We start from the raw sequence: 57221 nt of genomic DNA, 5'->3' as shown, positions 1-57221 counted from the left end.
CGTCAGGAACTTGCAAAGTCCCTTGACGCGCTGACCAATGCTCTCGCTCCGCAAAATCTGAAGACGCATGCAGCCACAATGGTTGAGACCTACGGCAATGATGTTGCCCGTCAGGCGTGGGACGCCGCAAAAAAGAACCCCGCAGGGTTTGTGATGGTCGGAGCAGGTCTCGGCCTGCTTCTTGCCGGAACAGGCGCGCGCACATCCGCGCCTGATGTGGACCCTGCCCAAACGGTCCGACCTCCGCAGCCCCACGATGCCCTTTATGGATTTGACGAACGCGTGGCCGCAGCAGATCAGGCCATGACTGCACAGAAAGGATCAACAATGTCGAAGTCACCTTCTGCCAAGTGGATGCGCGACCGGATCGAAGACGGTCTCGATAAACTGCCACCGAAAGCACGCCTGCGCGTCCGCGAAGCACGTCAGGCTGCCGTGAACGCCCAAGAAAAAGTTGAAGATCAGGCGCGTCGGGCTGCGCGTAAATCATCGGCCGCGATGCAGTCACAGCCGCTGGCCGTCGGGGCGGTAGCGCTGGGGATCGGCGCGCTGATTGGTGCCCTTTTGCCCTCCTCCCGTCGCGAAGACGAACTCATGGGTGAACAGCGCGACAGGTTCATGTCCCGTGCGCAGGGTGTCCTGCGTGAAGAGATGGACAAGCTGCATGCGCAGGCCAAAACCCGCATCAACGCACCCGCCGGTGAGACACCGGAAACTGTGCGACCCGTTCCAGCACGGCACTAAGGTGAAAGACTCTGTAAGACACGACGATCCGGCGACGGTCGTTACTCAAGGCACGCTGGTTACAGCGTGCCTTTGCATTTTGGCAGGGGTTGCACTCGTATCGGCTCTGGTTCTTGCCAAGGCCATTCTGGCCCCCATTGCGCTGGCTCTGGTGTTGGGCATCGTAGTGTCGCCCGTTGTGGAATTCCTCGTGAAAAAGGGGGCTCCACGTATCCTGCTCTCGGTTGCGATGGTCTGGATCATTCTGGGTGCGATCTTTGGATTGCTGTTGCTGGTCGAACCCGCTTTTTCCATGGTGAAACGAATACTACCCGACATCATGGATACGGTGCGGATGTATCTTGCCTCATTCTCTGATGTCTTCGCAGGTCTGGAAGAGGTCAACCCCGACAGCGAAGACCCCGCCGTCATCGACGAGACGACCTTGGCCGACCAGATTCCCAGTGTCAGTCAGGCCATTTGGCTTGCACCGAATTTCGGGGCACAGTTCCTTATTTTCGTCGGCACGCTGTTTTTCTTCGTCCTTACAAGAAACGAACTCTATGCAGCGCTGCCCCAACGCGCCGAAACCTTGTTGCGGGCCGACCGCGCGGTTTCCAGCTATTTCGCGGCGGTCAGTTTGGTGAACACCGGCCTTGGCGTCGCGACCGGCGTTGTGATGGCCCTGATCGGCGTTGAATATCCGATCTTCTGGGGCCTTGCCGCTGCGGTGTTGAACTTCTTTTTGTACCTCGGTCCCATCTGTATCATCGGCGGCCTTCTGATCGCCGGTCTGGTCCAATTCGGTGGCGCATATGCCTTTCTGCCACCATTGGCCTTTTTTGCCCTGAACTCCATCGAAGCCCAATTCGTGACACCCCTGATTGTCGGTCAACACGTCCGGGTTAATCCGCTGTTCGTCTTTTTGTCCATCATCACCGGATTGTGGATCTGGGGGCCCGTCGGCGCGATTGTTGCGCTGCCATTCGTGATCTGGATCAAACGTATCGTGGCCCCGTCAGGAAGCTGACCGCAACGTCATGACCGTCAGTCGGATGCTGAGCGCATGGGGCTTCAATTCTGGGCGGGCCATTCAGCCAGATCTAGCAAAAGCGCGCTCGTTACGCTCGGCGCGTTCGATGGCGAACGATCTGGCGACGGTCACCCATCCGATGCAAGGGTATGGATCAAAAGGACCGCGGCACAGGCGGCGTGGCGTCTCGTTCAGGATCGGGTTTCGCGGATTGGCGACAGGATGAGTGATACGACATTCCAGCCAGGCACGTTGTCGGCGATGGATTTGATGATCACAAGAAACGGCACCGCAATGACAACACCCGGAATTCCCCACAGCCACCCCCAGACGACGACTGTCAGAATGACCGAGACTGCATTGATTTCCATCTGCTGGCCGACCAGCGCAGGCGTCACAAACTGCCCCTCAAAGCTGCTGAGTGTCATGTAAAGGAAAGGCGCAAGCGCGGCGTAGGCGATGGTATCGAACTGGATAATCGCAATGGCAAAGACAGCGACTGACCCCGCCATGGCCCCCAACACCGGAATAAAGTTCAGCAAGAAAGCAACGACGCCCCAAATCCATGGCATCGACAGGCCAAGACCCCACATCGCGGCGGCCACACAAACCCCAAGGCCCGCGTTGATGGTCGTGATCGCCAAAAGGTAACGTGAAATTCCACGTTCCACATCGCTGAGCGCCTTGATTGCCATCTCGCGTTGTTCGGCTGTCTTGGACAGCCTCGACAATTTGTCGATGATGAGGGGGTTTGACGACAAGAAGAACAGGGCCAGCACAAGGGCGATCATCATCGTGGTGAGTATGGTCACTGCACCGGATGCGGCGGTTGTCAGCAGTTGGGGCTGTTCGACCGTCACCCGCTGTACGTCGTCGTCGTCCGATCCGGCCTCTTCCGCGATTTCCTCGACCTGGCGTGCGACATCGCGGACCGTTTCGACACTGTCCGTCAATCCAGCGACCTTAATTCGGATTTCGTTTTCCAAAGCAGGAAGATCGGACAGCCAGAGGGAGACAGGGGCGGCCACCACCAGAAGGGTCAACGTCAGGGCTGATCCCAGACTGATGATAATCAGCGTGGCGGCGACGACCTGATTCAGCCCCGCGCGCACAAGACCGCGGCAAAGCGGGCTGAATGTCATTGCGATGATCAGGCCCAGCAAGATGGGCAGCACCAGTTCGCGTGTGAAATACACGGCCCCGAAAAGCAGCAGGAACAATATCCCTGCCAAAAGGTATTTGATTGTCTTGAGGTCAGACACGCGCATTTCTTTCACGATGTATGATGAAACGCGAAGCTGGTCAGGAAGGTTCCGCAAGCAAGTGCGCTTGCGGAAACCTTTTTTATGCAGGCGTAAACGCGCCTTCCGCGATACGTTTTTTCATGGTGCGCATCATCACCAGATACATCAGCGCGACGCCGCACAAGAACGACCCTCCACCGACTGCGAACAACAATGTCATGTCCATGTTTGAACTCCTTTCATCTTTGACGGGGTATGGTTAACGACCGATTGGGGCGGATTTTGGGCGGGGGGGTGCGGCCCTTTGGACCGGACAGAAGCAGCCCTTGCAGTTTTGTTCCGGTGCCCGTATATGTCCCTCAACAGCGGCGCTTCGGCCTCCACCCCCGAAGCCCACCGGATACACCAACGGGCCGCGGGCCCGTTTTTTTGTGCCCGCTGTCCAACACGCCAGAGGACCCAATGTCAGACCTGATCGCCCGCGCGGCCATGGACCGCCGCATCACAGAAATCATTACCCCGGTCGTTGAAGACATGGGGTATGAGGTCGTGCGCGTGCGTCTGATGACCGGCAAGGAATCGATCCTGCAGATCATGGCGCAGAAACCCGATGGCACGATTGAGGTCGATGATTGTGCGCAGATCAGCACTGCGGTGTCTGCGGTTCTTGATGTGGAAGACCCGATTCTTGATGCCTACACGCTTGAGGTTTCAAGCCCCGGCATCGACCGTCCCCTGACGCGTCTCAAGGATTTTGAACAATGGGACGGGTTTGAGGCCAAGATCGAAACCGAACAGCTGATCGACGGGCGCCGCCGGTTCAAGGGCACTTTGCAGGGGATCGAAGGGTCCGAAGTTCTGATCGAAATTGAAGAGAACGGCGAACCTTTGACCATCGGCTTGCAATTCGACTGGCTGACCGATGCGAAACTTGTTCTGACCGATGAGTTGATCCGCGATGTTTTGCGCGGCCGCAAGGATGCCGGTCAGATCGACGAGACACAATTTGACGAAGTTGAGACCGTGTTGGACGGCTCTGAAGAGGAGAAAGACTGATGGCGATTACATCTGCCAACCAGCTTGAACTGTTGCAAACCGCCGAGGCCGTGGCCCGCGAAAAACAGATTGATCCCGGACTGGTTGTCGAGGCGATGGAAGAAAGCCTCGCCCGTGCTGCCAAATCCCGCTACGGCGCGGAAATGGATATTCGTGTCAGCATCGACCGCAAGACGGGCCGTGCAACGTTCACACGTGTGCGCACCGTGGTCGAGGATGAGGAGCTTGAAAACTATCAGGCTGAATTCACGGTTGAGCAGGCCAAGCAGTATATGGAGAACCCCGAGGTCGGCCAGCAGCTGATCGAGGAGGTCCCGCCTGTCGAAATGGGCCGTATTGCCGCGCAATCGGCGAAACAGGTGATCCTGCAAAAGGTCCGCGAAGCGGAGCGTGACAAGCAATACGAAGATTTCAAAGACCGCGCCGGCACCATCATCAACGCGCAGGTCAAGCGCGAGGAATACGGCAACGTTATCGTTGACGTCGGCACCGGTGAGGCGATCCTGCGTCGCAACGAAAAGATCGGTCGCGAAAGCTATCGCCCGAACGATCGCATCCGGTGTTTCATCAAGGACGTGCGTCGCGAACAGCGTGGTCCCCAAATCTTCCTGAGCCGCACCGCGCCCGAATTCATGGCGGAACTGTTCAAGATGGAAGTGCCTGAAATCTACGAAGGCATTATCGAGATCAAGGCTGTCGCCCGTGACCCCGGGTCGCGCGCCAAGATTGCCGTAATCTCCTATGACGGATCCATCGACCCCGTCGGCGCCTGCGTGGGTATGCGCGGCAGCCGCGTGCAGGCCGTTGTGAACGAATTGCAGGGTGAAAAGATCGACATCATCCCGTGGAACGAGGACATGCCGACGTTCTTGGTGAACGCGCTTCAGCCTGCTGAAGTGTCCAAGGTCGTTTTTGATGAAGACGCCGAACGGATCGAGGTCGTCGTTCCAGAGGAGCAGTTGTCGCTGGCGATCGGCCGTCGGGGCCAGAACGTGCGTCTGGCGTCCCAGCTGACCGGTCTCGATATCGACATCTTGACCGAAGAAGAAGAATCCAAGCGTCGTCAGGCGGAGTTTGAGGTTCGTACCAAGCTGTTTATGGAAACTCTTGATCTGGATGAATTCTTTGCCCAGTTGCTGGTCTCCGAAGGGTTCACCAACCTTGAAGAGGTGGCTTACGTCGAAGTGGACGAATTGCTGGTCATCGACGGCGTCGATGAGGCCACCGCAGGTGAATTGCAGGCCCGTGCCCGTGACGTCATTGACGCACAGAACGCCAAGGCGCTGGAGAATGCCCGTGCGTTGGGCGTCGAAGACAGCCTTATTGCATTCGAAGGTCTCACACCCCAAATGATTGAAGCGCTGGCAAACGACGGCGTTAAAACGCTTGAGGATTTTGCAACCTGTGCGGATTGGGAACTGGCCGGTGGCTGGACCGTCGTGGACGGCGAGCGCAGCAAAGATGACGGGTCGCTTGAACCCTTCGATATCAGCCTTGAGGAAGCACAGGACATGATCATGACAGCCCGCGTTATGCTGGGTTGGGTCGATCCGGATGACCTTGTGTCTGCCGAAGAGCCCGCCGAAGACGAGGAGCAGGAGGCCTGATCTCAGGCCTCCGAGGCACCTGATGGCGCGTGGTGGACGCACCAAGGACCGTGATGTCCCAGACCGCCGGTGCATCGTCACCGGTGACGTCTCGCCCAAGGCGGGGCTGATCCGTTTTGTCGTAGGTCCTGACGGGTCGGTTGTGCCGGATGTGCTTGAAAAGCTGCCGGGTCGTGGCATGTGGGTGACCGCAAGCCGCGATGCGCTGGACAAAGCCGGACGGGGACAATTCTCCAAGTCGGCGAAGGCCCCTGTGCAGGTGCCCGATGGTCTGGCCGATGAGGTGGAACGCCAACTCGCGCGACGGGTTGTTGACCTGATTGCCCTGGCCCGAAAGGCGGGCCTCGCAGTTTGCGGGTTTGAAAAGGTCAAAGGATGGTTGGCTGGCGGGGCCAATGTCCGCGCATTGCTTCAGGCCTCTGACGGGTCCGAGCGCGGAAAGACGAAACTTTGGACGCCTGAGGGCGCACGATATTACGGATGCCTGACGGCTCAGGAATTGGGTTTGGCATTCGGACGGCAAACTGTGATACATGGGGCGCTCGCCTCTGGTGGACTCAGTGACCGTGTAGTAGAGGAAGCCGCAAAGCTGAGAAGCCTGCGAGAGATAAGTGGCGGTGACGACACCGCCCGAGAGGATAGTAAAGCTACATGAGCGATTCAGACGGCAAAAAACCACTTGGAATTGCACGGCCCGGTCAGGTGAAGCAAAGCTTCAGCCACGGTCGGACCAAAAGCGTTGTTGTTGAAACAAAGCGCAAGCGCGTTGTTGTGCCCAAGCCCGGTGCAGCCAAGCCTGCGGCATCTGGCGGTGCTGCGAAAACGCCTTTGGGCGGTGACCCGTCCAAGCGGCCCGCCGGTATTTCCGAGGCCGAACTTGAACGCCGCATGAAGGCATTGCAGGCCGCCAAGGCCCGCGAGGCGGAAGATGCGGCCAAACGTGAGGCCGAAGAAAAGGCCCGCGCTGAGGAACGCGCCAAAAGGCGTGCCGAACAAGAAGCCAAAGAGCGCGAGGAAAAAGAGCGCGAGGAGGCCGTTAAGGCCAAGCAGGACGAGGAAGAGCGCAAAAAGCGCGAAGCCGAAGCTGCCGCGCAGGCCGCTGCCGCTCCTGCTGCGATTGATCCCGCAGTTGCGCCGGCCCAGCGTCGCGCGCCCGGTGGTGCCGCACCGGCTGCCACCCCCCGCAAGAAAGAAAATGACCGCGACAGTCGTGGCAAAGCCAAGCAGGACGACGGTCGTCGGTCTGGCAAGCTGACATTGAATCAGGCTTTGCGCGGCGGCGAAGGTGGCCGTCACCGTTCCATGGCGCAGATGAAGCGCCAGCAGGAACGTGCCCGCAAGAAAGCCATGGGCGAAGCGGTCGAACGCGAAAAGGTCATTCGTGACGTGCAAATTCCCGAAGCCATCATGGTGTCGGAACTTGCCAACCGTATGTCCGAGAAAGTCGCGGATGTTGTGAAGTCGTTGATGACCAATGGCATCATGGCGACACAGACCCAGACCATTGATGCGGATACCGCTGAACTGATCGTTGAAGAATTCGGCCACAACGTGGTCCGCGTATCAGACGCCGACGTGGAAGACGTTATCAATATCGCTGATGACAAACCGGAAGACCTGCAAGGTCGTCCACCGGTCATTACAATCATGGGTCACGTCGACCACGGTAAGACATCGCTGCTGGACGCAATCCGCAACGCCCGTGTTGTGGCGGGTGAGGCCGGTGGCATTACCCAGCACATCGGTGCGTATCAGGTCACAACCGAAGGCGGGTCTGTTCTGACCTTCCTCGATACACCTGGCCACGCGGCGTTTACCTCCATGCGTGCCCGTGGTGCGCAGGTCACGGATATCGTGGTTCTGGTGGTTGCAGCGGACGACGCCGTGATGCCGCAGACGATTGAGGCGATCAATCACGCAAAGGCCGCGAATGTGCCGATGATTGTGGCGATCAACAAGTGTGACAAGCCCGCCGCGAACCCAGATAAGGTCCGTACCGATCTGTTGCAGCACGAAGTCATCGTCGAAAAGATGTCCGGCGAAGTGCAGGATGTTGAAGTGTCCGCGACCACCGGTCAGGGCCTTGATGAACTGCTTGAGGCGATTGCGTTGCAGTCCGAAATCCTCGAATTGAAGGCCAACCCTGATCGCGCCGCCCAAGGTGCCGTGATCGAGGCGCAGTTGGATGTCGGTCGCGGTCCGGTGGCGACCGTGTTGGTGGAAACCGGCACGCTCAAACAAGGCGATATCTTTGTTGTGGGTGAACAGTGGGGCAAGGTCCGCGCGTTGATCGACGACAAAGGCGACCGCGTCAAAGAGGCTGGCCCATCGGTTCCGGTTGAGGTTCTTGGCCTGAACGGTACACCTGAGGCCGGTGACGTTCTGAACGTGACATCCACCGAGGCGCAGGCGCGTGAGATTGCGGAATACCGCGAGAATGCCGCGAAAGAAAAACGCGCGGCTGCCGGTGCGGCTGTGACCCTTGATCAGTTGATGGCAAATGCCAAGGCCGATGAAAACGTGTCCGAACTGCCCATTCTGGTGAAAGCCGACGTGCAGGGTTCTGCCGAGGCTATCGTTCAGGCGATGGAGAAAATTGGCAACGACGAAGTCCGTGTGCGGGTTCTGCACTCCGGTGTGGGTGCGATCACGGAATCGGATGTTGGTCTGGCCGAAGCCTCCGGCGCTCCGGTGATTGGCTTTAACGTGCGTGCCAATGCGTCAGCGCGGAACACCGCCAACCAAAAGGGCGTCGAGATCCGTTACTACTCGATCATCTACGATCTTGTGGATGATGTGAAAGCAGCGGCCTCAGGTCTGCTGTCTGCGGAAGTGCGCGAAAAGTTCATCGGTTACGCGAAGATCAAAGAGGTCTTCAAGGTGTCCAACGTCGGCAAAATCGCTGGTTGTCTGGTCACCGAAGGCGTTGCGCGCCGGTCCGCCGGTGTGCGTTTGCTGCGCGACGACGTGGTGATCCACGAAGGCACATTGAAGACGCTGAAACGCTTCAAAGATGAAGTGGCCGAGGTTCAGTCCGGGCAGGAATGCGGCATGGCGTTCGAGAATTACGAAGATATCCGTCCGGATGACGTGATCGAAATTTTCGAGCGCGAAGAAGTAGAACGGTCTCTCTAAATTCCAGACCAGAACATAAAAACATAAAAAGGGACGCCAATCCGGCGTCCCTTTCCTTTTTTTGAATATATCAAAATCTCAGCTTGGTCGTCTCGACACCGGCGTCCCCTCGTAAAGTCGGTCATTCACAGACACGACGACGCATCCGTTCGACAGTTCCTTTACGAAAAGCCCCTGAATTTGAACGTAGTTTCCTACCGTAATCGTCCGAAGCATAACATCCTCCCCAGGTAATGCTTGAAATGTTGCGGACCTCACTCCTGATCCGCGGATACAAAACAACGATCAAAGGGCTGCAGCCCCCACAGTCAGAAGGCTAGATGAATTTACTGTAAGGTCAAAGCCAATCTCTCAGGATCGGGATAAGGGGGACGTCGGCCGCAGGCATCGGATAATTCCTCAGGTCCTTGCCCTGCACCCATTTCAACGTTTGGCCTTCCCGCGGACGGGGTGTGCCCTCCCACTTTCGGCAGGCAAACAGCGGCATCAGCAGATGGAAGTCTTCATAGACATGACTGGCAAACGTCAGCGGCGCGAGGCAGGAATTCCAGGTCTGTATGCCGAGTTCTTCGTCCAGCTCACGGATCAATGCCGCTTCCGGCGTTTCGCCCGCCTCTACCTTACCGCCCGGAAATTCCCATAGGCCTGCCATGGATTTTCCTTCGGGCCGTTGGGCCAGCAACACCCGACCATCGACATCAATAAGTGCAACGGCAGACACCAGAACAGATTTCACGACCGGTAATCCGCATTGATGGTGATGTAGCCATGGGTCAGATCACAGGTCCATACCGTGCCCAAACCGCCCGCGATTCCAAGATCGACAGAAATCTCGATCGTCTCGTTGCGCATGTAGGCCGCGCCGGTGTCTTCGGTATATGTGGGCGATACCCAGCCGTGTTCGGCCACCAGAATATCCCCGAACCTGATCGTCAGCTTGTCCCGATCCGCCTGACAACCGGATTTGCCGACCGCCATGACAATCCGGCCCCAATTCGGGTCCTCGCCAGCTATGGCCGTTTTCACGAGGGGGGAATTGGCGATAGAGAGCCCGACTTTCCGGGCTTCCAGATCGGTTGCAGCGCCCGTCACGCGCACTTCGACGAACTTCGTGGCACCTTCGCCATCTTTTACAACCTGATGCGCAAGGTCGAGCATGACACCGTACAACGCCTGTGTGAAACCGGCGGATTCCGTCACATCGACACCAGAGGTGCCCGTCGCGGCGATCATAAGGCTGTCCGATGTTGATGTGTCGCTGTCGACGGTGATGCAATTGAACGTCTGATCGGTCAGCGCGCCCAACAGGGCCTGCAGTGCGGGCTGTTCTATTTTGGCATCGGTGAACAGGTAGACAAGCATCGTCGCCATATCGGGCGCAATCATGCCGGACCCTTTGGCGATGCCCGCAATCTTGACGGTTTCGCCCTCAATCTCGATTGAGGCACTTGCGCCTTTGGCAAAGGTATCTGTGGTCATGATGGCGCGGGCCGCGCCCTCGATCCCTTCGGGGGCAAGATCGCCCTTCAGCCCCTCGATAACGGTGGTGATCCGATCATGGGGAAGACGTTCACCGATGACGCCGGTAGAGGCGGTGAAAATCCGATCTGCCGCAACACCGGTGGCCGCTGCGACCGCATCGCAAATCGCCGCAACCGACTTTTCGCCCGCTGACCCGGTGAAAGCGTTGGAATTGCCGGAGTTCACAAGGATCGCTGCAGGGGTGGATGGGTCACTGCCCAGTTTCGCCTGACAATCCAGAACCGGGGCGGACCTTGTGGATGATCGTGTAAAGACCCCCGCCACAGATGTGCCGGCGACCAGTTCAGCCAGCATCACATCTGTGCGGCCCTTGTATCGGACCCCCGCCGCCGCCGATGCAAACCGGACCCCGTCAATGACAGGCAAATCGGGAAACGACGCGGGGGCAAACGGGGAAAGGGCCATTACTCTTCCAGAAGATCGAGGTTCTGAATAACCGAGTAGTCGAAATCACCGGCTTCGGGCAGTGTGATCTCGGCCTCTTCCGTCAGGGACGCGATCAGGGCCGTAAGCTCCGCCTGCTGAACCTCCGATGTCAGTTCCGCCCGCAACTCATCCAGGGTGGGCAGGTCGGACTGGCGCGTTTCGTTCAGCTTGACCACATGCCAGCCGAATTGCGTTTCGACAGGGGCGGAAATTTCGCCAACCTCAAGGGCCATGACCGCTTCTTCGAACGGTGCGACCATCATGCCCGGACCGAACCAGCCGAGGTTGCCGCCATTCGGGCCTGATGGCCCTGTGGACCGGTCTTGCGCCGTTTCGGCAAAATCGGCGCCGCCTTCCAGAAGGGTCACAATCTCCTGGGCTTCTTCCTCGGTCTCGACAAGGATGTGTGCTGCGTTAAATTCCATTGTCGGCTCGACGCCTTCGAAACGGGCATCATAGGCAGCCTGAAGGTCTGCTTCATCCACAGGGGCCGAGGTGATGGAATTCACAACCTCACCAGCCATCAGCGACCGAAACTCGTTCTCGAGGGTCATTTCGACACGGGCCGGCGTCTCATCAAGCGAATTGGCCAGCAGTTGCTGGTTCACCAGCTGATCGACAAGCCCGTTAAACACCACTTCGTCGGGCAGCTGCTGATATTGCGCGGGAAGCTGTGCCCGCAGCATAATCATCTGGCCCAGCGTAATCTCCGTGCCATCGACAGAGGCCACGACCGTATCGGCTGTCGGTTCGGAATGCGCGTCTGCCAGCGCCGTTCCGGCGGTCAGTGCAAAGGCAGCCGCAGTGGCCAGAAATTTGGTATGATAACCCATGTTAACAGTCCCTTGATAAGCCGCGAGAGGCCGCGGCGTTGACACCTATGTAGCGGCCCCTTACATCGCATAAAGGTCCCGAGGGGGCCGGTCTTGTCCCCATGTCTATGGGGTGCGCTGAACAGGCACAACCAACCTCCTCACACTTTGATGTCAGAGACGCGGAATGCCGCGCTTGGAGAGAATATGCTCGGTCTTGGAACGCTCACGAAAAAGGTCTTTGGAACGCCAAACGACCGCAAGGTGAAGGCCACCCGCCCGCTGGTCGAAAAGATCAACGCGTTGGAGCCTGAGTTCGAAGCGCTGAGCGATGAGGGCATCAAACAAAAGACCGAAGAACTGGCGCAGCGCGCCATGGGTGGTGAAAGTCTGGATGCCATCCTGCCAGAGGCATTTGCCAACTGTCGCGAGGCGGCCAAACGCAGCTTGGGACTGCGCGCGTTTGACACGCAGCTGATGGGTGGCATTTTTCTGCATCAGGGTAATATTTCTGAAATGAAAACAGGTGAGGGTAAGACCCTTGTCGCCACGTTCCCTGCCTATCTGAATGCGTTGACGGGCAAGGGTGTGCACGTGGTGACGGTGAACGATTACCTCGCCAAACGTGACGCCGAATGGATGAGCCAGGTTTATGGCGCGCTGGGCCTGACGACCGGTGTGATCTACCCCCAGCAGCCCGAGGATGAAAAGCACGCGGCGTATCGCTGCGACGTGACCTATGCCACCAACAACGAATTGGGTTTTGATTACCTGCGCGACAACATGAAGGCTGAACTGGGCCAGATGAACCAGCGCGACCACAACTTCGCAATCGTGGATGAGGTTGATTCCATTCTGGTCGATGAGGCGCGGACGCCGCTGATCATCTCTGGCCCTGCCCAGGACCGCACCGATCTGTATCTGGCGATTGACAAGATCATCCCCGAAATCCGTGAAGAACATTTCACCCTGGATGAGAAGACCCGCAACGTGAACTACACGGATGAGGGCAATGATTTTCTGGAGGAACGGCTATCCGGTGCCGGCCTCCTCCCCGAGGGGCAAACCCTCTATGATCCTGAAAGCACGACCCTCGTGCATCACGTCAATCAGGGCCTTCGTGCACATAAGCTTTTCACCAAGGACAAGGACTATATCGTCCGCGACGGCGATGTCGTTTTGATTGACGAATTCACCGGTCGGATGATGACGGGCCGCCGTTTGTCCGATGGTTTGCATCAGGCGATTGAGGCCAAGGAAGGCTGCAAGATCCAGCCTGAAAACGTGACGCTGGCCTCTGTGACGTTCCAGAACTACTTCCGGCTTTATAACAAGCTGTCCGGCATGACCGGCACGGCCCTTACCGAAGCAGAGGAATTTCAGGAAATCTACGGCCTTGGCGTGGTAGAGGTTCCGACGAACCGGCCCATCGCCCGTGTGGATGAACACGATCAGGTGTACCGCACCGCGAAAGAGAAATTCGACGGTGTGGTAAAAGCCATCAAGGAGGCCCACGCGAAGGGCCAGCCGACATTGGTCGGTACGACGTCCATCGAGAAATCCGAATTCCTGAGCCAGCTTTTGACCGCCGAAGGCGTGGCCCATAATGTCCTGAACGCACGTCAGCATGAGCAGGAGGCCCAGATCGTGGCCGATGCCGGTAAGCTGGGCGCAGTGACGATTGCCACCAACATGGCGGGTCGCGGAACCGACATCAAACTGGGCGGCAACGTCGAATTCAAGATTATGGAGGCGATCGCCGCCGATCCTGACGGCGACGCCGATGCGATCCGTGCCCGCATCGAAGAAGAACACAAGGCCGACGAACAGGCCGTCAAGGACGCTGGCGGATTGTTCGTGTTGGCAACAGAACGCCACGAAAGCCGCCGGATTGACAACCAGCTGCGCGGGCGGTCCGGCCGTCAGGGTGACCCGGGCCGGTCCTCGTTCTTCCTGTCTTTGGAAGACGATCTGATGCGCATCTTCGGGTCCGAACGTCTGGACAAGGTCCTGTCGTCGCTTGGCATGAAAGAAGGCGAGGCGATTGTGCACCCATGGGTGAACAAATCCCTCGAACGGGCACAGGCCAAGGTCGAAGGCCGCAATTTTGACATTCGTAAACAGCTTTTGAAATTTGACGACGTGATGAATGACCAGCGAAAGGTCATCTTCAGCCAGCGGCGCGAGATCATGGAAGCAGAGGACCTGTCCGAGATTACCGCCGACATGCGATCGCAGGTGATTGACGACTTGGTCGATCAGTACATTCCCGCCAAATCATATGCCGACCAGTGGGACACTGAAGGTCTGTACGCACAGGTCATCGCGCAACTTGGTATCGACGTTCCTGTCATTGAATGGGCCAACGAAGAAGGCGTCGATGACGAAGACCTGCGCGAGCGGCTTGAAAAAGCTGCCGACGATCACATGGCCGAGAAGGAAGAAGCGTTCGGCAAGGATGTGATGCGCAATATTGAAAAGCAGATCATCCTGCAGACCATTGATGCAAAGTGGCGCGAACATCTTTTGACACTGGAACACCTCCGGTCTGTCGTCGGGTTCCGTGGGTATGCACAACGTGATCCGCTCAATGAATACAAAACAGAATCTTTCCAGCTGTTCGAAAGTCTGTTGGACAGCCTGCGGTCGGATGTGACCCAGAAACTCGCACAAATCCGGCCCATGACGCAGGAAGAACAGCAGGCGATGATTGCGCAGGCACAACAGCAACAGCGTCAGGCCGCCGCGGCGGCGGCTGCCGCCTTTGGTGGAACGGCTGCGGCTGGACAGGCATCTGCAGATGCAAAACCCGGTTTTGATGAGGCTGATCCGACAACCTGGGGCAATCCGGGCCGCAATGATCCTTGCCCCTGTGGGTCGGGAAAGAAGTTCAAACATTGCCATGGCAGTTTGACCTAAAAGCAAGGTAAACGCCGCTTTTCCGCCGTAATCCCGACTGAAAGACACCCAATCACTGCCCTTCAAAGGACATGCGGTTGGGGCAGTTATGCTTCTGACCCTTTTGGGAAGGAGTGGACGAATGGCACAATTGAAGAAAATCGGCATGGCTGCCGGCACGTTCAGCGTGGCCTTGGGCATCGGCTTTGTCATGCAGAACGGCGATGCCCTCGCCAGTCGGTTTGGATCAGAGGATGTGGCAGGCCCCGCGCCGTTTGCCGCGACGCCGGATACACCTGTTTCTGTCATTCAGGCCAGCACCGGAGGTGAAGAAGCGGCGATTGAACCTGCTACGCTTGTAACCGCAACGCCAGTCACCTTGGCTGAACCATCTGCCGATGGACTCCAATTTGCCGCGAACGACCGGTCTGTAACCGCCCCGTCCTTGGATACCCCCGCGCCTGTGTCCGATGTTGCGGTGAATCTGCCCGACACGGCCCGCCTGCCGGAAACACCGCAAGCGCCGGTTCAAATGGCGAGTATCGACGCAGAGGCAATGCCTGACATCGACGTCTCTTCTGAACGCGAAACCATTACCGTGGACGCGGACTGTGTTCCGACAATGATGGCCGCTCCCGCAGCTGCCGCGATGGTTGATGTCGCGCTGGTCGCACCTTGCCATATTGATACGGCCTTTACTGTCCATCATCAGGGCATGATGTTTACCGCCATGACCGACGAAGACGGCACAGCCAAGGTCACGGTCCCGGCCCTCGCAGAAACCGCTGTGGTCATCGTTGCGTTCGAAAACGGGGATGGCGCGGTGGCGACTGCCGTGGTTCCCGAATTTGCATCCTATGACCGCGCCGTTCTGCAATGGCAGGGCAACGCTGACATCATGCTGAGCGCTTACGAGGACAACGCCAATTTCGGCGATCCATCACACATTTACGTCGACAATCCCGGTGACATGGCCCGGTTGGAGGCATCCGAAGGGGGCTATTTGATGCGCCTTGGTGTTGTCGCGACGGACAATCCGCTGATGGCTGAGGTCTATACATTCCCGACCGCTACGGCCTCCAACCCCGCTGATGTGGTGCTGGTCGCGGAGGCCGCCATTACCGCAGAAAACTGCGGAAATGAACTTGCTGCGCAAAGCATTCAGGTTTCCCCCGATGGCGAAACATCGGCCCTCGACCTGACAATGATGATGCCCGATTGCGATGCTGTGGGTGACTTTCTGATCTTGCAAAACATGTTTGAGGACCTGACACTCGCCTCAAGATGATTTGGGCGAATGTAAGCTGGTTTCAAAAACGAATACGATGTGCGGCGGTTTTCGCCGCACACTTCGTTTGTGCGGGCACCGCCCTGGCTGAAAATGTTGTCTTTCACAGCCCTGACGACGCGGTGGTGATCGAAGGGCAATTTGTCGATTTTGACGGGTCGGTCGTAACAGTTCTGTCAGACGCGGGCCTTGTGTCTTTCCGTGCTGACGGAATGACGTGCGAAGGACCGGAATGTCCGAATTTTGAAAACTATGTGCCTCGCATTCGCATGGTTGGTGCCGCGCGCATGGCGGACGTTCTGCTCCCATCTCTCATAGATGCATACGCCCGCGATTTAGGGTGGCAGGTGCGGGAAAATGCAAAAGGTTTTGCCCTTTCCCGCTCCGATGGCTCACCCCAGTTGGACATTGCGCTGACTGTCGCAGAACCCAAGGCGGCGTTCGATGAATTTATCGGTCATGAAGCCGACGTCCTCATGTCAGTTCGCGAGTTGAGCACAACCGAACTGTCCACAGCGCAATCCCACGGACTTGGCAGGTTGGATCGCGCACGTCAGGCCCGTATTCTGGCATTGGACGCCTTGGTTCCGGTTGTCGATGTCGCCTCCGGCAGGGCAACAATCGAAATGTCGACCCTGACCAAGGCATTCGCGGGCACCTCTGATTTATTCAATGTGGTGACAGCACAGTCACTGGCAGGTCAGATGGAGGGGTTCGAGGACCGGTTCATGTCCCCCTTTGGGCTGTCGATCGGGCCCGACGCGAACACGGTTGACGATATTGACACCCTTTTGACGGATCTGGGCGCGTCGCCGAACCGGCTTGCTTTGGTGCCCTATGGTCAGACGGGTACGACCCAGCCGCTCGCTCTGAGTGGTCCATGTGGATTGCAATCGCAGCCTGCGTTCCTGTCCCTCAAGACGGAAGACTACCCTTTGACCTTTCCGATGTTCCTTTACCTGCCACAACGCAATCGTCACCCGCAGGTTGAGGCGTTTCTGGATTGGATGCGGTCTCCGTCGGCCCAGTTGGTTATCCGTCGCGCGGGGTTCGTCGATCTGGCGGCGGTGCCCATTCCGTTGGCGGATCAGGGCGACCGGTTGGCCGCTGCGATTACCTCGGCTGGTCGTGAAATCCCTTTGGGAGAGTTGCAGCGGATGATCCGGGTCCTGTCACCGCAGGTCAGAATGTCCTCAACCTTTCGGTTTGAACCGGGTTCGACCCGTCTGGACGGGCAGTCGCGATCAAATGTCATGCAGTTGGCTCAATCGGTTCGGGATGGACGCTTCGGGGCAAAGCGTCTGATGTTTGTCGGGTTCAGTGATGGGCGTGGGCCAGCAGAGGCCAACCGCGATCTTTCCGCAGCCCGCGCGGAGGCCGTTCGCCGCGCCGTCGAGGCTGCACTGGGCGGGAACATTCCGGCAAATGTCACGCTGGACGTCGAAGCCTTCGGTGAAGCCCTTCCCATGGCCTGCGATGATACCATCTGGGGTCAGCAGACCAATCGGCGTGTCGAGTTGTGGGTCGGTGACTTGCCTTAGATAATCCCTTGCGACCTGAAGCTCAGTTCACGGGCACGACCAATGATCAGATGATCATGCAGCGTCAAACCCAAGGCCTGAGCCGCCGACATGATCTGTTGGGTCATGTCGATGTCTTCCTGCGATGGCGTCGGATCACCGGACGGATGATTGTGAACAAGGATCAATGCCGATGCATTCAGTTCCAGCGCGCGTTTGACAACCTCGCGCGGATAGACCGGCACATGATCCACAGTACCTTCACCCTGTTGTTCATCGGCGATCAGCACGTTCTTCCGATCCAGATACAGGACACGGAACTGTTCAATATCGCGGTGCGCCATGATGGTATGACAATAGTCCAGAACGGCATCCCATGAGCTGATGACATGGCGCTGCATGACCCGGGCCCGTGCCATCCTGTGGGTCATCGTTTCCATCACCTTGAGTTCAAGAGCCACAGCAGGGCCCACGCCCTCAACCTGTTCCAATCTGCCAACCGATGCCGACAGAACGCCATTGATGTCACCGAAGGTATCTATCAGCCGACGCGCAATCGGCTTTACGTCCTGCCTAGGAATGCAGCGAAACAATGTCAGTTCCAGAATCTCGTAATCCGGCATAGCGGCCGCCCCACCGGTCAGAAACCGGTGCCGCAGACGTTTACGATGATCCGCAAGATAGGACGGTACTTTGGGCTTTTTTCCCGCAATGGTTTTTGCAGGTTCGATTTTGACGCTGGCCAGCGGCGGATCGAAGGGTTCGATCAACTGGACTTCGTCATCATCAAAAAGTGCGGCCTGAGGGCCTTCGGCAAAAAAGGGCGCATGTTTCATGCGCCCCTTTGTCGGGTGATTCCATTTCTGAATGGTTAATTCAGCCCTTCATCGATTCCCAAAAGGATTTGACCGATTTGAAGAAGCTGGAACTTTGGGGATTGTTTTCCGCCGAAAGCTCTTCGAATTCGCGCAGCAATTCTTTTTGCCGTGTCGTCAGGTTGACCGGTGTTTCCACGGCCATCTCGATGAACATGTCGCCGGGTCCTCCGCCGCGCAGGGCAGGCATACCCTTCGCCCGTAAACGCATCTGACGGCCCGACTGGGACCCCGCCGGAATTTTCACCCGTGACCGGCCACCGTCGATTGTCGGCACTTCGATATCGCCGCCCATGGCGGCTGTGGTCATAGACACAGGCACACGGCAGAATAGGTGGTTGCCTTCACGTTCGAACAGTTCGTGATCGCGAACCTCGATGAAGATATAAAGATCACCCGTCGGTCCACCGCGCATACCGGCTTCACCCTCACCGGCCAGTCGGATACGGGTGCCAGTTTCGACACCGGCGGGGATGTTGACGGACAAAGATTTTTCTTTCTCGACGCGGCCCGCACCATGGCAGGTGTGACACGGATCCTTAATGGTCTGGCCCATGCCATTACAGGTCGGACAGGTGCGTTCGACCGTAAAGAAGCCTTGCTGCGCGCGGACCTTACCCATGCCCGAACAGGTCGGACAGGTTTGTGGTTCAGACCCGCCTTCGGCACCCGTCCCATTGCAGGACCCGCAACCAACGGAGGTTGGCACGGTGATAGTTTTGGCAAGACCGGCATAGGCCTCTTCCAATGTGACACGCAGGTTATAGCGCAGGTCGTTGCCACGCTGGGCGCGGTTCTGACCGCCGGCGCGTCCACCGCCCATGTTGCCGAAAAGATCGTCGAAAATGTCCGAGAAGGCCGATCCGAAATCGCCTTGGCCACCCATACCACCGGGGCCACGGCCCCCGCCGCCCATGCCACCTTCGAAGGCTGCATGACCGTAGCGGTCATAAGCGGCTTTCTTGTCGCCGTCTTTCAGAACGTCATAGGCCTCACCCACTTCTTTGAACTGGGCTTCGGCGTTTGGATTGTCGGAATTGCGGTCGGGGTGAAGTTCTTTGACCTTGGTGCGGTAGGCTTTCTTGATCTCATCAGCCGATGCGCCCTTGGACAGCCCCAAGACCTCATAATAATCGCGTTTTGACATGATCGTGTCCCCTTACCTGGGATGCACAAGACCGGCCCGGTTGCCCGAGCCGGTCTTGCTAAATCGCAGCCCTTAGGCCCGCTTGTCGTCGTCGAGGTCTTCGAAGTCGGCGTCGACGATGTCATCGGCGGCCCCTTCGTCGGCACCCGGCATGTCAGGTTCGGCCTCACCGGCCTCTTCCTGCGCGGACTTGTAGATCGCTTCACCCAGCTTCATGGCGGATTCCGTCACGTTCTGGATGCCGGATTTGATCTTGCCAGCATCGTCACCTTCAAGGTCGTCCTTGAGGGCCGCAATCGCCAGTTCGATCGCCTCGATCGTGGTTGGGTCGACTTTGTCGGAATGCTCTTCCATAGACTTTTCAGTCGAATGGATAAGGCTTTCCGCCTGGTTCTTCGCCTCGACCAGTTCCTTACGGTCCTTGTCGGCCTCGGCGTTCTCCTCAGCGTCGCGCACCATGGCTTCGATGTCCTCATCGGACAAACCACCGGAGGCTTGGATCGTGATCTTCTGTTCCTTGCCGGTGCCCTTGTCAGACGCGCCCACGGACACGATGCCGTTGGCGTCGATGTCGAAGGTCACTTCGATCTGGGGCATCCCGCGTGGGGCCGGTGGAATCTCTTCGAGGTTGAACTGACCGAGCATTTTGTTGTCGGCGGCCATCTCACGTTCACCTTGGAACACGCGGATCGTCACGGCATTCTGGTTGTCTTCCGCGGTGGAGAAGATCTGCGACTTTTTCGTCGGGATCGTCGTGTTGCGGTCGATCAGACGGGTGAAGACACCGCCCAAGGTTTCGATACCCAACGACAATGGCGTCACGTCCAGCAGAACCACGTCCTTGACGTCACCTTGCAGAACGCCGGCCTGAATGGCGGCACCCATGGCCACGACTTCGTCAGGGTTCACACCCTTGTGGGGTTCTTTGCCAAAGAACTTGGACACTTCTTCGATGACCTTGGGCATGCGGGTCATACCACCGACAAGCACGACTTCGTCGATGTCGTCGGTTTTCAGACCGGCGTCTTTCAACGCAGCTGCGCATGGCTTCATCGAGGCTTTGATCAGATCACCCACAAGGCTTTCCAGCTTCGCACGGGTCAGTTTCACGACCATGTGCAACGGCGAACCGTCGGACCCCATAGAGATAAACGGCTGGTTGATTTCCGTGGAGGACGCGGAGGACAGTTCGATCTTGGCTTTCTCAGCGGCCTCTTTCAGACGCTGCAGGGCCATCTTGTCTTTGGTCAGATCAACGCCGTTCTCTTTTTTGAACTCATCCGCGAGGTAGTTCACGATGCGCATGTCGAAGTCTTCGCCGCCAAGGAACGTGTCGCCGTTGGTGGATTTCACTTCGAACAGGCCATCGTCGATCTCAAGGATGGTGACGTCAAATGTACCGCCGCCAAGGTCATAGACCGCAATCGTCTGGGTCTCTTTCTTGTCGAGGCCATAGGCCAGCGCCGCCGCTGTCGGTTCGTTGATGATGCGCAGAACCTCAAGACCGGCGATCTTACCGGCGTCTTTCGTGGCCTGACGCTGGGCGTCGTTGAAGTAGGCAGGAACCGTGATCACGGCTTGGGTCACTTCTTCGCCCAGATAGCTTTCAGCGGTTTCTTTCATCTTTTGCAGGATGACAGCAGAGACCTGAGCAGGGGAGTATTTCTCACCCTTGGCTTCCACCCATGCATCCCCGTTGCCACCGTTGATGACGGCGAACGGCATGTTCTTTTTGTCCTTCGCAAGGTCCGCATCGTCGAACCGACGGCCGATCAGACGCTTGACGCCAAAGACAGTGTTTTCAGGGTTCGTGACGGCCTGACGTTTTGCAGGCTGACCCACCAGACGTTCATCGTCGGTGAAGGCCACGATAGAGGGGGTCGTCCGCGCACCTTCGGCGTTTTCGATAACGCGAGGCTGCGAGCCGTCCATGATTGCGACGCAGGAGTTCGTTGTCCCGAGGTCGATGCCAATGACTTTTGCCATGTTCAAATCCCTTTCCTAGGCGATGTGAGGCGGCACGGACCCGTTCCGGCACCCGTGCCTGATGGTTGATTGGTTCGAATGGGCGCGCCCATCCGGATCGAAGGGTATATAGGTGTGCAAATAAGGGCCTGCAACCGGTGGAGTGCTGCAGAAATGCGCAAAAATGATGAAGAAGGGGTTACGCCCCGGCCGACTTTGGTTTTGCGGGGCGTTCAGGTGTTTCAGGGCTGGCTTGATCGCACGGCGCAGGAGGCCCTATTGGCCGAGATTCGGGATGTTGTCAGGGCTGCACCGTTGTTCCAGCCGGTCACGCCATCAGGTCGAAGAATGTCGGTACAGATGACAAGTGCCGGTGATGTCGGGTGGATCGCGGACCGGTCGGGGTATCGCTATGCCGACAGACATCCCCAAGGAACCCTCTGGCCTGACATTCCGCCGACGGTCCGTGCCGTCTGGGACGCGGTGTCGGGGTCGCCCCGTGCTCCGGACAGCTGCCTCATCAACCTTTATCGGGACACCGCGAAAATGGGGCTTCATCAGGATCGCGATGAGGCCGACACCTCCCATCCGGTCGTGTCCGTTTCATTAGGCGATGACGGGCTGTTTCGCATTGGCAACACGACACGCGGCGGACCGACAGAGGCGGTTTGGCTGAAATCGGGCGACGTGGTGGTCATGGGGGGTGATGCACGTCTGGTTTATCACGGGATCGACAAAACGCGCCCCGGTTCGTCGACGGTGCTGTCCGGTGGCGGACGATTGAACCTTACGTTGCGGGTTGCGACCTGACCGGTGTCAATTCGACTGGAACGTGCAGCATCCGCTTTGCACGTAGTTTCCATCCGGTGCCTCTGAGAAAAGGACGGCAGACATGTTGAATGTCCGGTCGCTCATCCCGTCAGAACAATAGCCTGCCTTGACCGTCAGGATGCGGTTCAGGGTCGGCCCCTCGCGCGTTTCGATGTAATATCCGTCGGGCGCGACAATTTCGCGAACGACCGTCAGATCGCGGCGTTCGTTCAGGGCAGGATCATTGTATTCCGCCCCTCGTGGATAAAAGCCGATATCCCAGAACGGCTCGGTCCCGCTGCACACCAGAGGACGCGGAACTTCGTTCGCGGGCAGGGGGTATGGTTCCAGAAAATTCAGGGACACCCAGCCGTCAATCTCACCCGCAGGCACCTTCGCCCATCCATCCTGAATATCGGTGACTTCGACGTTAAGGGTGTAGGGGCCGAAATCACCGATGATATCGAATGATGCGCCCGGGCCGCTTCTGATGTTCAGAACATCGTCACCGGCGACACCCGTCACGGAATACCGATCAGGCAAAAGCTGCGCATGGGCCGCCGTGGACAGACACATCAAAAGTGCGAACAAACGGATCATCGTGCGGCATCCCAACTGCTGGAAACTTTGCGTCTTGTGTAAAACTCTAGCATCAGGCCAATCGTCAACACAACGACGCCGACCTTCAGCGGATAGGAAACCGAACTGAAATGAGGGTTGTAATTGATAAAGGCAAACCCGCGTGACTGGTCGATTGCGTGAAACAGCGGGTTCCAATCGAACATCGCCAACATGCTGCTGGGAAGGGTATTGGCGACAAACATTTTACCTGACGCAATCATGTTTGCCCGCATGTAGATCATGGATACCACGGATATCACTTCCGGCGCCCAGGGTTTCAGCGACAGAAAAACCACCCCCGCAGCGCAGCCGGTAAACCATGCCACCAACAACATGCCGAAGGCCCCGATCGGATCGTAGATCGTGATGGGGTTTATCATCGCGTGGTACATATACAGCACTGTCGACAACGAAAGCACCTGAATATACAGGCTCGACAACGCGGACGACGCGATGCCGATGATCGTATTCATCGGCGCATGCAACATCATTGCCGAGGTCGGACCTTCGGCCCCCATTACGGAACTCAGCGCCTTGATGTGGGTGATGTACATGAAAATGCCGGTCATGATGTACAAAAGGAAATCACCACGGATCGCGACCTTTCGCACGCCAAGAAGGCTGAACATGAAATAAAAGGCAGCCACCAAAATCATGGTCTGCAGCATATTCAGGATCAGCCCGACCAACGCGTTGCGGTGGCCGCTGCGAATGTTTCTGACGACGGAGTGATAGATCAGCTCAAGAATATTGAGGGCGGACCTGGACCGTGTCGTCGGACGACGTGCTTCAAACATAACTGCCTGCCATTTGTTGTGCCATATCCTGGCGATGTGCCTTATGGCACGAATTTCTTGCCGAACCTTTAGCGCCACATCATAAGGGGCCAATACGCACGGATCAATGAAAACAGCCGTGACCGTCAATATGCAGGGGGCAGAATGGACTTTGACAAGCTGACACAGGTGATGCGCACTTTGGCACTTGAGGCCGGCGACATCATCATGGACATCTATAATGCCGACGATTTCGAAGTGAAATCAAAGAGCGATGACAGCCCGGTGACAGCAGCGGACGAAGCCGCCGATGCCCATATTTCAGCGGGGCTGCGCGCGGCATTTCCCGATGTCACGCTGATCACCGAAGAACAGGCGGACAGTCATGCGTTGGAGGCAACCACCTTTCTGATCGTCGATCCGCTTGATGGCACCAAGGAATTCATCCATCGCCGTGGCGATTTCACGGTCAATATTGCCTATGTCAAAGACGGTTCGCCCGTGCGCGGCGTTGTCTATGCGCCTGCCAAGGGGCGGCTGTTTTACACCACGGCGGACGGTATATCGGTTGAAGAAGTCGGTGCTTTGGACAAGGAAACAGCAGGAACAACCGTTCCGATTTCCGTCAGCACACCGGATAACACAGCGCTTATGGTCGTTGCCTCGAAATCACACCGGGATCAGGCGACGGACGACTACATCAACAAATATGCAGTCAACGACATGAAAAGCGCGGGTTCGTCTTTGAAGTTCTGTCTTGTTGCCACGGGTGAGGCCGATCTTTACCCCCGCGTCGGCCGAACGATGGAATGGGACACCGCGGCTGGGCATGCAGTCCTGACCGGGGCAGGCGGATCAGTGATCCGGTTTGATGATCACTCCGTGCTGACCTATGGCAAGGCCGATTTTGCCAATCCGTTTTTCATCGCACACGCGCCGGGCGTCGACCTTAAACGTCCCTGAATCTGGCCCCATCCCTGCGGCACCGGTTGTCGGGGGAGTCCTCGTTTGCCATAAGATCTGGGTAGGGAATGTTCGGGGCGCTTTCTGGATTTGCGGCAAAGTTGACGCAGAATGAACGAGTTTCCCCGCCGTTTGTAGGGACCTGCACGTTTATGCTTGTTTAATTAGGTGCTAGGTAAGATAGCAAATGACCTCCGTTGACGGAGCAAAGGACCAAGAATGAATAAGAGCGTCACCAAAGCCATTTTCCCCGTTGCAGGGTTGGGCACCCGTTTTCTGCCGGCCACGAAGTCTGTCCCCAAGGAAATCATGACCCTCGTGGATCGTCCGTTGATCCAGTATGCAATCGACGAGGCGCGGGCCGCAGGCATCAAGGAATTCATTTTTGTGACCTCGCGCGGTAAATCCGCGCTTGAAGACTATTTCGACATGGCTCCGCATCTTGAGGCCGAACTGCGCAAGAAAGACAAAGTCGATCTTCTGGCTGAACTGAAATCGACAAACATGGACAGCGGCGCGATTGCCTACATTCGGCAACAACGCGCACTTGGGCTGGGTCACGCTGTCTGGTGCGCCCGCCGTCTTGTCCACAACGAACCGTTTGCCGTGATTTTGCCCGACGATGTCATCGCGGCCGAAAAGCCGTGTTTGCAGCAGATGGTAGAGGCCCATGCCGAAACCGGCGGCTGCATGGTCGCCGCGATGGAGGTTCCGCCGGAAAAAGCGTCGTCCTATGGCGTGATCGACATTAAGGAAGACCTCGGGTCCGTCGTGTCTGTCAATGGTCTGGTGGAAAAACCCAAGGCAGAAGAAGCGCCTTCAAACCTTGCGGTGATTGGTCGTTATATTCTGACACCCCAGATCATGCGGAACCTGAACAAGATCAAATCCGGCTCTGGTGGTGAGATTCAGCTTACCGATGCTATTGATGCCGAACTGCGCGAGGGACGGGATGTCTTTGGCTACAGGTTTCAGGGCCAGCGGTTTGACTGCGGATCAAAGGCAGGATTTTTGCAGGCAACGGTTGCCTTCGGCCTTGCGCGCGAAGACCTGCACGATGAATTCGATGGCTACTTGCGCAAATTGATGACCATGCAGACAGCCGCGCAATAATGTCCTAGTCACCCAAGATGTTTCCTGTCCGATCTCCGTCAGGCCAACCCAGATCAGGGGCATGGTTTGCGTATCGGATGCGATGGAAACGGCGGCGTCTGCTGTACCGGTCATGGAAACGCCGAAACGATCTGACCCGCGTCAGCAAGAAGGACATCCCGTCGCAGGGCGTTCTTGTCTTCGCGACGCTTCGCAATGAAATGCTACGCCTCCCCCACTGGCTTGATCACTACCGCGCGCTGGGTGTCTCGCATTTTCTTGTGGTCGACAACGGGTCCGACGACGGATCAACCGCCTTTCTGGCCGAACAGCCGGATGTATCCCTCTGGTCGACACATCACAGCTACAAGGCGGCGCGGTTTGGCGTCGACTGGTTGACCTGCCTTCAGCACCGGTATGGCCGCGAAAGGTGGTGTCTGACGGTCGATGCGGACGAGGTGTTGATCTACCCGGAATCAAACACGCGTGACCTGAATGCCCTGACGGCCCATCTGGACGCACAAAATCGGCGCGCATTCGGCTGTCTGATGCTGGACCTCTATCCCAAGGGGCCGGTGGGGCAGGCAAGATACAAGGCAGGCGATGACCCGATGACCGTCCTGCGCTGGTTTGATGCGGACAATTACCGTGCCAGACGTCATGAGGTTTTTGGCAACCTGTGGATTCAGGGCGGGGTCCGGGACCGGCTCTTTTTCGGCAGCCGGCCTGAACGTGCGCCAACCCTGAACAAGACGCCTTTGGTGAAATGGCAACGGGGCTATGTCTATGTCACGTCGACCCACCAGATTTTGCCACGTGATCTGAACGATGTCTTTGATCTGGGTGAGGGGGGGCGCGTATCGGGGGTGCTGCTGCATACCAAGTTCCTCCCCAATATTGGTGAGAAATCGCACGAGGAGCTTTCGCGGGCCCAGCATTTCGAAAACAGCGATCTTTATGCGCCCTACTACGCGGCTTTGATCGACGATCCCGATTTGTGGTGCGATGCTTCGGTCGCCTACACAGGACCCGATCAATTGATTGATCTGGGTCTGATGTCCCGCGGCAACTGGTAAACGGGAAGTGTCGGCACCAGCGGTTGCCTAATCGCCGACTTTGTTTATTGAATGGAAACAAAGAGAGGCTTTTGTGTCTGTTTTCAATAGAGTGTTAACCACAACGTTCTAGCGAGGGTTACGCAGGCACATGGGCAGAACGGAAGGACCGACTTGGGCGCCTTGACTTCATATCGACTTCGCCTTCAGCGAAAGCGCTGGCACATTCGTGCCCGGCGCAAGTCGCGTGAGTTGTCGTCCGTCATCGACCGCACCGACAAGATCAAACCAGGGGACATCCTTCTGTTTTCGACGTTTCGCAACGAAGACATCCGACTGCCGTTCTTCTTGCAATATTACCGCGATTTGGGGGTCGATCACTTCATCATGGTCGACAACGACAGCGATGACGGCGGTGCCGATTTCGTGGCCCAACAACCGGATGTATCATTGTGGAGGAGCAAAGGCAGCTATAGGCGATCGCGGTTCGGGGTCGACTGGCTGAACCATCTGCAACGCAAATACGCCCATGGACATTGGACGCTGGTCGTCGATCCTGATGAATTCTTTGTCTATCCGTTTTGCGATACCCGCCCGATCCGGGCGCTGACAGACTGGCTTGATGCCTCGGACATTCGCAGTTTCGGGGCCATGTTGTTGGATATGTATCCCAAAGGGCGTCTTGATGCCGTGCCCTACCGGCGGGGTCAGAACCCGATGGAAATTGCGACATGGTTCGACAGCGGCAACTACACGATTTCCAAGAACCATTTGTATTATAACCTGTGGATACAGGGCGGACCCCGTGCGCGCATGTTCTTTCGCGAAGAACCGTGGCGCGCGCCCGCCCTTAACAAAACACCACTGGTCAAATGGGACCGGAAATATGCCTACGTCAGTTCAACCCACATGGTCCTGCCACGGGGTCTGAACCTCGTTTATGACGAATGGGGCGGGGAAAAGGCGTCAGGCATTCTGTTGCACGCCAAATTCCTTGATACCTTTGGCGACAAGGCGAAGGAAGAACTGTCCCGCAACCAGCACTACGCCAATTCGCACGAATACAAGGCCTACGCTGACGGGATCGCGCAGCATCCCGACCTGTGGTGCAAATGGTCTGAAAAATACATCAACTGGCGGCAGCTTGAAATTCTGGGCCTTATGTCGAAGGGCAACTGGGCATGAGCGTGGGTGTCGTCATTCTGGTCCACACGGCCCTCAACCGCGCCGAGCAGGTGATCCGCCACTGGTCGGAGGCAGGTTGCCCCGTTGTGATCCATGTCGACAAGAACGTGCCGCGCGCGACCTATGATGCCTTCGTGTCCAGCCTGTCAGATGTCCCGGATGTTCTGTTTTCCAAACGGCATCGCTGCGAATGGGGCACATGGGGCATCGTTGCTGCGTCCCAGTCTGCATCCGCGCTGATGTTGAAATCCTTTCCCGATGTTCGCCATGTCTATCTTGCCTCCGGGTCCTGTCTTCCGCTGCGGCCGGTCAAGGATTTGCAGCGCTACCTTGAACAGCGCCCCCGCACCGATTTTATCGAAAGTGCCACGACGGCCGATGTGCCCTGGACCCAAGGCGGGCTTGATTTTGAACGGTTCACCCTGCGGTTCCCGTTCTCGTGGCGTAAACAGCGGTTCTTGTTTGATCGCTACGTCGAATTTCAGCGAAGGCTGAAAATCTACCGACGTGTGCCGGACGGTATTGTCCCGCACATGGGGTCGCAGTGGTGGTGCCTCACACGGCAGACCTTGTCTGCCATCCTCGATGATCCGGAACGACCCGTTTACGACCGCTATTTCAAACGGGTCTGGATCCCTGATGAAAGCTATTTCCAAACGCTGGTGCGGCTATATTCACAAAATATCGAAAGCCGGTCACTGACGCTGTCCAAGTTCGACTATCAGGGCAAACCGCATATCTTTTATGACGACCATCTTCAGCTGTTGCGCAGGTCCGATTGCTTTGTCGCGCGGAAAATCTGGCCGCATGCCGACCGTCTGTATGATCACTTCCTGAATGAGGAAAACCCTCTCAAGGGGGCCGAACCGAACCCCGGCAAGATCGACAGGATTTTCTCCAAAGCAGTTGAACGGCGCACGCGCGGACGGGCCGGATTGTTCATGCAAAGCCGGTTGCCGCGCCCCGGACATGAGAACGGATTTACCTCCGCGTCCTATTCTGTCTTCGAAGGGTTCACGGAACTGTTCGAGGATTTCGAACCTTGGCTTGCCCGGATCACCGGTACCCGCGTGCACGGTCATCTTTACGCAAAGGACCGCGTGCATTTCGAGGGCGAACAGAAGACATTCAGCGGCGCATTGTGCGACAATGCCAAACTGCGCGACCACCACGCACAATTGTTTTTGATCAACCTTGTGTGGAACACTCGTGGCGAACGTCAGTGTTTTCAGTTCGGCCCGACCGATACCCAGTTTGCCAGCTGGGATCTGGCCAAGGACCCGAATGCGCAGATCAGCGTCATTTCCGGCGCCTGGGCCATTCCGCTGTTCCAGTCGAACCGCAATTTTTCGGACATTCGTGCAGAGGCGGCAGAGCTTCAGCGTATCGAAAGCGAACATATCAACGCCCTGCGGTCACCCTATGCGAAGGCACGGGTGCGGGTCTGGACGCTTGCCGATTTCATCGAAACCCCGATGGAGGCGCTGCAAACCGTGCTGGATGAAATGAGGGCCAAAAACCTGCGGCATGTGACGGAGGCCCCGAAGATGGCTGATCTGTCCGGGTTTGGCCAGTTTTTGCAGAACCTCAAAAATCAGGGGATGCACCCCTATCTGATGGGGGATTTCCCTGCCGACAGCGCCCCCACCAATGATCGCCCGACACGGCGCAGACCCTATCTGGTACGGTAAGAATGACCCAATTTGACAGTTTCGTGGTCTTTGCAGAAATGCGGACAGGGTCCAATTTTCTTGAGGCAAACCTGAACGCTCTGGACGGGGTGACCTGCCATGGGGAGGCTTTCAACCCCTATTTTATCGGCTATCCCAACCGCAAGACCTGTCTGGGATATACTGCCGAACAACGAGATGCGAACCCTGAGGCTTTGTTCGATGCCGTTGTGGCGGCGCAGGGCATGAACGGGTTCAGGTACTTCAGCGATCACGACATGCGCGTCTTCGATGCGATCATCAAGAATCGGCGGTGTGCCAAGATTGTTCTGACCCGCAACCCCGCCGAAAGCTACGTCAGCTACAAGATCGCAAAAGCCACCCAGCAGTGGAAGTTAAGCGATGTCAAAAGCCACCGGAGCGAGACCATCAGATTTGACGCCGATGAATTCGACGATCACATCACGCGGCTGCAGCACTTCCAGATCAGGTTGCTGAACGCCCTTCAGACATCCGGACAAACGGCATTCTATGTAGACTACGAAGATTTGCAGAACGTGGATGTGATGAACGGGGTTGCACGGTTTCTTGGGGTTCCGGACAGGCTGAAGGCGCTGGACAGTTCGTTGAAAAAGCAAAACCCCGGGTCGTTGGCGGATAAGGTTGAAAACTTCGGGGATATGGCCGCGGCTCTGGCGCGGGCGGACCGGTTCAACCTCACGCGCACGCCCAATTTTGAACCCCGCCGCGGACCGTCTGTTCCCGGCTATCTGGCAGCCCCGACAGCACCTTTGTTGTTCATGCCCATCAAATCCGGACCCACACAAACCGTGACAGCATGGCTGGCCGGACTTGATGATGCGCAACCGGATGACCTGATTGGCAAGTTCACGCAGAAATCCTTGCGGACATGGAAACGCGACCGCCCCGGCCACCGGACATTTACGGTTTTGCGGCATCCTGTCGCCCGCGCGCACGCCGCATTCAGTGCAAAAATCCTCTCCGATAAGGAAGGCAGTTTCACCAAGATCAGAACGGTCCTGCGCAACCAGTTCAAACTGCCGATCCCGGCGCGCTATCCGGATGCCAAATACGGCGTGGCAGAACACAAGGACGCGTTTCTGGCCTTTTTGAAGTTCCTTAAGGCGAACCTGTCGTCACAGACCAACATCCGCGTGGATGCCCATTGGGCCACGCAGGCGCAGGTTCTTGAAGGATACGCCGAATTCGGCACACCGGATTTCGTATTGCGTGAAGACGACCTTGAAGAAAGCCTTGCCATCATGGCCGCGCAAATTGGCAAAACGACAATGCCCCAGATTGATGCCGAAACGGATAGTCATGCACCATTGTTGAAAGAGATCTATTCAGCCGAGATCGAGGCAGCCGTCCGGGACGTCTACCAACGCGACTATGTCGCATTCGGGTTTGGCGATTACGGCAGCTAGGCTGCCTGCGCCGCGCTCATCTCTGTCAGGATCGTGTAGATCGTGGACGGGTCTTCATTGGCGCGCAGCTTGGTGCAGATGTTTTCATCCCGCAATGTCCGCGACACCAGCGCCAGCGCCTTGAGGTGTTCGACACCGGCGTCTTGCGGCGCAAACAGGGCAAACGCCAGATCAATCGGCTGACGATCCACAGCGTCAAAATCAATCGACTTTTTCAGACGCAGGAACAGACCGCAGACCTTGGTCAAACCCGGCAGTCGGGCATGGGGCAAAGCAACGCCATGCCCCACACCTGTTGGTCCCAGACTTTCACGATCCATCAGGGCATCGACCACGGTTGTATGGTCCAGCCCAAAACAGCTTTCTGCCATATCGCCAAGGTCATGAAACAGCCGCTTTTTGCTGGTGGCTGATGCAATCACCTTAATACCCGTTGCCGGAAGGATATCCTGAATGGTCATGTCATTCCCCGAACGAACCATGGTTCGTTCTAGCTCGCGTTGCGGGGGTCAATCCAGCCGATGTTGCCGTCATCACGGCGATACACCACGTTGATCCCTTTGTTTCCCTCATTCCGAAACACAAGTACCGGCGCATCAGCGAGTTCCATTTGCATCACCGCTTCCCCAACGGAGAGAGACGGGATTTTGGTTTCCATCTCTGCTACAATCATGGAACTGACGCCGTCCGGTTCATTATCTTCCGACTCAGTCTGTGAGGCGAGGATATAGGACCCCGCATCGGAGAGTTCAACCGGTTGTGATCGCCCGTTGTGGTGGTCTTTCAGGCGGCGCTTGTACCGCCTGAGTTGTTTTTCCATTTTCTCGGATGCGCTGTCAAAAGCAGCATAGATTTCAGTATCTTTGCCCTTGGCTTGCGCCGTTAGACCGGTCGAAAGATGCACCACAGCTTCGCACACGTATTCATGTGCGCTTTTGGAAAAGACGATATTTGCGTCGGTCGGGCGGCCTGCATATTTGCTGAAAACCTCCCCCATTTCAGTCTGCACATGGGTTTGCAGGGCTTCGCCAATGTCGATTTGCTTTCCTGTGATCTGATAGCGCATCTTTTCTCCTTCATTTCAATGCAGACAATAGGGGCGTGGGAACCGTTAAGGGTTCGTAAAATCAGGCCGGAATTGTCAGAAATGATGACAGTGGGGCGGTTGTGTGCGACCGGCGCCCGTAAGGCGCGTTGCCGACCACATGTGAAACCGTGACTGTCATCCCCTGCATTGGGCGCCCAAATTGACGATCTGTCAATGGGCGGGGTGTCACATCAGGTCACACGGAAGGAATTGCCAAGATACACGCGACGGACGTTTTCATCCTCGACCACCTCCTTCGTGGTGCCGGACATGAGGATTTTACCGTCGTGCAAGATGTAGGCACGGTCGACAATCTGAAGGGTTTCCTGAACGTTGTGGTCGGTGATCAGGACGCCGATCCCGCGATTTTTCAGGTCGGCCGTCAGGGCGCGGATTTCGCCGACAGCAATCGGATCAACCCCCGCAAACGGTTCGTCGAGAAGGACATAATTGGGATCAGCGGCCAGACAACGTGCGATTTCGGCGCGCCGGCGTTCCCCCCCCGAAAGGGCCATGGCCGGTGCACGCCGGATGTGACCGATGTTGAATTCCGACAGCAATTCTTCCAGCCGTTCGCGGCGGCGCGTGCGGTCGGGTTCTGCAATTTCAAGAATCGACAAAATGTTGTCTTCTACATTCAGCCCGCGGAAGATCGACATTTCCTGCGGCAGATAACCGATGCCCAGCTTGGCGCGGCGATACATCGGCAGGGCCGTCACATCGCGACCGTCCACAACCACATTGCCGCCTTCGGGTGTCACAAGACCGGCGATAGAATAGAAACAGGTCGTCTTGCCGGACCCGTTTGGTCCAAGAAGGGCCACGACCTCTCCCCGTCCGAGATGCATCGACACGTCGCGGATGACCAGCCTTTTGCGGTAGCTTTTGCGCAGGTTGACGACCCGCAGGCCGACGTCGCCGTCTGTGACGGTCAGGTCCGGCATCAGTTCCCGCCTTGCGTCAGGATCGTGCGTACACGCCCTTCCATCTGCGCCGCCCCCGTCGTGAGGTTGATCCGCATTGTGTCCGCCGAGATGGCACTTGCCCCTTGGGTCAAAAGAACATCCCCGTTCATCGTCAGGGTGCCTGCATCAAGATTGTAGTCCGCGCTTTGCGCCTCTGCCGCTTCGGTATCGGTCACAAAGGTCACGCCGCCTGTGGCGCTCAACCGGCTGATGTCCCCCGCCGTTCCGTCATAGATGACTTCGACACGGCCAGCCGACAGACGCAACTGACCCTGACCCAGCACAACATTTCCTTCGAAGATCGCAGTGCCGCTGTTCTGATCCACTGTCAGATTGTCGGCCGTAATCTCCACAGGCGCTGCGGGGTCCGCGCTGATCCCTCCAAGATTGAGATTGGTTTGGGCCGCGAGCGGAGCCGCAAGGATCATGGTCGCCACAAACAGGGCAGATTTCAAAAGCGTCACGTGCACTCTCCGTTAGGGTTGGGGTGTGTATACCAGCCGGACACCGTTTTGGAACACCATCACTTGTCCGGTGTCCGTATCCGGTGTTTCAATGACCAGCTGCCCCGCTGTCAGCGCGCCAAACGGGGCCTGCACCTCAAGCGGGCCATCGCTGATGATGCGCCCTGTGGTCAGGTTGGCGGATATGCCTGCGGTCTCCATCTCATACCCGTTCGAGGTCTCAAGATGGGCCAGTCCCGTAAGGCGGGCGGTGTTGTTGATGTTGTCGATCTCACCCATACCCGCGCGGATGTCGATGACGGTGCCGTCGGCGGATTGAATGTTGGCGGTCATCGCCTCGACCGACAGGACGTCCCCCTGCGGCTTGGCCGTTCGGGCCGCCAGATTGATGATTGATCCATCATCCGCCACGCCCGACAGTTGCGGGCCGGACAGGCGCGGTTCGCGGGCGATGTCCTCGATCTCGGCGTAGGGGATGGTGCTGTCCTGTGTCGGGGCGCGGGCAAACAGAAAGATTGTGGACATCAGCGCCAGTGCGGCCAGCGGAAGCGTGACCTTCAAGAACCCGACAAACTGTGAATAGCTTTCGTCGCCGAACATTTACACCACGCCTGCACGGAGGCAGTCGTGAATGTGGAGAATACCTGTCACATCCAAAGACCCCTCGGGGTCCACGACAAACAGACAGGTGATCTTGCGGTCCTGCATCACGTTCACAGCCTCTTCGGCCAGCGCATCAGGACCTATGGTGCGGGGGTCACGCGTCATGACTTGCCCCGCGGTCAGATCCAGCAAACCGGCCATGTTCCGACGCAAGTCGCCGTCGGTCACGATGCCGCAAAGGTAGCCTGCCTTATCGAGAACACCAACCACGCCGAACCCCTTCTGGCTGATCATCAGCAGGGTATCGCTCATGGGGGTGGAGGTCGTGACCAGCGGCAGGGCGTCACCTGCGTGCATCAGATCGCCCACACGGGCCAGTTGCGCGCCCAGTTTGCCGCCCGGATGAAACTGACGGAAGTTTTCAGCGGAAAAATCACGGTGCTCCATCAGAGCCACGGCGAGGGCATCGCCCAGCGCCAGCGTCATGGTGGTAGAAGTGGTCGGCACCACGCCGGTGCCACAAGCCTCGGGTGTTTTTGGCATCGCCAGAAGGATATCACTGAACCGCGCCAAAGTGCTTTCAGGTTTGCTGGTGATCCCGATCAGGGGAATATCGAACCGCTGGGTATAGGCCAGAAGATTGGCCAGTTCAGGTGCCTCGCCGGAATTGGAAATGGCAAGGACAACATCCTGTTTTGTCACCATGCCAAGATCACCGTGGGATGCTTCTGCGGGGTGGACGAACTGTGCGGGGGTTCCGGTACTGGCCAGCGTGGCCGCGATTTTTCGGGCGATGTGGCCCGACTTTCCGATCCCGGACACCACCACGCGCCCCTGCGCCTTGAGGATGGTTTCAACGGCGTCGGTCAGGGTTGCGTCAAGGGCGTCTGCCAGCCCGGACAGGGCTGCGGCCTCTTCGCGGATGACCCGCCGCGCCGTGTCCAGAAACCGTCCCATCAGTGCGAAAAGATGTCCTGTTCCGGCCAGCCCGCCAGATCAAGCGTCGCGCGCATGGGCAAGAAGTCAAAACAGGCTTGCGCCATGTCCATCCGGCCCTCACGGGTCATGCGCTCGTTCAGCTTGTCGCGCAGCTGATGCAGGTACAAAACGTCGGATGCGGCATAGTCCAGCTGGGCGGCGGTCAGGGTTTCCGCGCCCCAGTCCGATTGCTGCTGGAATTTTGAGATATCGACAGACAGCAGTTCCTGAAGCAGGTTCTTCAACCCGTGGCGGTCCGTGTAGGTCCGCACCAGTTTGCTGGCGATCTTGGTGCAATAAACAGGCGCGGCGGTGGTGCCAAAGGCGTTGGCCATCGCGGCGATATCGAACCGGCCAAAGTGAAAGAGTTTCAGGACATCGCGATCTGCCAGCATCTTGCACAGGTTCGGGGCCTCGGTCTGGCCCTTTTCGACCTGGATCAAGTGGCAATCGCCATCGCCGCCCGACATCTGGATCAGACACAGACGGTCGCGGTGGGGGTTCAGGCCCATTGTCTCGCAATCAATGGCCACGACAGGGCCAAGGTCGAGGCCGTCGGGCAGGTCATTTTTGTAAAGATGGTTTGTCATGTGATCTGTCTACCTTCCGTTGTGGGGGAAGTGAATGGTGCCCAGAAGAGGACTCGAACCTCCACGTCCATACAGACACCAGCACCTGAAGCTGGCGCGTCTACCAATTCCGCCATCTGGGCACAGATCACGTGAGGGGGCGTTTAAGATGGTGAGGCAGGCCTGTCAACGGGATTCGGCGGGGATTCTGGCTGGTTTGGGATTTTGAGTATTTGAAGCAAAACGAAGCAGAACCGGTGCGGCCATATCGACCTTGTTTCTTAAGGGTCGTGGGGGTAGATCGGGGGAAAGTCAGCCCGAGGGAAATTTTGTCATGTCCAAGCTTGTCACCATCTACGGCGGGTCCGGTTTTGTCGGTCGCTATATCGCGCGGCGTCTGGCCAAGGATGGCTGGCGCATTCGCGTGGCGGTGCGCAACCCCAATGAGGCCATGTTTGTGAAGCCATACGGCGCTGTGGGGCAGGTGGAACCGGTGTTCTGCAATATCCGTGATGACGCCTCTGTGCGGTCCGTGATGACGGGGGCCGATGCGGTGGTGAACTGCGTTGGCGTTCTGGATGAAGTTGGCAAAAACACGTTTGAAGCGGTTCAGGCGGACGGGGCCGAGCGTATTGCCCGCATCGCAGCAGAGCAGGGTGTGGCGGCGATGGTGCAGATTTCCGCCATTGGCGCGGATGCGGATGCGGACAGCGAATATGCGCAAACCAAGGCCGCCGGTGAGGCGGGTGTGTTGCGTCACATGCCGGAGGCGATGATTTTGCGGCCTTCGATCATTTTCGGGATGGAAGATGAATTCTTCAACCGGTTTGCGGGCATGTCGCGCTTTGGTCCGGTCCTGCCGGTCGTCGGTGCTGAAACGCGGTTTCAGCCGGTCTATGTGGATGATGTTGCGAAAGCGGCTGCCCTGGGTGTGAACGGCGATGCGCGGGGCATTTATGAACTGGGCGGGCCTGATGTGCATACGTTCCGCGAATTGATGCAGCAGATGTTGGACATCGTGCGACGTCGTCGTTTGGTCCTGAACATTCCGTTCTGGATGGCGCGGGTCATGGCGTTCGGGTTCCGTGTTGTGCGGTTCCTGACGTTGGGTCTGGTGCGCGGGCCGCTGACGGCGGATCAGGTGAAAAACCTTGCCGTGGATAATGTGGTGGCTGAGGATGCCAAAACCTTTGCCGATCTTGGCATTGCCCCCACGGCGATGGAAGCGGTTTTGCCGGATTATCTGTGGCGGTTCCGGCCCAGCGGGCAGTATGACGCGATCAAGGAAAGCGCCAGAAACCTGAAGGTTTAGGCGTAGGCGATCCAGAGAAGGATCAGCCCGAGGATCACGCGGTAGATCACGTAGGGCGTGAAGCTGACGGATCTGAGCAGACGCATCATCAAAGCAAGGGCTGCGAGGGCGGCGACAAAGGCCAGTGCGGCGGCTACGGCGCCGTCGCGGGCGGCTTGTGCGTCGGCGGTTGAGGCGACTTCCGCCCCGATAAGCACACCCGAGGCGATGATTGTGGGAATCGACATCAACATGGCCAGTTTCGCGCCGTCTTCGCGGGCGTAGCCCAGTCGGCGGGCGGCGGTGATTGTGATGCCGCTGCGGGAGGTGCCGGGGATAAGCGAGATGGCTTGCCACAGTCCCATGGTGAAGGCGTGTTTTAACGTCCAATCGCTGGCCTTGCGGGTGGTGGCGCCGGTTTGGTCCGCCCAGTAGAGGACCAATCCGAAAATCAGCATCGTCCAGCCGATCACCGCCATGGACCGCATCATGTCGTCCAGACCGGTGAGTTTGAGGATCAGCCCGAAGATCACCACGGGGATCGTGGCGATGATCAGACACAGCGCGAGAAACGCGCCTTGGGTGTCGATTTTACCGCGCAAAAGGCGGGTGAGGCCAAAGAGCGCAGCACGGACGTCGGACCAGAAATAGAGGATCACTGCAAAGAGCGTGCCGATATGAACGGCGACGTCGATGACCTGTCCCTGATCGTCCATACCCGTCAGTTGGGGCAGTAAAATAAGGTGGCCGGACGAGGACACGGGTAGAAATTCTGTGATCCCCTGGATCAAGGCGGCGAGGACGAGTGTGAGGAGGGGCATGGATCATCCGATTCGTTTTGTTCTTTGTAAAACAAACGGATTCAGGTGAAAGAGACATGATAAGTCCGCATCGGTCCTAAAAAATCACCGATTGCGCGAAATCTGGCTTGCCATCGGAGCAAAAACTAACAATTAGGTAAACTATACTGACTTTTCTTTCCGTGAATGGGGGATTAGAGAGGCGGTTCAGAATTTATGTTCGGAGGAATGTCCTGTGGCTGGTCAAAAGATGCTGAAGTTCACGAAGGTGGAACGGGATATGCCGGAGAAGCGGCCCCCTAATCTACGCACAGAAGATTTCGGAGAGATTTACGCAGAGTTCGCCACGGCCAAGGCCGAAGAACAGGCGAGCCGGTGCAGCCAGTGTGGCGTGCCCTATTGCCAGTCCCATTGTCCGCTGCACAACAACATCCCTGACTGGCTGCGCATGACTGCGGAGGGCCGTCTGGAAGAAGCCTATGAGCTGAGCCAGGCGACAAACACCTTCCCCGAAATCTGTGGCCGAATCTGCCCGCAGGACCGGTTGTGCGAAGGCAATTGTGTGATCGAACAATCGGGTCATGGCACGGTCACGATCGGGTCCGTGGAAAAGTACATCACCGACACCGCGTTCGAGCAGGGCTGGGTGAAACCCATCCGCCCCCACACCGAACGCCCCGAGAGTGTGGGCATCATCGGCGCGGGCCCAGGCGGGTTGGCAGCGGCGGATATGCTGCGCCGTCAGGGCGTGCAGGTTACGGTTTATGACCGCTATGATCGCGGGGGCGGTTTGCTGACCTACGGCATCCCCGGCTTCAAGCTGGAAAAGGATGTCGTGATGAAACGCATGGCGCAGCTGGAAGATGGCGGCGTTGAATTTGTGCTGAACTGCAATGTGGGTGAAGACATCTCGTTCGATGCAATCCGGGGCAAGCATGAGGCCGTGCTGATCGCCACCGGCGTCTATAAAACAAGGGCTTTGGAGGCCCCCGGCGTGGACAACGACGGGATTGTCCGCGCGATTGATTATCTGACGGCCAGCAACCGCAAAAGCTTTGGCGATGACGTGGAAGAGTTCGACAGTGGCGAGCTGAACGCCGAAGGAAAACGCGTTGTCGTCATCGGTGGCGGGGACACGGCGATGGACTGTGTGCGCACGGCGATCCGTCAGGGGGCGCGCTCTGTCAAATGTCTGTACCGCCGCGACCGTGCGAATATGCCGGGGTCCCAACGTGAGGTTCAGAACGCCGAGGAAGAGGGCGTGGAATTTGTCTGGCTGGCCGCGCCCAACGGGTTTGCGGGCAATGCGGACGGGCCTGCGCGGGCCGTTGAAATGCCCAATTCCGTAACCGGCGTGAAGGTGCAGAAAATGCGTCTTGGCCAGCCTGATGCGACGGGCCGTCAATCGCCCGAATTGATCGACGGCAGCGACTATGTTGAAGACGCCGATCTGGTGGTTCAGGCGCTGGGCTTTGAGCCTGAGGATTTGCCGAAACTTTGGGGTGTGGACGGGTTGGAAGTGACCCGTTGGGGCACCATCAAAGCGGCGTTCAACACCGGTGAGACGAGCCTTGAGGGGGTCTATGCGGCGGGTGACATTGTACGTGGTGCGAGCCTTGTGGTGTGGGCGATCAAGGACGGGCGCGAGGCCGCCGATGCGATCATGGATTACCTGAGCCAAGGGGCGTCTGTGGCCGCCGAATAGGGCTGTGACAGGCGTATGCCCAGCGTACACAACCTGTACACAGGGCGTATGTACACCGGCAGGCGCGTGCCGTGCCGATAGGACAGTAGGACTGACATGGAGTGTGAAGGAATGATGAAGACGACAGTGACCATCGCCCTGCTGGCCGCAAGCCCAGTGGCCGCGCAGCAGTTTTCCCTTCCGCAGGGGTGTGAGGGCTACCTTACGATCCAGACGGCGTCGTGTAACGTGTCGCACCATTTCATTTGCGACTTTGACGCAGAGGGCGAACAGCGCCGCGCGACGCTGGATGAAGAGGGGCTGACCTATGTTGGCAAGATCAATTCGGAGGCCGAGTGGGTCGAGAGTTTTCATCTGCGGTCGGGGCATACCGAACAGCTGACGTCATCGGCGGACCGCATGATGATGACGGACCTGTTGGCCGGTGACGTGGACACATGGGATTTCACCACCTCAAGCGACGAGATCGGTGACAGCCAGTATGTGGGCTTTGACCAGTTGACCGGTGAGAGCGTGGTCATTGATGGCGTGACCTTGTTGCGCACGGAATATGCGCTGACGGCCTTTGATGAGAACGGTGAGGAAACGTGGCGGTCGGCGGGCAACGAATTTGTGCATCCCGAATGGCGCATGTTTATCGGTGGCACGAGCACCTACACCACCAGCAACGGCACCTTTGACAGCGATGACACGCCTGTTGAGTTTATCTTTCCGGGGGAGGACGGGTTTCTGTCTGTGAACCCGAAACACGGATGCGGGGTCGAAATGTCGTCGTTTGACGCCTCCCCCCTGATTATCCCAGCAGCGAACTGAATTTTACCGCCCCCCGCGGGGCCGGACCGAGGAGAACAGCATGACCAAGTATGATGACGCATGGGCCGAGGCCGAACGCACGAAGCGTGAATGGATGGCGCAGAACGGCCTGTATGACGAGGCCGATGAAAAGGCCAACTGTGGTGTGGGTCTGGTTGTGTCCATTGACGGCAAGAAAAGCCGGTCGGTTGTGGAAAACGGCATTTCCGCGCTGAAGGCGATCTGGCATCGCGGGGCTGTGGATGCGGACGGCAAGACGGGCGATGGCGCGGGCATTCACGTGCAGATTCCGTTCAAGTTCTTCGGTGAACAGGTGGAACGCACGGGCCACACCCTGCGGGACGGTGAAATGCTGGCCGTGGGTCAGGTGTTCCTGCCGCGCACGGATTTTGGCGCACAGGAAACCTGCCGGACCATTGTCGAGACCGAAGTCCTGCGGATGGGCTATTACATCTATGGCTGGCGCCATGTGCCCGTGAACATCGACTGTCTGGGTGAAAAGGCCAACGCGACGCGGCCCGAGATTGAGCAGATTTTGATTTCGAACTCCAAAGGCGTGGATGAGGAGACGTTCGAGCGTGAATTGTACGTCATCCGTCGCCGGATTGAGAAAGCCGCAGCAGCTGCGGGGATCAACGGGCTGTATCTGGCGTCTTTGTCGTGCCGGTCGATTATCTACAAGGGGATGATGCTGGCCGAGCAGGTGGCGGAGTTTTACCCGGACCTGCTGGACGAACGCTTCATCTCGGCCTTTGCGATTTATCACCAGCGGTATTCGACGAACACCTTCCCGCAGTGGTGGTTGGCGCAGCCGTTCCGCATGTTGGCCCACAATGGGGAGATCAACACGCTGAAGGGCAACCTGAACTGGATGAAATCCCATGAGATTCGCATGGCGTCGTCGACCTTCGGGGATATGGCTGAGGATGTGAAGCCTGTGGTTGCGGGCGGGTCGTCCGATTCGGCGGCTTTGGATGCGGTGTTCGAGGTGCTGGTGCGTGCCGGTCGGTCTGCGCCTATGGCGAAGACCATGTTGGTCCCTGAAAGCTGGTCGAAGCAGGCGACGGAACTGCCGCAGTCGTGGCGCGATATGTATTCCTACTGCAATTCGGTGATGGAGCCTTGGGATGGTCCGGCGGCATTGGCGATGACGGACGGGCGCTGGGTCTGTGCCGGTCTGGACCGGAACGGGCTGCGCCCCATGCGGTATGTGGTGACCGGGGATGGCCTGCTGATCGCCGGGTCCGAGGCCGGGATGGTCCCGATCAACGAGGCCGATGTCGTGGAAAAAGGCGCGCTGGGCCCCGGTCAGATGATCGGTGTGCACATGGGCAAGGGGGCGCTGTTCCATGATGAGGAACTGAAAGACAAGATGGCGGCCGCGCTGCCGTTCGGTGACTGGGTCGGCAAGATCAATGAGCTGGACGATGAACTGGGTGCCGTGACCGAAAGCCCGCTTTATGCGGGGGCCGAGTTGCGCAAGCGCCAGATCGCCGCCGGGTACACCATTGAGGAGCTGGAGAACATTCTGGCGCCCATGGCCGAGGACGCCAAAGAGGCGTTGGCGTCGATGGGGGATGACACGCCCTCTGCCGTGTTGTCGGAAAAATACCGTCCGCTGAGCCATTTCTTCCGCCAGAATTTCAGTCAGGTGACGAACCCGCCGATTGACAGCTTGCGCGAGTTCCGCGTGATGTCTTTGAAGACGCGGTTCGGGAACCTCAAGAACGTGCTGGATGAGGATTCGTCGCAGACGGAAATCCTTGTGCTGGACAGCCCGTTTGTGGGCAATGCGCAGTGGGATGCGCTGCAAGGCGCGTTCAATGCGTCCTGTGTCGAGATTGATTGTACCTTCCCCGCCAACGGTGAACGGGGTGCCTTGGAAGAGGGCCTGAAACGTATTCGGGCCGAGGCTGAGGATGCGGTGCGGTCCGGTGCGGGGCATCTGACCCTGACGGACCAACATCAGGGTGAGGGCCGTGTGCCCATGCCGATGATTCTGGCGACCTCAGCGGTGCACAGCTGGCTGACCCGCAAGGGGCTGCGGACGTTCACATCGCTGAACGTGCGGTCTGCGGAATGTATCGACCCGCATTATTTCGCCGTGCTGATCGGCTGTGGTGCCACGGTGGTGAACGCCTATCTGGCTGAGGACAGTCTTGATGACCGGATTGAACGGGGCCTGCTGGATTGCACGTTGACCGAGGCTGTCGCGCGGTATCGCAATGCCATCGACCAAGGTCTGTTGAAGATCATGGCGAAGATGGGGATTTCTGTGATCTCAAGCTATCGCGGGGGTCTGAACTTTGAGGCTGTTGGCCTGTCGCGTGCCATGGTCGCCGAATATTTCCCCGGCATGCAGAGCCGGATTTCCGGCATTGGTGTGACCGGTATCCAGCGCAAGGTGGAAGAGGTGCATCAGGCCGGTTGGCGGGGTGGCAAGGACGTGCTGCCAATCGGTGGTTTCTACAAGGCGCGACGTCAGGGCGAAAAGCACGCTTGGGAAGCACAGACCATGCACCTGATGCAGCAGGCCTGTAACCGTGCGTCTTATGAACTGTGGAAGCAGTATTCAGGTGCCATGCAGGGCAATCCGCCGATCCACCTGCGTGATCTGCTGGCGATCAAGCCCATGGGCAAGAAGGTTCCGATTGAGGAGGTGGAATCCATCACCTCAATCCGCAAACGGTTCGTGACGCCGGGCATGTCGCTGGGCGCGCTGTCGCCAGAGGCGCATAAGACGTTGAACGTGGCGATGAACCGGATTGGCGCGAAGTCCGACAGTGGTGAGGGTGGTGAAGATCCGGCACATTTCGTGCCGGAGCCTAATGGCGACAACCCGTCTGCGAAGATCAAGCAGGTGGCGTCGGGGCGTTTTGGTGTCACGGCTGAATACCTGAACCAGTGTGAAGAACTTGAAATCAAGGTCGCGCAGGGGGCCAAGCCCGGTGAGGGCGGCCAGCTGCCCGGCATGAAGGTCACCGACCTGATCGCGCGGCTGCGGCATTCGACCAAGGGTGTGACGCTGATTTCACCGCCGCCGCACCACGACATCTATTCGATCGAAGACCTTGCGCAGCTGATCTACGACCTCAAACAGATCAACCCGCGCTGTAAGGTGACGGTGAAGCTGGTGGCGTCCTCTGGCGTTGGTACGATTGCTGCCGGTGTGGCCAAGGCCAAGGCCGATGTGATCCTGATTTCGGGGCACAATGGCGGCACGGGGGCATCGCCTGCGACCAGCATTAAATATGCTGGCCTGCCGTGGGAGATGGGCCTGACCGAGGCGCATCAGGTTCTGGCGATGAACAACCTGCGGGATCGTGTGACCCTGCGGACCGATGGGGGCCTGCGCACGGGGCGTGACATTGTCATGGCCGCGATGCTGGGGGCCGAGGAATACGGGATCGGCACCGCTGCGCTGATCGCCATGGGCTGCATCATGGTGCGTCAGTGCCAAAGCAACACCTGCCCCGTGGGTGTCTGTACGCAGGATGAGGCGTTGCGCGATAAGTTCACCGGCACTGCGGACAAGGTTGTGAACCTGATTACGTTCTATGCCACCGAAGTGCGCGAGATTTTGGCCGAGATTGGCGCGCGGTCCTTGGATGAGGTGATTGGCCGTGCGGACCTGTTGGATCAGGTCAGCCGTGGGTCGGCGCATCTGGATGATCTGGATTTGAACCCGCTGCTGATCACCGTCGATGGGGCGAAAGACATCGTTTATGACCGCAACAAGCCACGCAATGCCGTGCCTGATACGCTGGATGCACAGATCGTGCAGGATGCGGCGCGGTTCCTCAACGATGGGGAAAAGATGCAGCTGGAATATGCGGTGCAGAACACGTTGCGGACCATCGGGACGCGCACGTCGAGCCACATTGTCCAGAACTTCGGGATGCGGAACAGCCTGCAGCCGGACCATCTGACGGTGAAGTTGAAAGGATCGGCCGGTCAATCCTTGGGGGCCTTTGCGGCACCGGGGTTGAAGCTGGAAGTGTCGGGGGATGCCAACGACTATGTCGGCAAGGGTCTGTCCGGCGGCACGGTTGTGGTGCGGCCGCCTATGGCGAGCCCGCTGGTCGCATCCGAGAATACGATCATCGGCAACACGGTGCTGTATGGTGCGACAGACGGTTATCTGTTTGCCGCAGGGCGTGCGGGGGAACGGTTTGCCGTGCGCAATTCCGGCGCGAAGGTGGTGATCGAGGGCTGCGGGTCCAACGGGTGTGAATACATGACCGGTGGTGTTGCGGTGATCCTTGGGTCCATTGGCGCGAACTTCGGTGCGGGGATGACGGGCGGTATGGCCTATCTGTATGATCCGCAGCGTGAGGCTGATGCCCTGATCAACATGGAAACGCTTGTGACCTGTCCGGTGGGCGTTGACCATTGGGAAACGCAGTTGCGTGGACTGGTTGAGAGGCATCATGCGGAAACAGGCAGCCGGAAGGCCGCCGACATCCTGCAAAACTGGGACACGGAGCTTGGCAACTTTGTGCAGGTCTGCCCCAAGGAAATGCTGATCCATCTGCCGGCCCCGTTGGGGGTGGAGGAAACAGCGGTTCCTGCGGAATAGGCCCTGCACAGGCGACGCGCATATCCCCCGTCCTTGGATAAAAGGGCGGGGGTTTTCTATTTTCGGTGCCTGACGCTGCGTCAAACATTCGTCACAGTTTTCGGGGGCGGGCCGAGGGTCGGCTTTGTGGTGCGCCCGTATGTTCTTTTGGTAAAACTGTTGCGTTACAAGGCGTTACCGCGCGTTGGATTGTTTCGTTCAGCGAAACGATCCGGTGGATTGTTCACAAATTAACCTTAATGGTTCCTGAATAAGACCGCTTTGCACGGGGATATTGGCCGCACGAGTACAGAGTGCAGGTGCAGTATGCCGACGACATATACAGATCAGTTTTTCACGTTTGACCCCGCCAACCCGCCCCCCGGCGGGACGCCCGTCAGCTTTGTCAATCTGACGTTGACCGACCAGAATGACGATGGCGATATCGACCAATTTGACGGGGATGCAGTGGACGGGTCGGACGTTACAGCGTCCTATCCGGGCGATACCGTGACGATCACTGTCGCGGGTGTTGGCAACATCACCTATGTGGGGATCACGTTTTATCTGGCAGATGGCCAGCGTGTCTTTACCCCGACGGACGGGCAGGTCCTGCAGGACGGGACATTGTTTGACGCAAGTTTCGTCTTTCCCGACGGGCCGCTGGATGTGGGCGACCTCGGGCCGCCGTGTTTTGCCGCAGGTACGCGGATAGATACGGTGGACGGGGCTGTGCCTGTCGAACAGATCGAGGTTGGCGATTTGGTTGAGACGATGGACCATGGCCTGCAACCTGTGCGGTGGCACGGGGTCCGGTCTGTGGCGGCCATGGGGCGGTTGGCGCCGATCCGGTTTGCGGCGGGGTCCATTGGCAATGCGCGCCCGCTTTGGGTGTCGCCGCAGCACAAGATGCTGGTCACCGGCTGGCGCGCCGAGGTGCTGTTCGGTGAAGCGGAGGTCCTTGTCGCGGCGCAGCATCTTGTCAATCACGACACGATCTGTCGCCAGCCCCAAAGGCAGGTGTCCTACCACCATCTGATGTTTGACAGCCATGAGGTGATTTTCGCGGAGGCCGCCCCCAGCGAAAGCTTTTTCCCCGGTCCGCAGATTATGTCCGATGAGGATTTGCACCACGAAATCCAGGCCGTTTTTCCGCAGATGGTGCATCATGCGCATGCGGGTTGGGCGCTGGCCCGTCCCACGGTGACCGCGCGGGAGGCAAAGGTGCTTTGCGGTGACACGATGCTGGCGGCGTGACACAGAATGGTTGACCGTGCAGTCCTGTTGGGGGAATGACAGATATGGCACGCAAGACCCCCAAAAAAAGCACACGGACCGTCAGGCTGCGGGAACGACCCGGACGTTTGATGCGTTGGATGCTGCGTTATCTTCTTCGAGGGATTTTGATTGTGATTGCTTTGGCTTTCGTCGCGACATTGACATTTTCTGCCGTGAACCCGCCGACCACCCCGTATATGTTCGCCGAAGGGCGACGGGTGGGCGGCGTCAACCAGACCTGGGTCCCGATCGAGCAGATCGCCCCGTCGATGGCGCGGTCTGCCGTGGCCGCAGAGGACGCCAATTTCTGCACACACTGGGGTCTGGACCTGACCGCCATTCGTGCCGCACTTGCCGACGGGGGCAACCGTGGCGGGTCGACGATTTCGCAGCAGGTGGTCAAGAATGTCTATCTGTGGCAGGGCCGGTCGTGGTTGCGCAAGTCGCTGGAGGCGTTGATGACGCCACTGGTGGAGGCTGTGTGGTCCAAGGAACGCATCCTTGAGGTGTATCTGAACGTCGCCGAATTTGACGAAGGCGTCTTTGGTGTCGAGGCGGCGGCGGTCCATTATTTCGGAGTGCAGGCGAAGGATTTGTCCGACGTGCAGGCGGCGCGTCTGGCGGCGATCCTGCCCGCACCCAAAAGCAGGTCGGCATCGCAGCCGACGTCCTTTGTGCAACGCCGTGCCACGAGCATCCGGGACGGGGCCGCAACGATTGCAGCGGATGGTCGCGCGGGATGCTTTGAATAGCTGACACGGGATTGTAACGGTCCACCTCATGGGGCATTGAAGGAACACACCTGATTTGGGGCCCGAGATGAACCGACTGTACCATTATCCGCTGTCTCCGTTTTCGCGCAAGGTGAGGTTGAGCCTTGCCGAGAAGCGGATCGAGGTGGAACTGGTCGAAGAGCGCTATTGGGAGCAGGACGCGGATTTCCTGCGCCGCAATCCGGCCGGAAAGGTGCCGGTGCTGAAGATGGATGGCCGCGTGATGGCCGACAGCACCGCGATCTGTGAATACCTTGAAGAGACCCACCCGACGCCGGCGCTGTTGCCGTCCGGACCGGAGGCCCGGTACGAGGTGCGGCGACTGGTGGCGTGGTTCGACGACAAGTTCAACGAAGAGGTCACCACCAAGCTGATGGGCGAGCGCGTCTTTCGCAAGGTGATGGGCACCGGATATCCCGACAGTGCCAACGTCAAAGCCGGGGCCAAGGCGATCAAGTACCATCTGGACTACATGACATGGTTGCTGGACCAGCGGCGCTGGCTGGCGGGCAATGACATGACGCTGGCCGATTTTGCCGCTGCTGCGCATCTGTCCTGTCTGGATTATGTATCTGACGTGGACTGGAACCGGTCCGAGATCGTCAAGGACTGGTATGCCAAGATCAAGTCGCGGCCTGCGTTCCGGTCCATTCTGGCTGATCAGATTTCAGGGTTTCCGCAGCCGTCGCATTATGCGGATCTGGATTTTTGAATTGGATCGAATGAGCTGCGCTCATCCGATCCGCTGGGGGCGCTGCCCCCAGACCCCCGAGGGTATTTTTGAACCAGAGAAAACACATCCATGAGTGCCGAGCTGAAAGCGCGTTTGCGGGCCAGGGCGTTCGAGGAGGGCTTTGCGGGGTTCGGGGTGTGCCGGCCCGATGCGGTGCCTGAATTGCCTGCGCGACTGGCGGCGTTTGTCGATCAGGGCCGGCATGGGCAGATGGCGTGGATGGCGGAGCGGATGACGTGGCGCGGTGATCCGGGTGCCTTGTGGGCGGACGTCCGGTCGGTGGTGATGCTGGCGGAGCCCTATACGCCGGAGCATGATCCATTGGAGGTGTTGGCACAGCGCGACCGCGCCGCCATCAGCGTGTATGCGCAAAACCGCGATTATCATGATCTGGTCAAGAAACGGCTGAAGCGGGTGGGCCGTTGGCTGGTCGATGCCGCCGCGTGCGAGATCAAGGTGTTTGTGGACACCGCGCCCGTGATGGAAAAGCCGCTGGCAGCGGCGGCGGGGCTTGGCTGGCAGGGCAAGCACACGAACCTGCTGAGCCGCGATTTGGGGAACTGGTTTTTTCTGGGCGCGATTTTTACGACGGCCGAGTTGCCGGCAGATGAGGCGGGACAGGAGACCTGCGGGTCGTGCCGGGCGTGTCTGGATGTGTGTCCGACGGATGCTTTTCCGGCGCCATTCCAGCTCGATGCGCGGCGGTGCATTTCCTATCTGACGATCGAACACAAGGGGCCGGTGCCCGAGGATTTGCGCGGGCTGATGGGCAACCGGATTTATGGCTGCGACGATTGTCTGGCTGTGTGCCCGTGGAACAAGTTTGCCGTCGAGGCCCGTGAGCTGCGTTATGCCGCGCGTGCGGATTTGCGCGCCCCACGGTTGCGTGATCTGGCCGGGCTGGACGATGCGGGTTTTCGCGCCATGTTTTCGGGCAGTCCGATCAAGCGGATCGGGCGGGATCGGTTTGTGCGCAACGTGTTGTACGCCATCGGCAATTCTGGCGACGAGGGCCTGTGCGATGCGGCGGCTGATCTGGTGGATGACCCCGCAGGTGAGGTCGCGGATGCAGCGCGCTGGGCGGTCGAACGGTTGAGAAAGGAACGCTGATGTTGAGGTATGTCTTATGTGTCCTGCCGGTGATGGCTTTCGGACAGGTGGAACAGGGGCCCAAGAATGCGGACTTTGATCCGCTGTTTGAAAACCAGACCCGCGCGCCTGAACTGCCGGAAACCGAGGTCGAGGTCAGCACCTTTGCGAGCGGTTTCGATTTTCCCTGGGGGATTGCACCTTTGCCGGATGGCCGGTTCTTGGTGACGGAACGCGGCGGGCGGATGCGGGTGGTCGATGAGAACCGCGAGGTGGCCGAGGTTCAAGGGTTGCCAGAGGTAGAGGCCATTCGGCAGGGCGGTTTGCTGGATGTGGCGGTGGGGCCGGACGGTCTGGTTTACTGGACCTATTCCAAGGCTGTGCAGGGTGGTGTTGCCTTGGCCGCCGCGCGGGGTCGGTTGGATGGTGCGACTTTGGTTGATGTCGAGGATATCTTTGTCCAATCGCCCGCGACCAATGCGGGTCAGCATTTTGGCAGCCGGATCATTCCCGTGGAGGGAGGCGCATGGATCACATCCGGTGATCGCGGCACGCCGGAGTTGTCGCAGGGCGACAATACGGTGGGGAAGGTGCTGTGGTTTGACGGGACAGACGTGCGCGTCTGGTCAACGGGGCACCGCAATATTCAAGGTGCTGTGATCCGTGACGGAGATCTGTGGACGGTGGAACATGGACCGCGCGGCGGCGATGAATTGAACCGTCCGCAGCAGGGGCTGAATTACGGCTGGCCGGTGATCTCCTACGGGATCAATTACAACGGCCGCGATATCACCGGTGGTGAGGCCGTGGCCGAAGGCTATGAACAACCGGTCTACTACTGGGATCCTGTCATCGCACCCGGTGGCATGGGCAGCTATCCCGCAGATGCGGACTTTGCGCCGTGGCGGGGGGATTTGTTCGTGTCGTCCTTGAACCCTGGCGGGTTGAACCGGCTGAAACTGGAAGACGGACGTGTTGTGGGCGAGGAACGGTTGCTGCGCGATGTGGGCCGTGTCCGCGATGTCGAGGTTTTGGCAAACGGCGATCTGCTGGTTCTGGTCGACGCGCCCGGTGCCGACATTCTGCGGGTGACACCGGTGGGTGGTGCCGAGTGACGGATCGGCGTAGGCAGGGGCATGACCCCGGCCACCCCTAGCCTTCCTGTCCCGAATGTCGCGCGCGGCGTGTTTCTGATGCTGTCGGCGGTGACGGTGTTTACCGTGATGTCGGCCTTCATCAAAGCGGCAGACAGGGTGCCTGCCGGTGAGGCGATGTTCTTCCGCTCGGTCATGGCGATGCCGATTTTGCTGGTTTGGCTGGTCACACACGGGGGCATTCGCGCAGGCGTCCGCACCCGGTCGGTGCGCAATCATGCGGTGCGGGGGATCGTCGGGTCCTGTGCCATGGGGCTTGGGTTTGCGGGGTTGAAGTTTTTGCCCCTGCCGGAGGTGACGGCGATCCGGTTTGTAACGCCCATCGTGATGGTCGTGCTGGCCGCCTTGATCCTTGGGGAAAAGTTTCGGGCCGTGCGTATCGCTGCCGTGTTGCTTGGCTTTGTCGGCGTGGTGATCATCGTGGCACCACGTTTGTCGGTGGGCCTTGGATCGGTGGAGGCTTTGGGCGTGGGATTGACGCTTGGGTCCGCTTGTCTGGCCGCATTGGCGCAGGTCTTTGTCAAAGGCATGGCGGGGCAGGAAAGCACTACGGCGATTGTGTTCTGGTTCTCCATGACATCTGCGGTGCTGTCCTTGGTGACACTGCCGTTCGGCTGGGTCTGGCCCAATGGCGCGGAATGGGCGTTGTTGGTCGGCGCGGGTGTGGTCGGTGGGCTGGGTCAGATTTTACTAACGTCAAGCTATCGCTTTGCCGAGGCCGGGGTGCTTGCACCCTTCACCTATGTGTCGATGCTGTGGTCTGTCCTGATCGGGTGGATCTGGTTCAGCGAAGTGCCAACCGCGAGCATGACAATCGGTGCGGGGTTCGTGATTGCGGCGGGCGTCATTATTGTTCTGCGGGAACGGGCGCTGGGCCGGGATGAAACCGCGCGGCGCAAAGTCCGGGCGAAGGGTTTGCAATGACGCCCGCTGGCCCCGCCGTCTGACGACGGGCGTGCCCACCCTGCGTGCCCGAATGAAAAACGCGACGCCACCGTTTGATGCGCCGCGTCCTTTATTCTTCTGATCCGAAAACTCCGGGGGGAGGCCGCAGGCCGGGGGGCTGGCCCCCCTCCGCCCTTTGCCTAAGTGCGGACCAGCTTTTCGTAGTCTTCAGCCACGTCGCGACACAGCGCGCCGACCTCAAAATTATAGTCACCGATCTGGCCCACCGGCGTGACTTCGGCGGCGGTGCCTGTCAGCCAGCATTGTTCGAACCCTTCGAGTTCTTCGGGCATGATCACCCGTTCATGAACCGCGATCTGGCGGTCTTTCAACCGGCTGATCACGGTCTGGCGCGTCAGGCCGTTCAGGAAGACATCGGCCTTGGGCGTGTGGACTTCGCCATCCTTGACGAAGAAGATGTTGGCACCGGTGCATTCGGCCACATAGCCGCGGTAGTCCATGAACAAGGCGTCCGAACAGCCCTTGGCTTCGGCGGCATGTTTGGAGGTTGTGCAGATCATGTAAAGACCTGCGGCCTTGGCGTGTACGGGGATCGTTTCAGGGGAGGGGCGTTTCCATTTCGCGATGTCGATTTTCGCGCCTTTCATCTTGGCGTCGCCATAGTAGTTGCCCCATTCCCATGCGGCGATGGCCAGATGCACGGGGTTGCGTTGCGATGCGACGCCCATGTCTTCGCCCGCGCCGCGCCATGCAACGGCGCGCACGTAGGCGTCGGACAGGTTGTTGGCCTTGATCACCTCGGCCTTGGCGGCCTCGATTTCGTCAACGGTGTAGGGGATCTGGAAGTCCAGCTCTCCGGCGGAGAAATGCAGGCGTTCGGAGTGTTCGCGGCTGAGAAAGATTTTGCCGTTGTAGCACCGTTCGCCTTCGAAGACGGAGGACGCGTAGTGCATGGCATGGCTGAGGATGTGCACGTTGGCGGCGCGCCAGTCGACCAGCTGGCCGTCCATCCAGATTTTGCCATCACGATCATCATATGCACCGGCCATAATGCCCTCCATCAGATTTGCATTTATTACGTCTTTAGGTCCGATGCGGTCATTTTATTGCGCCAAACCTGCGATTCGATACCTTTGAGTTCTTGGAATGTCAACAAAGCTGACGTATTATGACGGGGAATGTGAAGGAGGCCGCTATGGACACGGGCGCGCGGGACAGCGGCAATGCGCTGTTGTTTTTGACCGATGAACAGCTGCGCAAGGGGATCGAGGCGATGTTCTTTGCCTACCGCGGCTTCACGGCGGATCCGGACCGTATTCTTGCCGATATGGCCTATGGCCGCGCCCATCATCGTGCCATTCACTTTATCAACCGAAGCCCCGGCACGACAGTCAACAACCTGTTGGCCATCCTCGGGGTCACGAAGCAATCCCTGAACCGTGTATTGCGTGCTTTGGTTGAGGATGGTCTTGTGCGCAGTGAGGTGGGCCAGCGCGACAAACGGGAGCGGCATTTGTTTCTGACCGACGCGGGTGAGGCCCTGGAGAGGACATTGTCGGACGCCCAGCGGGACAGGATGCGGGCGGCCTATCGTGCGGCGGGGCCGGATGCGGTGGCGGGGTTCCGGCAGGTTCTTGAGGCGATGATGGATGAAGAGAGTGCGGCGCGATATGCGGCGCTGAAGGATCTGAAGGGATAGCGCGATGCATAACGACCAGCCCCATTTGTTGATTGTGGACGATGACGAGCGCATCCGTGTCCTGTTGCAGAAGTTTCTTGTCCGCAGCGGGTTTCTGGTGACTGCCGCACGGGAAGCCGCCCATGCGCGGCGTATCCTGTCGGGGTTGGATTTCGACATGATCGTGCTGGACGTGATGATGCCGGGAGAGGACGGCGTGTCATTGTGTGCGGATTTGCGAAAGGATCGCGACACGCCGATCCTGCTTTTGACGGCGAAGGCGGAAACGGGGGACCGGATCACCGGGCTTGAGGCGGGGGCGGATGATTATCTGGCCAAGCCGTTCGAGCCAAAGGAGCTGTTGTTGCGGATCAATTCGATCCTGCGCCGTGTCCCGCCGAGCGAGGCGGAGCGCGAGGTGCCCAAGGTGCTGCATCTGGGGCCGCTGCGCTATGACATGGAACGTGGCGAATTGTGGCGCGGGGACGAGTTGGTGCGTCTGACGGCGACGGAAGTGCAATTGATGAAGATCTTTTCGGCCACACCTGCGGAGGCCCTGAGCCGCACCGATCTGGTGGAAAAGCTGGGCCGCGCCGGTGGGCAGGCGCAGGAGCGCGCGGTGGATGTCCAGATCACCCGGCTGCGGCGCAAGTTGGAGGCCGACCCCAAGCAGCCGCGCTATTTGCAGACGGTGCGCGGGGCGGGTTACATGCTGGCACCCGACTAAGGTGGGGGTGGACCAAAATTTCGAAATTTTGGTGCCTCCGGCGGGAGTTTTTTGGCCAAGATGAAGGAGGGACCGCCCATGGCAACGGCGCTGATGACCCATAAGGCAGGATACGATCATGTGACGCCGCCGGGCCATCCTGAACAGGTGGCGCGGCTGGATGCGGTTTTGGGGGCGTTGGAGGGGATGGCGCTGACCCCCGTGGAGGCACCTTTGGTGGCGGAGGATGATCTGCTGCGCTGTCATCCGAAATCTTATGTGGACAGCATCCGTGCGGCAGCGCCGGAGGACGGCTGGCGGTCTTTGGATGCGGATACGCATATGTCCGTGGGATCGCTTGAGGCGGCGTTTCGCGCCGCGGGTGGTGCGGTGAAGGCCGTGGATATGGTCATGGACGGGCAGGTCCGCAACGCCTTTGTGGCCATGCGCCCGCCGGGGCATCATGCAGAGCGCGAGACGGCCATGGGGTTTTGCTTTTTCGGCAATGTCGCGGTGGCGGCCAAACATGCGTTGGAGTTTCACGGATTATCCCGCGTAGCGATTGTTGATTTCGACGTGCACCACGGCAACGGCACGCAGGATCTGGTGGAAGAAGACGCGCGGATTTTGTTCTGTTCGTCGCATCAGATGCCGCTTTATCCCGGCACGGGGGCGGCCCATGAGACCGGTGTCGGCAATGTGCTGAATGTGCCTTTGCCGGATGGGGCCGGGTCGGCGGCGTTTCAGGCCGCGTGGCGGGATCATGTCTGTCCCCGGATCGAGGCGTTCAAACCTGAACTTCTGATCATTTCCGCCGGATTTGATGCACATGCGGATGATCCACTGGCGGGTATGATGCTGCAGGACAGCGATTTTGCATGGGTCACGGAACAGCTGTGTGATCTGGCGGACCGGTTTTGCGATGGTCGGGTGGTGTCCTGTCTTGAGGGGGGATATGATCTGGACGCGTTGGGCCGGTCGGCCCGCGCCCATGTAGAGGTTTTGGAGGACCGCGGACAATGAGCACGGATGTCAGCGAGATGAGCTTTGAGGACGCGTTGCGCGAGTTGGAACAGGTCGTGGGCCAGTTGGAGCGCGGTGAAGTGCCGTTGGATCAGTCCATAGCACTTTATGAGCGGGGTGCTGCGCTGAAAAAGCGCTGTGAGGCAAAGTTGAAAGACGCCGAGGAAAAGGTGGCCAAGCTGACACTGGATGCCGATGGCACCCCCACGGGCACGGCGCCTTTGGATGGCTGACTTTCGCACGGCTTTGGCGGCGGATGCCGGGGCGATTTCGGAGTTTCTGGAAGCGCGGATCGTCTGTGATCTGCACCCGCCATTGGCAGAGGCCATGCGCTATGCCGTTGTGGGCGGCAAGGCGTTGCGCGGGTTCTATGTGATGGAAGGGGCGCGATTGCATGGAACGGACGGTGCATTGCCTGTCGCGGCAGCGATTGAATGCGTTCATGCCTATTCCCTGGTGCACGATGACCTGCCGGCGATGGATGATGACGACATGCGTCGCGGGCGTCCGACGGTGCACAAGGCGTGGGATGACGCGACTGCTATTCTGGCAGGGGATGCCTTGCAGTCCTTGGCGTTTGAGTTGATCGGGGATGCGCCCGCATCGGGTGCGGTTCGGGCCGCTTTGATGGCGTCTTTGGCGCGCCATGCCGGTGTTGCGGGCATGGTGGGCGGGCAGGCGGCGGATATTGCCGCGGAAACCGCTGCTGTGCCGTTCACGCTGGACCAGATTATGGCGATGCAGGCGGGGAAGACCGGTGCGCTGCTGACATGGTCGTGCATGGCGGGGGCGATGATGGCCGAGGCCGAGACTGCGCCGTTGAAGACCTATGGCGATGCGGTGGGGCTTGCCTTTCAGATCGCCGATGATGTGCTGGACGTTGAAGGTGATGCAGCGGCGGTCGGGAAGGCTGTGGGCAAGGATGCGGATGCGGGCAAGGCCACCTTTGTATCGTTGATGGGGCTGGATGGGGCGAAGCGTCGCGCCAAAGACTTGGTGGACGAGGCGTGTGATGCGCTATCTTCTTATGGTGAGGCGGCGGATACGTTGCGCGCGGCAGCGCGGTTCGTGATCGCGCGGTCGCACTGAGAAAGGGCCGGACGGATGGCTGACAGACCGAACACTCCGACATTGGACCGGGTGGATTTGCCCGGCGACCTGAAAGGGTTGTCTGACGGGCAGTTGCGCACGCTTGCCGATGAGTTGCGGGCCGAGACGATTTCAACGGTGTCCGAGACGGGCGGCCATTTGGGGGCCGGTCTTGGTGTGGTTGAACTGACCGTCGCCCTGCATGCGGTGTTTGACGCGCCCAAGGACAAGATCATCTGGGATGTGAGCCATCAGTGTTATCCCCATAAAATCCTGACAGGTCGGCGCGACCGCATCCGCACCTTGCGCCAGAAAGACGGGCTGAGCGGGTTCACCAAACGCAGCGAGTCGCCCTATGACCCGTTCGGGGCGGCGCATTCGTCCACGTCCATTTCGGCGGCTTTGGGGTTTGCGGTGGCGCGGGATTTGGGCGGTGAAGGCGGGGACGCCATTGCGGTGATTGGCGACGGGTCCATGTCGGCAGGCATGGCTTATGAGGCGATGAACAACGCGGGCCATCTGGGCAAGCGGCTGATTGTGATCCTGAACGACAATGAAATGTCGATTGCCCCGCCTGTGGGCGCGATGTCGTCTTATCTGTCCCGCCTGTACGCCGGGGCGCCGTTTCAGGAATTCAAGGCGGCGGCCAAGGGGGCGGTGTCGTTCCTGCCTGAGCCGTTTCAGGAAGGCGCGCGGCGGGCGAAGGAAATGCTGAAGGGCATGACCGTTGGCGGGACCTTGTTCGAGGAATTGGGGTTTTCCTATCTGGGGCCGATTGACGGCCACAACATGGACCAGCTGTTGTCGGTGTTGCGGACGGTCAAGGACCGCGCGACGGGGCCCATTCTGATCCATGCGATCACCAAGAAGGGCAAGGGCTACGCGGAACATCGCGCCGATCGCGGCCATGCAACGGCCAAGTTTGATGTGGTGACAGGCGAGCAGAAGAAAGCGCCGAGCAATGCGCCGTCCTATACGTCCGTTTTTGCGGAGGCACTGATCAAGGAGGCCACGCGGGACGACAAGATCGTGGCGGTGACGGCGGCGATGCCGGATGGCACGGGACTGGACCGGTTCATGTCGCGGTTTGCGTCGCGGTGCTTTGATGTGGGCATTGCGGAGCAACATGCGGTGACGTTTTGTGCAGGTTTGGCTGCGGGTGGGATGAAGCCGTTTTGCGCGCTCTATTCCACGTTTTTGCAGCGCGGATATGATCAGGTGGTGCATGATGTGGCCCTGCAGCGGTTGCCTGTGCGATTTGCCATCGACCGCGCCGGATTGGTCGGGGCCGATGGGGCGACCCATGCGGGGTCCTTCGATGTGGCCTATCTGGCGAACCTGCCGGGGTTTGTGGTGATGGCCGCCGCCGATGAGGCAGAGTTGGTGCGGATGGTGGCCACGGCGGTGGGTCATGACGACGGCCCGATTGCGTTCCGCTTTCCCCGTGGGGAAGGTGTGGGCGTTGAGATCCCCGAGGATGCGCAGCCGCTGGAGATCGGCAAAGGCCGGATGATCCGCGAGGGGGCGCGCGTGGCGATCCTGTCCTTCGGGACACGGTTGCAGGAAGTTGAGAAGGCCGCCGAGGCGCTGGAGGCACGGGGGGTGACGCCCACGGTGGCCGATGCACGGTTTGCCAAGCCGCTGGACCGCGAGATGATCCTTGCGCTGGCGCGCGATCATGAGGCGTTGATTACTGTCGAAGAAGGCGCTGTTGGCGGGTTCGGGTCACATGTGGCACAGCTGTTGGCCGATGAAGGTGTGTTCGATCACGGGCTGAAGTTCCGGTCGATGGTCTTGCCGGATGTGTTTATCGACCAGTCCAGCCCCCGCGACATGTACGATACCGCTGCGATGAATGCGGAGCATATCGAGGCGAAGGTGCTGGATGTACTGGGTGTTGAGGTGTTGAGCCAGCGGGCGTGACGGGGTCGACGCGCGGCTGCGCCGACGCCCCTCCCACCGTCCCGCGGCCTCCGGCGGGAGTTTTTCTGGCCAGATGAAGGGGGACGCGGCGCTATTTGGGCAAGCGTTTTTCGATGGCCTCAAGCCGTTTGAGAACTTCGTCACG

At 58.7% G+C, this 57221-nt stretch carries 51 protein-coding genes and 1 tRNA gene (1 of these 52 only partly in view); 32 read left to right on the top strand and 20 right to left on the bottom strand.

Annotated elements, in window-relative coordinates; all coding sequences use genetic code 11:
• Together QZ653_RS03805 and QZ653_RS03800 are read left to right on the top strand one after the other, a co-directional pair.
• A protein-coding gene (locus tag QZ653_RS03805) for a hypothetical protein (protein WP_296417733.1) crosses the window boundary here: on the top strand, window positions 1-744 show its 3' portion. It extends 42 nt beyond the left edge of the window; the window shows 744 of its 786 coding nt (coding positions 43-786); the start codon falls outside the window, past its left edge; it ends in the stop codon at window positions 742-744.
• Window position 745: 1 nt separating this feature from the next.
• The gene (locus tag QZ653_RS03800; protein WP_296417731.1) at window positions 746-1753 is read left to right on the top strand and encodes an AI-2E family transporter; all 1008 of its coding nucleotides are present in this window, start codon (window positions 746-748) and stop codon (window positions 1751-1753) included.
• A 194-nt stretch (window positions 1754-1947) separates the two neighbouring features.
• Here the strand turns inward: QZ653_RS03800 and QZ653_RS03795 are convergent, their stop codons facing one another.
• Together QZ653_RS03795 and QZ653_RS03790 are read right to left on the bottom strand one after the other, a co-directional pair.
• The gene (locus tag QZ653_RS03795; RefSeq protein ID WP_296417729.1) at window positions 1948-3018 is read right to left on the bottom strand and encodes an AI-2E family transporter; all 1071 of its coding nucleotides are present in this window, start codon (window positions 3016-3018) and stop codon (window positions 1948-1950) included.
• A gap of 82 nt (window positions 3019-3100) precedes the next feature.
• Window positions 3101-3226, bottom strand: a complete 126-nt coding sequence (locus QZ653_RS03790; protein WP_296417727.1) for a hypothetical protein — start codon at window positions 3224-3226, stop codon at window positions 3101-3103.
• 236 nt (window positions 3227-3462) lie between these two features.
• On the opposite strand from QZ653_RS03790, the gene rimP reads away from it, so the two are divergent.
• Genes rimP through infB form a run of 4 tightly spaced genes read left to right on the top strand, consistent with a single transcriptional unit; the run spans window position 3463 to window position 8798 of the window.
• Window positions 3463-4056 carry a ribosome maturation factor RimP gene (gene rimP / locus QZ653_RS03785; protein ID WP_296417725.1) on the top strand — a complete coding sequence of 198 codons (594 nt, stop codon included), beginning with the start codon at window positions 3463-3465 and terminating at the stop codon, window positions 4054-4056.
• Complete coding sequence (gene nusA / locus QZ653_RS03780) at window positions 4056-5663, top strand: transcription termination factor NusA (protein ID WP_296417723.1); 1608 nt, start codon at window positions 4056-4058, stop codon at window positions 5661-5663. The genes rimP and nusA overlap by 1 nt, the downstream gene beginning before the upstream one ends.
• A 22-nt stretch (window positions 5664-5685) precedes the next feature.
• Entirely contained in the window at window positions 5686-6318 is a 633-nt protein-coding gene (locus QZ653_RS03775) for an RNA-binding protein (RefSeq protein ID WP_296417722.1), read from the top strand.
• The gene (infB, locus tag QZ653_RS03770) at window positions 6315-8798 is read left to right on the top strand and encodes a translation initiation factor IF-2 (RefSeq protein WP_296417721.1); all 2484 of its coding nucleotides are present in this window, start codon (window positions 6315-6317) and stop codon (window positions 8796-8798) included. Before QZ653_RS03775 ends, infB begins: the two co-directional genes overlap by 4 nt.
• Window positions 8799-9135: 337 nt before the next feature.
• Here the strand turns inward: infB and QZ653_RS03765 are convergent, their stop codons facing one another.
• The 3 genes from QZ653_RS03765 to QZ653_RS03755 are packed head-to-tail and all read right to left on the bottom strand — an operon-like array spanning window position 9136 to window position 11599.
• Complete coding sequence (locus QZ653_RS03765) at window positions 9136-9534, bottom strand: (deoxy)nucleoside triphosphate pyrophosphohydrolase (RefSeq protein ID WP_296417720.1); 399 nt, start codon at window positions 9532-9534, stop codon at window positions 9136-9138.
• Entirely contained in the window at window positions 9531-10745 is a 1215-nt protein-coding gene (gene argJ / locus QZ653_RS03760; RefSeq protein WP_296417717.1) for a bifunctional glutamate N-acetyltransferase/amino-acid acetyltransferase ArgJ, read from the bottom strand. The genes QZ653_RS03765 and argJ overlap by 4 nt, the downstream gene beginning before the upstream one ends.
• The gene (locus QZ653_RS03755; RefSeq protein WP_296417716.1) at window positions 10745-11599 is read right to left on the bottom strand and encodes a peptidylprolyl isomerase; all 855 of its coding nucleotides are present in this window, start codon (window positions 11597-11599) and stop codon (window positions 10745-10747) included. The genes argJ and QZ653_RS03755 overlap by 1 nt, the downstream gene beginning before the upstream one ends.
• 186 nt (window positions 11600-11785) lie before the next feature.
• Here QZ653_RS03755 and secA point away from each other — a divergent pair, with 186 nt between their 5' ends.
• The 3 genes from secA (at window position 11786) to QZ653_RS03740 (ending at window position 17305) form a co-directional block, all read left to right on the top strand.
• The gene (secA, locus tag QZ653_RS03750) at window positions 11786-14497 is read left to right on the top strand and encodes a preprotein translocase subunit SecA (RefSeq protein WP_296417868.1); all 2712 of its coding nucleotides are present in this window, start codon (window positions 11786-11788) and stop codon (window positions 14495-14497) included.
• Between the two features lie 121 nt (window positions 14498-14618).
• On the top strand, window positions 14619-15764 hold the full coding sequence (locus QZ653_RS03745; protein WP_296417711.1) for a hypothetical protein: 1146 nt from the start codon (window positions 14619-14621) through the stop codon (window positions 15762-15764).
• A 401-nt stretch (window positions 15765-16165) separates the two neighbouring features.
• Window positions 16166-17305 (top strand): OmpA family protein, encoded by a 1140-nt coding sequence (locus QZ653_RS03740; RefSeq protein WP_296417709.1) that lies wholly within the window; start codon window positions 16166-16168, stop codon window positions 17303-17305.
• Here QZ653_RS03740 and radC read toward each other — a convergent pair.
• From radC to dnaK, 3 genes are all read right to left on the bottom strand, one after another.
• The gene (gene radC / locus QZ653_RS03735) at window positions 17302-18120 is read right to left on the bottom strand and encodes a RadC family protein (RefSeq protein ID WP_296417707.1); all 819 of its coding nucleotides are present in this window, start codon (window positions 18118-18120) and stop codon (window positions 17302-17304) included. The genes QZ653_RS03740 and radC overlap by 4 nt on opposite strands.
• 40 nt (window positions 18121-18160) lie before the next feature.
• Entirely contained in the window at window positions 18161-19306 is a 1146-nt protein-coding gene (dnaJ, locus tag QZ653_RS03730; RefSeq protein ID WP_296417706.1) for a molecular chaperone DnaJ, read from the bottom strand.
• Window positions 19307-19378: 72 nt separating this feature from the next.
• Window positions 19379-21292, bottom strand: a complete 1914-nt coding sequence (gene dnaK, locus QZ653_RS03725; protein ID WP_296417703.1) for a molecular chaperone DnaK — start codon at window positions 21290-21292, stop codon at window positions 19379-19381.
• A gap of 153 nt (window positions 21293-21445) precedes the next feature.
• On the opposite strand from dnaK, the gene QZ653_RS03720 reads away from it, so the two are divergent.
• Window positions 21446-22081: an alpha-ketoglutarate-dependent dioxygenase AlkB family protein gene (locus tag QZ653_RS03720; RefSeq protein ID WP_296417701.1), complete on the top strand. Its 636-nt coding sequence runs from the start codon at window positions 21446-21448 to the stop codon at window positions 22079-22081.
• Window positions 22082-22087: 6 nt separating this feature from the next.
• On the opposite strand, the gene QZ653_RS03715 is transcribed toward QZ653_RS03720, so the two are convergent.
• A complete protein-coding gene (locus QZ653_RS03715; protein ID WP_296417700.1) occupies window positions 22088-22681 on the bottom strand; it encodes an SH3 domain-containing protein in 594 nt (197 codons plus the stop codon).
• Window positions 22678-23499, bottom strand: a complete 822-nt coding sequence (locus QZ653_RS03710) for an ABC transporter permease (RefSeq protein WP_296417865.1) — start codon at window positions 23497-23499, stop codon at window positions 22678-22680. The genes QZ653_RS03715 and QZ653_RS03710 overlap by 4 nt, the downstream gene beginning before the upstream one ends.
• Before the next feature lie 144 nt (window positions 23500-23643).
• Between QZ653_RS03710 and cysQ the strand changes: the two genes are divergently transcribed.
• From cysQ to QZ653_RS03680, 6 genes are all read left to right on the top strand, one after another.
• The gene (gene cysQ, locus QZ653_RS03705) at window positions 23644-24441 is read left to right on the top strand and encodes a 3'(2'),5'-bisphosphate nucleotidase CysQ (protein WP_296417697.1); all 798 of its coding nucleotides are present in this window, start codon (window positions 23644-23646) and stop codon (window positions 24439-24441) included.
• Between the two features lie 219 nt (window positions 24442-24660).
• On the top strand, window positions 24661-25554 hold the full coding sequence (gene galU, locus QZ653_RS03700; RefSeq protein ID WP_296417695.1) for a UTP--glucose-1-phosphate uridylyltransferase GalU: 894 nt from the start codon (window positions 24661-24663) through the stop codon (window positions 25552-25554).
• Between the two features lie 77 nt (window positions 25555-25631).
• Window positions 25632-26609 carry a glycosyltransferase family 2 protein gene (locus QZ653_RS03695; protein WP_296417692.1) on the top strand — a complete coding sequence of 326 codons (978 nt, stop codon included), beginning with the start codon at window positions 25632-25634 and terminating at the stop codon, window positions 26607-26609.
• A 153-nt stretch (window positions 26610-26762) separates the two neighbouring features.
• A complete protein-coding gene (locus QZ653_RS03690; protein WP_296417691.1) occupies window positions 26763-27773 on the top strand; it encodes a glycosyltransferase family 2 protein in 1011 nt (336 codons plus the stop codon).
• On the top strand, window positions 27770-29464 hold the full coding sequence (locus QZ653_RS03685) for a beta-1,6-N-acetylglucosaminyltransferase (protein ID WP_296417689.1): 1695 nt from the start codon (window positions 27770-27772) through the stop codon (window positions 29462-29464). Before QZ653_RS03690 ends, QZ653_RS03685 begins: the two co-directional genes overlap by 4 nt.
• Before the next feature lie 2 nt (window positions 29465-29466).
• Window positions 29467-30891, top strand: coding sequence for a sulfotransferase family 2 domain-containing protein (locus QZ653_RS03680; RefSeq protein ID WP_296417687.1), 1425 nt, complete (start codon window positions 29467-29469; stop codon window positions 30889-30891).
• Here QZ653_RS03680 and QZ653_RS03675 read toward each other — a convergent pair.
• The 8 genes from QZ653_RS03675 to QZ653_RS03640 form a co-directional block, all read right to left on the bottom strand.
• Window positions 30888-31352, bottom strand: a complete 465-nt coding sequence (locus tag QZ653_RS03675; RefSeq protein ID WP_296417686.1) for a PTS sugar transporter subunit IIA — start codon at window positions 31350-31352, stop codon at window positions 30888-30890. The two genes, QZ653_RS03680 and QZ653_RS03675, sit on opposite strands and share 4 nt — an antisense overlap.
• Before the next feature lie 29 nt (window positions 31353-31381).
• Window positions 31382-31957 (bottom strand): ribosome hibernation-promoting factor, HPF/YfiA family, encoded by a 576-nt coding sequence (gene hpf, locus QZ653_RS03670; RefSeq protein WP_296417683.1) that lies wholly within the window; start codon window positions 31955-31957, stop codon window positions 31382-31384.
• Between the two features lie 212 nt (window positions 31958-32169).
• Window positions 32170-32922 (bottom strand): LPS export ABC transporter ATP-binding protein, encoded by a 753-nt coding sequence (lptB, locus tag QZ653_RS03665; protein WP_296417680.1) that lies wholly within the window; start codon window positions 32920-32922, stop codon window positions 32170-32172.
• Entirely contained in the window at window positions 32922-33407 is a 486-nt protein-coding gene (gene lptA, locus QZ653_RS03660) for a lipopolysaccharide transport periplasmic protein LptA (RefSeq protein ID WP_296417678.1), read from the bottom strand. Before lptA ends, lptB begins: the two co-directional genes overlap by 1 nt.
• A 12-nt stretch (window positions 33408-33419) precedes the next feature.
• The gene (locus QZ653_RS03655; protein WP_296417676.1) at window positions 33420-34007 is read right to left on the bottom strand and encodes a hypothetical protein; all 588 of its coding nucleotides are present in this window, start codon (window positions 34005-34007) and stop codon (window positions 33420-33422) included.
• Window positions 34008-34967, bottom strand: coding sequence for a KpsF/GutQ family sugar-phosphate isomerase (locus tag QZ653_RS03650; RefSeq protein WP_296417675.1), 960 nt, complete (start codon window positions 34965-34967; stop codon window positions 34008-34010).
• A complete protein-coding gene (locus tag QZ653_RS03645; protein ID WP_296417673.1) occupies window positions 34967-35578 on the bottom strand; it encodes a ribonuclease D in 612 nt (203 codons plus the stop codon). The genes QZ653_RS03650 and QZ653_RS03645 overlap by 1 nt, the downstream gene beginning before the upstream one ends.
• Window positions 35579-35613: 35 nt before the next feature.
• Window positions 35614-35700, bottom strand: a tRNA-Leu gene (locus QZ653_RS03640).
• Window positions 35701-35891: 191 nt separating this feature from the next.
• On the opposite strand from QZ653_RS03640, the gene QZ653_RS03635 reads away from it, so the two are divergent.
• Window positions 35892-36869, top strand: a complete 978-nt coding sequence (locus tag QZ653_RS03635) for a complex I NDUFA9 subunit family protein (protein WP_296417671.1) — start codon at window positions 35892-35894, stop codon at window positions 36867-36869.
• On the opposite strand, the gene QZ653_RS03630 is transcribed toward QZ653_RS03635, so the two are convergent.
• Complete coding sequence (locus QZ653_RS03630) at window positions 36866-37669, bottom strand: undecaprenyl-diphosphate phosphatase (RefSeq protein WP_296417669.1); 804 nt, start codon at window positions 37667-37669, stop codon at window positions 36866-36868. The genes QZ653_RS03635 and QZ653_RS03630 overlap by 4 nt on opposite strands.
• A gap of 214 nt (window positions 37670-37883) precedes the next feature.
• Between QZ653_RS03630 and QZ653_RS03625 the strand changes: the two genes are divergently transcribed.
• From QZ653_RS03625 to QZ653_RS03585, 9 genes are all read left to right on the top strand, one after another.
• Window positions 37884-39353, top strand: coding sequence for an NAD(P)-dependent oxidoreductase (locus tag QZ653_RS03625; protein WP_296417668.1), 1470 nt, complete (start codon window positions 37884-37886; stop codon window positions 39351-39353).
• Window positions 39354-39467: 114 nt separating this feature from the next.
• Window positions 39468-40166: a hypothetical protein gene (locus QZ653_RS03620; RefSeq protein ID WP_296417666.1), complete on the top strand. Its 699-nt coding sequence runs from the start codon at window positions 39468-39470 to the stop codon at window positions 40164-40166.
• Window positions 40167-40206: 40 nt separating this feature from the next.
• A complete protein-coding gene (gene gltB / locus QZ653_RS03615; RefSeq protein ID WP_296417664.1) occupies window positions 40207-44745 on the top strand; it encodes a glutamate synthase large subunit in 4539 nt (1512 codons plus the stop codon).
• A 306-nt stretch (window positions 44746-45051) separates the two neighbouring features.
• Window positions 45052-45981, top strand: a complete 930-nt coding sequence (locus QZ653_RS03610) for a Hint domain-containing protein (protein ID WP_296417662.1) — start codon at window positions 45052-45054, stop codon at window positions 45979-45981.
• A 44-nt stretch (window positions 45982-46025) separates the two neighbouring features.
• The gene (mtgA, locus tag QZ653_RS03605; RefSeq protein WP_296417661.1) at window positions 46026-46754 is read left to right on the top strand and encodes a monofunctional biosynthetic peptidoglycan transglycosylase; all 729 of its coding nucleotides are present in this window, start codon (window positions 46026-46028) and stop codon (window positions 46752-46754) included.
• Between the two features lie 67 nt (window positions 46755-46821).
• The gene (locus QZ653_RS03600) at window positions 46822-47487 is read left to right on the top strand and encodes a glutathione S-transferase family protein (RefSeq protein ID WP_296417660.1); all 666 of its coding nucleotides are present in this window, start codon (window positions 46822-46824) and stop codon (window positions 47485-47487) included.
• 90 nt (window positions 47488-47577) lie between these two features.
• Window positions 47578-48618 carry a tRNA epoxyqueuosine(34) reductase QueG gene (queG, locus tag QZ653_RS03595; protein WP_296417659.1) on the top strand — a complete coding sequence of 347 codons (1041 nt, stop codon included), beginning with the start codon at window positions 47578-47580 and terminating at the stop codon, window positions 48616-48618.
• Window positions 48618-49712 carry a PQQ-dependent sugar dehydrogenase gene (locus QZ653_RS03590; RefSeq protein WP_296417658.1) on the top strand — a complete coding sequence of 365 codons (1095 nt, stop codon included), beginning with the start codon at window positions 48618-48620 and terminating at the stop codon, window positions 49710-49712. Before queG ends, QZ653_RS03590 begins: the two co-directional genes overlap by 1 nt.
• Before the next feature lie 21 nt (window positions 49713-49733).
• Window positions 49734-50675 carry a DMT family transporter gene (locus QZ653_RS03585; RefSeq protein WP_296417657.1) on the top strand — a complete coding sequence of 314 codons (942 nt, stop codon included), beginning with the start codon at window positions 49734-49736 and terminating at the stop codon, window positions 50673-50675.
• A 161-nt stretch (window positions 50676-50836) separates the two neighbouring features.
• On the opposite strand, the gene QZ653_RS03580 is transcribed toward QZ653_RS03585, so the two are convergent.
• Complete coding sequence (locus tag QZ653_RS03580; RefSeq protein ID WP_296417655.1) at window positions 50837-51706, bottom strand: branched-chain amino acid aminotransferase; 870 nt, start codon at window positions 51704-51706, stop codon at window positions 50837-50839.
• 119 nt (window positions 51707-51825) lie between these two features.
• Here QZ653_RS03580 and QZ653_RS03575 point away from each other — a divergent pair, with 119 nt between their 5' ends.
• The 6 genes from QZ653_RS03575 (at window position 51826) to dxs (ending at window position 57076) form a co-directional block, all read left to right on the top strand.
• Window positions 51826-52356 (top strand): MarR family winged helix-turn-helix transcriptional regulator, encoded by a 531-nt coding sequence (locus QZ653_RS03575; RefSeq protein WP_412765989.1) that lies wholly within the window; start codon window positions 51826-51828, stop codon window positions 52354-52356.
• Window positions 52357-52360: 4 nt separating this feature from the next.
• A complete protein-coding gene (locus QZ653_RS03570; RefSeq protein ID WP_296417653.1) occupies window positions 52361-53062 on the top strand; it encodes a response regulator in 702 nt (233 codons plus the stop codon).
• A 78-nt stretch (window positions 53063-53140) separates the two neighbouring features.
• Window positions 53141-54064: a histone deacetylase family protein gene (locus tag QZ653_RS03565; protein ID WP_296417652.1), complete on the top strand. Its 924-nt coding sequence runs from the start codon at window positions 53141-53143 to the stop codon at window positions 54062-54064.
• Window positions 54061-54297, top strand: coding sequence for an exodeoxyribonuclease VII small subunit (locus tag QZ653_RS03560; RefSeq protein WP_296417650.1), 237 nt, complete (start codon window positions 54061-54063; stop codon window positions 54295-54297). Before QZ653_RS03565 ends, QZ653_RS03560 begins: the two co-directional genes overlap by 4 nt.
• Complete coding sequence (locus QZ653_RS03555; protein WP_296417648.1) at window positions 54290-55153, top strand: polyprenyl synthetase family protein; 864 nt, start codon at window positions 54290-54292, stop codon at window positions 55151-55153. Before QZ653_RS03560 ends, QZ653_RS03555 begins: the two co-directional genes overlap by 8 nt.
• 15 nt (window positions 55154-55168) lie before the next feature.
• Complete coding sequence (dxs, locus tag QZ653_RS03550; RefSeq protein WP_296417644.1) at window positions 55169-57076, top strand: 1-deoxy-D-xylulose-5-phosphate synthase; 1908 nt, start codon at window positions 55169-55171, stop codon at window positions 57074-57076.
• The last annotated feature ends 145 nt before the right edge of the window (window positions 57077-57221 follow it).

Origin of the sequence: Pseudooctadecabacter sp. (assembly GCF_020627745.1) — a bacterium.
In the GTDB taxonomy this organism is placed as follows: Bacteria; Pseudomonadota; Alphaproteobacteria; order Rhodobacterales; family Rhodobacteraceae; genus Octadecabacter.
This window is presented reverse-complemented; position numbering and strand designations above follow the sequence as displayed.

What these genes read in the sequence shown, in the direction of transcription:
- QZ653_RS03790 (WP_296417727.1), bottom strand. Translation starts at nt 3,226, where the DNA reads ATGGACATGACATTGTTGTTCGCAGTCGGTGGAGGGTCGTTCTTGTGC.
- rimP (WP_296417725.1), top strand. Translation starts at nt 3,463, where the DNA reads ATGTCAGACCTGATCGCCCGCGCGGCCATGGACCGCCGCATCACAGAA.
- nusA (WP_296417723.1), top strand. Translation starts at nt 4,056, where the DNA reads ATGGCGATTACATCTGCCAACCAGCTTGAACTGTTGCAAACCGCCGAG.
- QZ653_RS03775 (WP_296417722.1), top strand. Translation starts at nt 5,686, where the DNA reads ATGGCGCGTGGTGGACGCACCAAGGACCGTGATGTCCCAGACCGCCGG.
- infB (WP_296417721.1), top strand. Translation starts at nt 6,315, where the DNA reads ATGAGCGATTCAGACGGCAAAAAACCACTTGGAATTGCACGGCCCGGT.
- argJ (WP_296417717.1), bottom strand. Translation starts at nt 10,745, where the DNA reads ATGGCCCTTTCCCCGTTTGCCCCCGCGTCGTTTCCCGATTTGCCTGTC.
- QZ653_RS03755 (WP_296417716.1), bottom strand. Translation starts at nt 11,599, where the DNA reads ATGGGTTATCATACCAAATTTCTGGCCACTGCGGCTGCCTTTGCACTG.
- secA (WP_296417868.1), top strand. Translation starts at nt 11,786, where the DNA reads ATGCTCGGTCTTGGAACGCTCACGAAAAAGGTCTTTGGAACGCCAAAC.
- QZ653_RS03745 (WP_296417711.1), top strand. Translation starts at nt 14,619, where the DNA reads ATGGCACAATTGAAGAAAATCGGCATGGCTGCCGGCACGTTCAGCGTG.
- radC (WP_296417707.1), bottom strand. Translation starts at nt 18,120, where the DNA reads ATGAAACATGCGCCCTTTTTTGCCGAAGGCCCTCAGGCCGCACTTTTT.
- dnaJ (WP_296417706.1), bottom strand. Translation starts at nt 19,306, where the DNA reads ATGTCAAAACGCGATTATTATGAGGTCTTGGGGCTGTCCAAGGGCGCA.
- dnaK (WP_296417703.1), bottom strand. Translation starts at nt 21,292, where the DNA reads ATGGCAAAAGTCATTGGCATCGACCTCGGGACAACGAACTCCTGCGTC.
- QZ653_RS03720 (WP_296417701.1), top strand. Translation starts at nt 21,446, where the DNA reads ATGCGCAAAAATGATGAAGAAGGGGTTACGCCCCGGCCGACTTTGGTT.
- QZ653_RS03715 (WP_296417700.1), bottom strand. Translation starts at nt 22,681, where the DNA reads ATGATCCGTTTGTTCGCACTTTTGATGTGTCTGTCCACGGCGGCCCAT.
- QZ653_RS03710 (WP_296417865.1), bottom strand. Translation starts at nt 23,499, where the DNA reads ATGTTTGAAGCACGTCGTCCGACGACACGGTCCAGGTCCGCCCTCAAT.
- cysQ (WP_296417697.1), top strand. Translation starts at nt 23,644, where the DNA reads ATGGACTTTGACAAGCTGACACAGGTGATGCGCACTTTGGCACTTGAG.
- galU (WP_296417695.1), top strand. Translation starts at nt 24,661, where the DNA reads ATGAATAAGAGCGTCACCAAAGCCATTTTCCCCGTTGCAGGGTTGGGC.
- QZ653_RS03695 (WP_296417692.1), top strand. Translation starts at nt 25,632, where the DNA reads ATGCGATGGAAACGGCGGCGTCTGCTGTACCGGTCATGGAAACGCCGA.
- QZ653_RS03685 (WP_296417689.1), top strand. Translation starts at nt 27,770, where the DNA reads ATGAGCGTGGGTGTCGTCATTCTGGTCCACACGGCCCTCAACCGCGCC.
- QZ653_RS03680 (WP_296417687.1), top strand. Translation starts at nt 29,467, where the DNA reads ATGACCCAATTTGACAGTTTCGTGGTCTTTGCAGAAATGCGGACAGGG.
- QZ653_RS03675 (WP_296417686.1), bottom strand. Translation starts at nt 31,352, where the DNA reads ATGACCATTCAGGATATCCTTCCGGCAACGGGTATTAAGGTGATTGCA.
- hpf (WP_296417683.1), bottom strand. Translation starts at nt 31,957, where the DNA reads ATGCGCTATCAGATCACAGGAAAGCAAATCGACATTGGCGAAGCCCTG.
- lptB (WP_296417680.1), bottom strand. Translation starts at nt 32,922, where the DNA reads ATGCCGGACCTGACCGTCACAGACGGCGACGTCGGCCTGCGGGTCGTC.
- QZ653_RS03655 (WP_296417676.1), bottom strand. Translation starts at nt 34,007, where the DNA reads ATGTTCGGCGACGAAAGCTATTCACAGTTTGTCGGGTTCTTGAAGGTC.
- QZ653_RS03650 (WP_296417675.1), bottom strand. Translation starts at nt 34,967, where the DNA reads ATGGGACGGTTTCTGGACACGGCGCGGCGGGTCATCCGCGAAGAGGCC.
- QZ653_RS03645 (WP_296417673.1), bottom strand. Translation starts at nt 35,578, where the DNA reads ATGACAAACCATCTTTACAAAAATGACCTGCCCGACGGCCTCGACCTT.
- QZ653_RS03635 (WP_296417671.1), top strand. Translation starts at nt 35,892, where the DNA reads ATGTCCAAGCTTGTCACCATCTACGGCGGGTCCGGTTTTGTCGGTCGC.
- QZ653_RS03630 (WP_296417669.1), bottom strand. Translation starts at nt 37,669, where the DNA reads ATGCCCCTCCTCACACTCGTCCTCGCCGCCTTGATCCAGGGGATCACA.
- QZ653_RS03620 (WP_296417666.1), top strand. Translation starts at nt 39,468, where the DNA reads ATGAAGACGACAGTGACCATCGCCCTGCTGGCCGCAAGCCCAGTGGCC.
- gltB (WP_296417664.1), top strand. Translation starts at nt 40,207, where the DNA reads ATGACCAAGTATGATGACGCATGGGCCGAGGCCGAACGCACGAAGCGT.
- QZ653_RS03610 (WP_296417662.1), top strand. Translation starts at nt 45,052, where the DNA reads ATGCCGACGACATATACAGATCAGTTTTTCACGTTTGACCCCGCCAAC.
- mtgA (WP_296417661.1), top strand. Translation starts at nt 46,026, where the DNA reads ATGGCACGCAAGACCCCCAAAAAAAGCACACGGACCGTCAGGCTGCGG.
- QZ653_RS03600 (WP_296417660.1), top strand. Translation starts at nt 46,822, where the DNA reads ATGAACCGACTGTACCATTATCCGCTGTCTCCGTTTTCGCGCAAGGTG.
- queG (WP_296417659.1), top strand. Translation starts at nt 47,578, where the DNA reads ATGAGTGCCGAGCTGAAAGCGCGTTTGCGGGCCAGGGCGTTCGAGGAG.
- QZ653_RS03590 (WP_296417658.1), top strand. Translation starts at nt 48,618, where the DNA reads ATGTTGAGGTATGTCTTATGTGTCCTGCCGGTGATGGCTTTCGGACAG.
- QZ653_RS03585 (WP_296417657.1), top strand. Translation starts at nt 49,734, where the DNA reads ATGACCCCGGCCACCCCTAGCCTTCCTGTCCCGAATGTCGCGCGCGGC.
- QZ653_RS03580 (WP_296417655.1), bottom strand. Translation starts at nt 51,706, where the DNA reads ATGGCCGGTGCATATGATGATCGTGATGGCAAAATCTGGATGGACGGC.
- QZ653_RS03575 (WP_412765989.1), top strand. Translation starts at nt 51,826, where the DNA reads ATGACGGGGAATGTGAAGGAGGCCGCTATGGACACGGGCGCGCGGGAC.
- QZ653_RS03570 (WP_296417653.1), top strand. Translation starts at nt 52,361, where the DNA reads ATGCATAACGACCAGCCCCATTTGTTGATTGTGGACGATGACGAGCGC.
- QZ653_RS03565 (WP_296417652.1), top strand. Translation starts at nt 53,141, where the DNA reads ATGGCAACGGCGCTGATGACCCATAAGGCAGGATACGATCATGTGACG.
- QZ653_RS03560 (WP_296417650.1), top strand. Translation starts at nt 54,061, where the DNA reads ATGAGCACGGATGTCAGCGAGATGAGCTTTGAGGACGCGTTGCGCGAG.
- QZ653_RS03555 (WP_296417648.1), top strand. Translation starts at nt 54,290, where the DNA reads ATGGCTGACTTTCGCACGGCTTTGGCGGCGGATGCCGGGGCGATTTCG.
- dxs (WP_296417644.1), top strand. Translation starts at nt 55,169, where the DNA reads ATGGCTGACAGACCGAACACTCCGACATTGGACCGGGTGGATTTGCCC.